This is a genomic window from Burkholderia sp. S-53 (assembly GCF_025560745.1).
GTDB lineage: Bacteria > Pseudomonadota > Gammaproteobacteria > Burkholderiales > Burkholderiaceae > Burkholderia > Burkholderia pyrrocinia.
Window position 1 is genome coordinate 402,217 of the sequence record NZ_CP090482.1, and the last position, 56,482, is coordinate 458,698.

At 67.5% G+C, this 56,482-nt stretch carries 57 protein-coding genes (2 of these 57 running past the window's edge); 18 read left to right on the forward strand and 39 right to left on the reverse strand.

Going from position 1 to position 56,482, the window contains the following annotated elements:
- The 23 genes in view from LXM88_RS01560 to LXM88_RS01670 are tightly spaced (at most 58 nt apart) and all read right to left on the reverse strand, a layout consistent with a single transcriptional unit that may run on beyond the window.
- On the reverse strand, positions 1-46 hold the 5' end (the start) of the coding sequence (locus LXM88_RS01560; protein WP_262531409.1) for a hypothetical protein. It extends 209 nt beyond the left edge of the window; 46 of the gene's 255 nt are visible here — the first part of the coding sequence; the start codon lies at positions 44-46; its stop codon lies off the left edge, out of view.
- A 32-nt stretch (positions 47-78) separates the two neighbouring features.
- On the reverse strand, positions 79-1,488 hold the full coding sequence (locus LXM88_RS01565; RefSeq protein ID WP_262531410.1) for an FAD-binding oxidoreductase: 1,410 nt from the start codon (positions 1,486-1,488) through the stop codon (positions 79-81).
- 2 nt (positions 1,489-1,490) lie between these two features.
- Positions 1,491-2,033, reverse strand: a complete 543-nt coding sequence (locus tag LXM88_RS01570; protein WP_262531412.1) for a permease — start codon at positions 2,031-2,033, stop codon at positions 1,491-1,493.
- A 37-nt stretch (positions 2,034-2,070) separates the two neighbouring features.
- Positions 2,071-3,150 (reverse strand): ABC transporter permease, encoded by a 1,080-nt coding sequence (locus LXM88_RS01575; RefSeq protein WP_262531414.1) that lies wholly within the window; start codon positions 3,148-3,150, stop codon positions 2,071-2,073.
- Complete coding sequence (locus LXM88_RS01580) at positions 3,143-4,156, reverse strand: ATP-binding cassette domain-containing protein (protein WP_262531415.1); 1,014 nt, start codon at positions 4,154-4,156, stop codon at positions 3,143-3,145. The genes LXM88_RS01575 and LXM88_RS01580 overlap by 8 nt, the downstream gene beginning before the upstream one ends.
- Positions 4,157-4,168: 12 nt before the next feature.
- On the reverse strand, positions 4,169-5,242 hold the full coding sequence (locus tag LXM88_RS01585) for a TauD/TfdA family dioxygenase (protein ID WP_262531416.1): 1,074 nt from the start codon (positions 5,240-5,242) through the stop codon (positions 4,169-4,171).
- Between the two features lie 3 nt (positions 5,243-5,245).
- Positions 5,246-5,908: a class I SAM-dependent methyltransferase gene (locus LXM88_RS01590; RefSeq protein ID WP_262531417.1), complete on the reverse strand. Its 663-nt coding sequence runs from the start codon at positions 5,906-5,908 to the stop codon at positions 5,246-5,248.
- Between the two features lie 28 nt (positions 5,909-5,936).
- Positions 5,937-7,166 (reverse strand): citrate/2-methylcitrate synthase, encoded by a 1,230-nt coding sequence (locus tag LXM88_RS01595; protein ID WP_262531418.1) that lies wholly within the window; start codon positions 7,164-7,166, stop codon positions 5,937-5,939.
- Between the two features lies 1 nt (position 7,167).
- Positions 7,168-9,015 (reverse strand): acyl-CoA dehydrogenase, encoded by a 1,848-nt coding sequence (locus tag LXM88_RS01600; RefSeq protein WP_262531419.1) that lies wholly within the window; start codon positions 9,013-9,015, stop codon positions 7,168-7,170.
- Entirely contained in the window at positions 9,015-10,106 is a 1,092-nt protein-coding gene (locus LXM88_RS01605) for a hypothetical protein (RefSeq protein ID WP_262531420.1), read from the reverse strand. Before LXM88_RS01605 ends, LXM88_RS01600 begins: the two co-directional genes overlap by 1 nt.
- Positions 10,103-11,677: an acyl-CoA ligase (AMP-forming), exosortase A system-associated gene (locus tag LXM88_RS01610; RefSeq protein WP_262531422.1), complete on the reverse strand. Its 1,575-nt coding sequence runs from the start codon at positions 11,675-11,677 to the stop codon at positions 10,103-10,105. Before LXM88_RS01610 ends, LXM88_RS01605 begins: the two co-directional genes overlap by 4 nt.
- 24 nt (positions 11,678-11,701) lie before the next feature.
- Positions 11,702-12,877 (reverse strand): PLP-dependent decarboxylase, encoded by a 1,176-nt coding sequence (locus tag LXM88_RS01615; RefSeq protein WP_262531423.1) that lies wholly within the window; start codon positions 12,875-12,877, stop codon positions 11,702-11,704.
- Entirely contained in the window at positions 12,867-13,856 is a 990-nt protein-coding gene (locus tag LXM88_RS01620) for a 3-oxoacyl-ACP synthase (RefSeq protein WP_262531424.1), read from the reverse strand. Before LXM88_RS01620 ends, LXM88_RS01615 begins: the two co-directional genes overlap by 11 nt.
- A 1-nt stretch (position 13,857) precedes the next feature.
- A complete protein-coding gene (locus LXM88_RS01625) occupies positions 13,858-14,841 on the reverse strand; it encodes a ferritin-like domain-containing protein (RefSeq protein WP_262531425.1) in 984 nt (327 codons plus the stop codon).
- Position 14,842: 1 nt separating this feature from the next.
- Positions 14,843-15,463 carry a hypothetical protein gene (locus LXM88_RS01630; RefSeq protein WP_262531426.1) on the reverse strand — a complete coding sequence of 207 codons (621 nt, stop codon included), beginning with the start codon at positions 15,461-15,463 and terminating at the stop codon, positions 14,843-14,845.
- Position 15,464: 1 nt separating this feature from the next.
- Complete coding sequence (locus tag LXM88_RS01635) at positions 15,465-16,340, reverse strand: hypothetical protein (protein WP_262531427.1); 876 nt, start codon at positions 16,338-16,340, stop codon at positions 15,465-15,467.
- 7 nt (positions 16,341-16,347) lie between these two features.
- A complete protein-coding gene (locus LXM88_RS01640; protein WP_011350104.1) occupies positions 16,348-16,602 on the reverse strand; it encodes an acyl carrier protein in 255 nt (84 codons plus the stop codon).
- Positions 16,603-16,660: 58 nt separating this feature from the next.
- The gene (locus LXM88_RS01645) at positions 16,661-17,764 is read right to left on the reverse strand and encodes a hypothetical protein (protein WP_262531438.1); all 1,104 of its coding nucleotides are present in this window, start codon (positions 17,762-17,764) and stop codon (positions 16,661-16,663) included.
- A gap of 13 nt (positions 17,765-17,777) precedes the next feature.
- Positions 17,778-19,106, reverse strand: coding sequence for a hypothetical protein (locus LXM88_RS01650; protein WP_262531439.1), 1,329 nt, complete (start codon positions 19,104-19,106; stop codon positions 17,778-17,780).
- Positions 19,096-19,845, reverse strand: a complete 750-nt coding sequence (locus LXM88_RS01655; RefSeq protein WP_262531440.1) for an outer membrane lipoprotein-sorting protein — start codon at positions 19,843-19,845, stop codon at positions 19,096-19,098. Before LXM88_RS01655 ends, LXM88_RS01650 begins: the two co-directional genes overlap by 11 nt.
- Positions 19,842-21,059, reverse strand: coding sequence for an ABC transporter permease (locus LXM88_RS01660; protein WP_262531442.1), 1,218 nt, complete (start codon positions 21,057-21,059; stop codon positions 19,842-19,844). The genes LXM88_RS01655 and LXM88_RS01660 overlap by 4 nt, the downstream gene beginning before the upstream one ends.
- Entirely contained in the window at positions 21,031-21,741 is a 711-nt protein-coding gene (locus LXM88_RS01665; RefSeq protein ID WP_262531443.1) for an ABC transporter ATP-binding protein, read from the reverse strand. Before LXM88_RS01665 ends, LXM88_RS01660 begins: the two co-directional genes overlap by 29 nt.
- Positions 21,738-23,501 carry a fatty acyl-AMP ligase gene (locus LXM88_RS01670; RefSeq protein WP_262531445.1) on the reverse strand — a complete coding sequence of 588 codons (1,764 nt, stop codon included), beginning with the start codon at positions 23,499-23,501 and terminating at the stop codon, positions 21,738-21,740. The genes LXM88_RS01665 and LXM88_RS01670 overlap by 4 nt, the downstream gene beginning before the upstream one ends.
- 416 nt (positions 23,502-23,917) lie before the next feature.
- Here LXM88_RS01670 and LXM88_RS01675 point away from each other — a divergent pair, with 416 nt between their 5' ends.
- The 4 genes from LXM88_RS01675 to LXM88_RS01690 all read left to right on the forward strand — a co-directional run bounded on the left by LXM88_RS01675 (position 23,918) and on the right by LXM88_RS01690 (position 28,387).
- Positions 23,918-24,865: a fatty acid desaturase family protein gene (locus LXM88_RS01675; RefSeq protein ID WP_047904442.1), complete on the forward strand. Its 948-nt coding sequence runs from the start codon at positions 23,918-23,920 to the stop codon at positions 24,863-24,865.
- Positions 24,866-24,896: 31 nt separating this feature from the next.
- Positions 24,897-25,757 (forward strand): ferritin-like domain-containing protein, encoded by an 861-nt coding sequence (locus tag LXM88_RS01680; RefSeq protein ID WP_262531447.1) that lies wholly within the window; start codon positions 24,897-24,899, stop codon positions 25,755-25,757.
- 617 nt (positions 25,758-26,374) lie between these two features.
- Positions 26,375-27,367 carry a LysR substrate-binding domain-containing protein gene (locus tag LXM88_RS01685; RefSeq protein ID WP_318654674.1) on the forward strand — a complete coding sequence of 331 codons (993 nt, stop codon included), beginning with the start codon at positions 26,375-26,377 and terminating at the stop codon, positions 27,365-27,367.
- Between the two features lie 195 nt (positions 27,368-27,562).
- Entirely contained in the window at positions 27,563-28,387 is an 825-nt protein-coding gene (locus tag LXM88_RS01690) for an alpha/beta fold hydrolase (RefSeq protein WP_262531449.1), read from the forward strand.
- Positions 28,388-28,447: 60 nt separating this feature from the next.
- Here the strand turns inward: LXM88_RS01690 and proP are convergent, their stop codons facing one another.
- The gene (gene proP / locus LXM88_RS01695; RefSeq protein WP_262531450.1) at positions 28,448-29,917 is read right to left on the reverse strand and encodes a glycine betaine/L-proline transporter ProP; all 1,470 of its coding nucleotides are present in this window, start codon (positions 29,915-29,917) and stop codon (positions 28,448-28,450) included.
- A 382-nt stretch (positions 29,918-30,299) separates the two neighbouring features.
- Entirely contained in the window at positions 30,300-31,229 is a 930-nt protein-coding gene (locus LXM88_RS01700; RefSeq protein ID WP_262531452.1) for a LysR family transcriptional regulator, read from the reverse strand.
- A gap of 92 nt (positions 31,230-31,321) precedes the next feature.
- Between LXM88_RS01700 and LXM88_RS01705 the strand changes: the two genes are divergently transcribed.
- From LXM88_RS01705 to LXM88_RS01750, 10 genes are all read left to right on the forward strand, one after another.
- Positions 31,322-32,008 carry a glutathione S-transferase family protein gene (locus tag LXM88_RS01705; protein WP_262531453.1) on the forward strand — a complete coding sequence of 229 codons (687 nt, stop codon included), beginning with the start codon at positions 31,322-31,324 and terminating at the stop codon, positions 32,006-32,008.
- Between the two features lie 54 nt (positions 32,009-32,062).
- Positions 32,063-32,428, forward strand: coding sequence for a nuclear transport factor 2 family protein (locus tag LXM88_RS01710; RefSeq protein ID WP_262531454.1), 366 nt, complete (start codon positions 32,063-32,065; stop codon positions 32,426-32,428).
- A 128-nt stretch (positions 32,429-32,556) separates the two neighbouring features.
- The gene (locus LXM88_RS01715) at positions 32,557-32,700 is read left to right on the forward strand and encodes a hypothetical protein (protein ID WP_262531455.1); all 144 of its coding nucleotides are present in this window, start codon (positions 32,557-32,559) and stop codon (positions 32,698-32,700) included.
- A gap of 45 nt (positions 32,701-32,745) precedes the next feature.
- Positions 32,746-32,922 (forward strand): hypothetical protein, encoded by a 177-nt coding sequence (locus LXM88_RS01720; protein WP_262531457.1) that lies wholly within the window; start codon positions 32,746-32,748, stop codon positions 32,920-32,922.
- Between the two features lie 196 nt (positions 32,923-33,118).
- Complete coding sequence (locus tag LXM88_RS01725; protein WP_262531458.1) at positions 33,119-33,718, forward strand: DJ-1/PfpI family protein; 600 nt, start codon at positions 33,119-33,121, stop codon at positions 33,716-33,718.
- 1,079 nt (positions 33,719-34,797) lie between these two features.
- Entirely contained in the window at positions 34,798-35,091 is a 294-nt protein-coding gene (locus tag LXM88_RS01730; protein ID WP_262531459.1) for a DUF6881 domain-containing protein, read from the forward strand.
- Positions 35,092-35,259: 168 nt separating this feature from the next.
- Positions 35,260-35,898 (forward strand): alpha/beta fold hydrolase, encoded by a 639-nt coding sequence (locus LXM88_RS01735; protein WP_262531461.1) that lies wholly within the window; start codon positions 35,260-35,262, stop codon positions 35,896-35,898.
- A gap of 142 nt (positions 35,899-36,040) precedes the next feature.
- Positions 36,041-36,565, forward strand: a complete 525-nt coding sequence (locus tag LXM88_RS01740) for a pentapeptide repeat-containing protein (protein ID WP_262531462.1) — start codon at positions 36,041-36,043, stop codon at positions 36,563-36,565.
- 397 nt (positions 36,566-36,962) lie between these two features.
- Complete coding sequence (locus tag LXM88_RS01745; RefSeq protein WP_262531620.1) at positions 36,963-38,030, forward strand: hypothetical protein; 1,068 nt, start codon at positions 36,963-36,965, stop codon at positions 38,028-38,030.
- Positions 38,031-38,410: 380 nt separating this feature from the next.
- A complete protein-coding gene (locus LXM88_RS01750; protein ID WP_096476444.1) occupies positions 38,411-38,599 on the forward strand; it encodes a hypothetical protein in 189 nt (62 codons plus the stop codon).
- Between the two features lie 141 nt (positions 38,600-38,740).
- On the opposite strand, the gene LXM88_RS01755 is transcribed toward LXM88_RS01750, so the two are convergent.
- The 10 genes from LXM88_RS01755 to LXM88_RS01800 form a co-directional block, all read right to left on the reverse strand.
- Entirely contained in the window at positions 38,741-39,055 is a 315-nt protein-coding gene (locus LXM88_RS01755) for a high-potential iron-sulfur protein (protein ID WP_262531621.1), read from the reverse strand.
- A 56-nt stretch (positions 39,056-39,111) separates the two neighbouring features.
- Positions 39,112-39,453, reverse strand: coding sequence for a cytochrome C oxidase subunit IV family protein (locus LXM88_RS01760; protein WP_262531464.1), 342 nt, complete (start codon positions 39,451-39,453; stop codon positions 39,112-39,114).
- Positions 39,454-39,461: 8 nt separating this feature from the next.
- Positions 39,462-40,169, reverse strand: coding sequence for a heme-copper oxidase subunit III family protein (locus LXM88_RS01765; protein WP_262531466.1), 708 nt, complete (start codon positions 40,167-40,169; stop codon positions 39,462-39,464).
- Positions 40,166-40,777, reverse strand: a complete 612-nt coding sequence (locus LXM88_RS01770; RefSeq protein WP_262531467.1) for a cytochrome c oxidase subunit 3 — start codon at positions 40,775-40,777, stop codon at positions 40,166-40,168. Before LXM88_RS01770 ends, LXM88_RS01765 begins: the two co-directional genes overlap by 4 nt.
- Entirely contained in the window at positions 40,774-42,528 is a 1,755-nt protein-coding gene (ctaD, locus tag LXM88_RS01775) for a cytochrome c oxidase subunit I (protein WP_262531468.1), read from the reverse strand. The genes LXM88_RS01770 and ctaD overlap by 4 nt, the downstream gene beginning before the upstream one ends.
- Positions 42,529-42,552: 24 nt before the next feature.
- Positions 42,553-43,701, reverse strand: a complete 1,149-nt coding sequence (locus LXM88_RS01780) for a cytochrome c oxidase subunit II (protein WP_262531470.1) — start codon at positions 43,699-43,701, stop codon at positions 42,553-42,555.
- A gap of 384 nt (positions 43,702-44,085) precedes the next feature.
- A complete protein-coding gene (locus LXM88_RS01785) occupies positions 44,086-44,607 on the reverse strand; it encodes a hypothetical protein (protein ID WP_262531471.1) in 522 nt (173 codons plus the stop codon).
- A gap of 441 nt (positions 44,608-45,048) precedes the next feature.
- Entirely contained in the window at positions 45,049-45,558 is a 510-nt protein-coding gene (locus LXM88_RS01790) for a hypothetical protein (RefSeq protein ID WP_047904427.1), read from the reverse strand.
- A 58-nt stretch (positions 45,559-45,616) separates the two neighbouring features.
- On the reverse strand, positions 45,617-45,964 hold the full coding sequence (locus tag LXM88_RS01795; protein WP_262531473.1) for a DUF2502 domain-containing protein: 348 nt from the start codon (positions 45,962-45,964) through the stop codon (positions 45,617-45,619).
- A 35-nt stretch (positions 45,965-45,999) separates the two neighbouring features.
- Entirely contained in the window at positions 46,000-46,257 is a 258-nt protein-coding gene (locus LXM88_RS01800) for a DUF4148 domain-containing protein (protein WP_262531475.1), read from the reverse strand.
- 200 nt (positions 46,258-46,457) lie between these two features.
- On the opposite strand from LXM88_RS01800, the gene LXM88_RS01805 reads away from it, so the two are divergent.
- Together LXM88_RS01805 and LXM88_RS01810 are read left to right on the forward strand one after the other, a co-directional pair.
- Positions 46,458-47,135, forward strand: a complete 678-nt coding sequence (locus tag LXM88_RS01805; protein WP_262531477.1) for a heavy metal response regulator transcription factor — start codon at positions 46,458-46,460, stop codon at positions 47,133-47,135.
- On the forward strand, positions 47,132-48,613 hold the full coding sequence (locus tag LXM88_RS01810) for a heavy metal sensor histidine kinase (protein ID WP_262531478.1): 1,482 nt from the start codon (positions 47,132-47,134) through the stop codon (positions 48,611-48,613). Before LXM88_RS01805 ends, LXM88_RS01810 begins: the two co-directional genes overlap by 4 nt.
- Here the strand turns inward: LXM88_RS01810 and LXM88_RS01815 are convergent.
- From LXM88_RS01815 to LXM88_RS01825, 3 genes are read right to left on the reverse strand one after another with little or no spacing between them, the layout of a single operon-like run.
- The gene (locus tag LXM88_RS01815; RefSeq protein ID WP_262531479.1) at positions 48,594-50,219 is read right to left on the reverse strand and encodes an efflux transporter outer membrane subunit; all 1,626 of its coding nucleotides are present in this window, start codon (positions 50,217-50,219) and stop codon (positions 48,594-48,596) included. The genes LXM88_RS01810 and LXM88_RS01815 overlap by 20 nt on opposite strands.
- Positions 50,220-50,250: 31 nt before the next feature.
- Positions 50,251-51,615: an efflux RND transporter periplasmic adaptor subunit gene (locus tag LXM88_RS01820; protein ID WP_262531480.1), complete on the reverse strand. Its 1,365-nt coding sequence runs from the start codon at positions 51,613-51,615 to the stop codon at positions 50,251-50,253.
- Positions 51,616-51,663: 48 nt separating this feature from the next.
- The gene (locus LXM88_RS01825) at positions 51,664-54,894 is read right to left on the reverse strand and encodes an efflux RND transporter permease subunit (RefSeq protein ID WP_262531481.1); all 3,231 of its coding nucleotides are present in this window, start codon (positions 54,892-54,894) and stop codon (positions 51,664-51,666) included.
- Between the two features lie 270 nt (positions 54,895-55,164).
- Here LXM88_RS01825 and LXM88_RS01830 point away from each other — a divergent pair, with 270 nt between their 5' ends.
- Positions 55,165-55,443, forward strand: a complete 279-nt coding sequence (locus LXM88_RS01830; RefSeq protein ID WP_262531482.1) for a DUF4148 domain-containing protein — start codon at positions 55,165-55,167, stop codon at positions 55,441-55,443.
- A 15-nt stretch (positions 55,444-55,458) separates the two neighbouring features.
- Entirely contained in the window at positions 55,459-55,686 is a 228-nt protein-coding gene (locus tag LXM88_RS01835) for a hypothetical protein (RefSeq protein ID WP_262531484.1), read from the forward strand.
- A 164-nt stretch (positions 55,687-55,850) separates the two neighbouring features.
- On the opposite strand, the gene LXM88_RS01840 is transcribed toward LXM88_RS01835, so the two are convergent.
- Positions 55,851-56,482 carry the end of an MFS transporter gene (locus LXM88_RS01840; protein WP_262531485.1) on the reverse strand. The gene runs 757 nt beyond the window's last position, so the window shows 632 of its 1,389 coding nt (coding positions 758-1,389); its start codon lies beyond the right edge, outside the window; the stop codon is at positions 55,851-55,853.

The following is a 56,482-nucleotide window of genomic DNA, read 5'->3' on the forward strand; positions in this document are numbered from 1 at the left end:
CCGGCTCGGAAACGGGGCCCAGCGCAAGCGGGCGTCGAAACATCATTCGAATTCTCCGTGGCGCCGCGATACGGCGCGTCAGTAGCGAACACGCCCGATCAACCCGAGCGGGTCGATCGCGTGCTGGACGGCGGCGGCGACCTGCCGTTGGGCGGCCGGCACGTGCTTGCGGTAATACGCGACGTTGACCGGCCCGACGCCATGTTCGGCGCTGAAGCAGCCGCCCGCGCGCACGACGCGCTCGTACAGCGCGCCACGCAGCGCGACCTGCTGCAGCGGGCCGTATCGTTCCGCACCGGCGTGCGGGATCGACACGACGAGATGGCAGCCGCCGTCGCCGAAATGGCCGAACGCGTGACAGCGCAGCGACGGATGCGCGTCAGCGATCCACTGCTCGGCGCCGGTCACGAACGCCGCAAGCGCACCGCGCGGAAACGACACGTCGAACGACAGCGGAATGCCGTCCTGCGCGACCGCAGCCGGCAGCGCGTCGCGGACCCGCCAGAACCGTTCCGCCGGCGCGCAGGCCGCGTCGAGCACCGCGCGTTCGTTCGCGAGCGCGTCGAGCGTCGCGAGTGCGCGCTCCTCGAGCAGCGCATCGAGCCCCGGCATGCCGGTTGCGATCTCGACGAGCGCGTAGCACGCGGCATCGCCGGGCGCGAACGGAATGCGCAACGCCGGAAACGCGGCCGCGACGCAGCCGACCGCGGCGGCCGACATGAATTCGAACGCCGACAGCAGTTCGCCGAACGCGCGCTCGAACGCGAGCAGGCCGGCGAGCGCGGCATCGTACGACGCGAACGCGACGAACGCGGCGCACGACGACCGTTCGAGCGTGGCGAGCGCGAACGACACGGCTGTCACGAGCCCGTTGGCGCCGTTCGCGCCGATGAAGCACTGCGTGACGTCGAAGCCCGCGTTGCGCTTGCGCAGCGGCGCGAGCGCGTCGATCACGGTGCCCGCCGCGTCGGCGAGCACGACTTCGACGCCGAGCACGTTGCGGCGCACGTCGCCGTACTTGATGAGGCGGCTGCCGCCCGCGTTGGCGGCGACGAGGCCGCCGGCCGCCGGATCGCTGCCGAGATCGATCGGCAGGCAGAGGCCGGCTTCGGCCGCCACGCGATTGATGTCGGACAGGCGCGCGCCGGCCTCGACCGTGATGCTGCGGTTCGCCGGATCGAACGCGCGAATGGCGCGCATCCGGTCGAACGACACCACGCATTGCGCGCCGCTGCGATCGGGCACGGCGGCGCCGACGAGCCCGGTGCGCGCGCCCTGCGCGACGAGCGCGATCCGGTGCGCAGCGGCGACGCGCGCGAGCGCGCTCGTGTCGGCGGTCGATGCCGGCCGCGCAACGCCGAGCGCAACGCCGCCATACAGCGCCGCATCCGTTGCGTACGGCTCGCACGACGCGCCTTCGAGCCAGCCGTCGCTGAGCGTCGCGGCGAGCGCGTGCCGCTGCGTGGCGCGTTCGGGCAGCGCGCTCATCGTCAGCTCGCCCGCACCAGCTGCTTGCGCAGGCGGCCACGCACGACGACCAGCGCGATCAGCGGCACGACGCCGCCCCACAGCGGGCTGTGCCGCATCGCGATCGAGACCGCGAGCGCGACGGCGGTGACGGCGAGCAGGACGAGCGACAGCGAACGCGCCCGCGCATGATCGACGAACGTGCCGTCGACGAAACCGCCGTCCGACCACGCGGTATGCACGATACCGACCACCAGCACGCAGACGAGCATCGCGGCCGGCCCGAGTTCCTCGCCCCACAGACGGCTACCCGTCGGCGACACGATCGCGAGCACGGCGCCGATCACGAGGAACAGGTCGACGCCGATCGCGATGCTGTTGCGGTTCGCGCGGCGGATCAGCCATGCGCCGTGCACGATCGCGAGCACGCCGCCGATCAGGAACGCGTGGGTCCAGCGCACGTCCGGCTGTTCGGGCCCGAGCCGGCCGTAGAACAGGAACACGATCGCCGGCAGGAAATTGCTGGCGTGCAGAAGGTAGTCGGTTATGGGATTGGTCGATTTCATCCGGGTTTTCTCCTTCGTCGAAACAGCGGGCGACGCGTCATGCGTCATGCCAGCGGAACAGCCGCGCGGCGGCGAACAGGAACAGCGCCGTGCTCGCGGCCATGCCGAGCAGTTGCGGCGCGAGTTGCGCGTACGGCGCGCCGTCGACCAGCGCGCCGCGCAGCGCGACGGCGAACTGGTTGGTCGGCAGGAACGCGAGCACGGCCTTCAACCATGCCGGTGCGTCGTGCATCGGAATCGTCAGGTCGCTGAAGAACAGCAGCGGGTAGTAGGTGACGTTGCACGCGAGTTCGGCGGCCGCCAGCGATCGGGTCCGGCTCGCGAGCAGCACGCCGATGCTCAGCACCATCGCCGCGCCGAGCAGCACGATCGGCAACGCACGCAGCCCGTCCGGCGTCGCGATCGGCAGCGCGATGCCAAACGCGACGCGCGCGACCGTCAGCAGCACGAGCGCCGACAGCGCCATCATCGCCATCCGCGCGACGATCAGCGCGGCGAGGAACACGCCGCGCGAGACCGGGAAGCACACGTACAGCTTGAACGTATTGCGCTCGCGCAGCGACGCGATCGCGGTCGTCGTCGAGTTGAGGCCGATTGCCATGAACGCCATCACCAGGATGCCGGTCGCGAAGAACGCGCCATAGTCGAACGGGCGGCGCGCCGGCACCGCGTTCTCGAAGCGCGCCTGCGCGGCTGGCAGCCCGAGCCGCTGCGCGGCGCAGCGCGCGAGCGCGATCTCGACGACCCGCGAGGCGGCCTTGACCGCGAGCGAGCCGTTGAAGTCGTAGCGGATCGTCGCCGGCGTGCGTTCGTCGGCGCCGAGCACGACGGTGACGCGATCGGCCGCCGCTGCGTTGCCGCCAAAAGTCGCCTTCACCGTGTCGCTGTGCGACAGGCTTGCGACGATCTGTGCTTCGCACGCGCGGCTGTACGGTGTCGGGCCGCCGGGCACGGCGAACGCGATGTCGGCCGTGCCGAGCGAGCCCGAGCCGCCGAACGCGAACAGCATCACGCTCAGCAGGAACACCGGGAACACGAGCGTCCAGAACAGCGACGAGCGGCTGCGCAGATAGCCGAGTAGCTCGTTGCGCACGAGAATCAGGAAGACCTTAGTCATGGGCAGGGCCCTCGGTGCAGAGGCGCAGCAGGTCGCCCGGCGTGCTGGGCGCGAGCGCGAGATGCTGGATGCCCTGTTCGCCGACGATCCGGTGCACGTTCGGATGCAGCGTCGCATCGCCGAACGCTTCGACGACGTGCGACGCCGACACGCGCACGCAGGTCACGCCGGGCAGCGCCGCGAGCCGCTTGCGCAGCGCGCGCGCATCGGCTTCGTCGCGGCAATGCAGGACCGCGCGCGCGTCGCCGACGAGCTCGGCGCGCAACGCGTCCTTGTCGCCCTGGTAGCGCACGCCGCCGTCGCGCACCCACACGAGATCGTCGACGACGGCCAGTTCCTCCTCGGCGTGGCAGATCATCGCGACGCTCGTGCCGCGCGCGCGCTGGCGCAGCAGGTCGATCACGACGCCCGCATAACGACGGTCGAGGCCGGTGAACGGTTCGTCGAGCACGGCCAGTTCGGGCCGGTGCGCGAGCGCGACGTACAGGTCGACGCGCTGGCGCTGCCCCTTCGACAGCGCGCGGCACGGCTTGTCGAGCAGCTCGGCGATGCCGAGCGCGCCGGTGATCGCCGCATCCGCGTGCACGTACATCGCGCGGTGCAGCGCGACGATCTCCGACACGCGCAGGTGGTCGGGATACTCGACCTTCTGCAATTGCGCACCGAGCCGCCGCAGCGACCGCGTATCGCGCATGAAGCGCTCGGCCGGCACGTCGAGCACGCGCACGTCGCTGCCGCCGCGCCGGAAGCCGAGCAGCGTTTCGAGCAGCGTGGTCTTGCCGGAGCCGTTCGGCCCGACGATCGCGGTGATCGCGCCGAGCCGGAATCGCACGTGCCGCGCGGAGAAGCGGAAATCGCCGGCCGCGACGTCGATCGCGCGCGCGCCGAGCGCCGCGCCCGGCGCATGCGCATCGGGCAGCGGCTGCGTGCCCGAGCGCTGCGGCCGGTCGAACGCGGTGTGCGGGCCGAACATCGCGCGCACGGAGGCGAGGAAGGAGACGCTCATCGTTGCATCCTGTCAGTCGAACAGCATGACCTGCGTATCGCGCGCGCCCCGGTACGGGTTGCGGCCGTGCGCGACCAGCATGTTGTCGACGACGAGCACGTCGCCGGTTTGCCACGGGAACGACAGTTCCTCGTCGTCGAGCGCGTCGTAGATCGCGGCGAGATCGTCGTACGGCATCGGCGCACCGTCGCCGTAGCGGATCTCGTACGGGAACGCCGCGCGTTCGCCGTACATGCGCTGCAGGTAGCGGTAGCTGAGCTCGCCCATCGAGCGCGGGTTCGGGTGCTGCGCACTCGCCTGGTTGAACCAGACCGTCTCGCCGGTGCGCGGATGCGCGCGCAGCGCGCTGCCGACGTGCGACACGGTCACGCTGCCGTCGTCGAGCCAGCGGCAGCCGACGCCGCGCTCCGCGCACAGCCGCTCGACTTCGTCGCGCTCGGCGGTGCCGAACGCGTCGTCCCACGGCCGGTGGTACGCGGCGAACGGCAGGTTCGGGTTGGCGGCGGGCCCGTCCGCACGATCGCCGGGCGCCGCGAAATTGCGCAGGTACATCACGCCGCGTGCGGCGAAGCGTTCGCGCAGCGCGGCCGGCACGCGTGCCGTCACGCGCCGCATGTCGCAGATCGGCGTTTCGCCGCCCGCGTCGGCCGGCTGCCGGCAATAGAACGCGACGAGGCGCGGGAACGCGGGCATGTAGGCCATCTCCTGGTGCAGCCCGATCTTGAACGGCGGCGGCATGCGCGTCGATTCGTACACCTGGCCATCGATCTGCCGGCGCGGCGCGGCGCCCGCCGTATAGCCGTTCGCGTGCGCCGGATACAGCGCGCCGAGGCGGCCGAACGCGGCGGTATCGGGCACCGCGAAGCCGCGCCACAGCAGCGCGCCGCACGCGTCGAGCAGCGTGTCGATCGTGTCGAGCCGCGAGCGGTACCACGCGACGAACAGGTCCGGCGAGTTCGCGAGTTCGGCGTTGCGCGGCGTCACGCACAACGGCAGCGTCGCACCGGGCGCGACCGCCGCGCAGTGGACGTCGTCGGCGCCGAGCCGTACGGCGGCATGCGCGGCGAGGAAGGCGAGGTCGGTCATCGCTCAGGCCAGCGCCGGTTTCTTCAGCAGGATTTCGAAGCCGAGTGCGCCGAGCCCCGCGCTCGGGCTGTAGATCGACGCGACGTCCGCGAGGCCGGCTTCGGCGACGAGCGCATGCGCTTCGTCGAGCGTGATCTTTTCCTCGACGTGGGTCGGCGGATAGTCGGCGGCGGCGCGCATCTCGGTGAAGCGGTCGAGCAGGTGCTGCGGCGCATCGCGGCGCATGTCGTGCACGAGCGCGATGCCGCCCGGTTCCAGCACGCGATACATCTCGGTCAGGCTGAGTGCCTTGTCGGGCAGGTGGTGCAGCGTCGCGCGGCCGACCGCCATCGTCAGCGTGCCGTCGTCGAACGGCAGCGCGAGCGCATCGCCGACGCGCATCTCGACCGTGTCATCGAGGCCGAGCTCGCGGATGCGCGGGCGGCCTTCATCGAGCATCGCCGGATCGAGGTCGATGCCGACGTAGCGCCAGCCGCGCATCGCCGGATCGGTCGCGAGCCGCACCGGCACGACGCCGGTGGCCGTGCCGATGTCGGCGATCACGCCGGGCGTCATCCCGCGCGCCAGCTGGCGGATGCGGCTGATGAACAGCAGGTCCCACGGTTCGAGCGTTTCGGTGGCGAAGCGATCGTAGTCGTTCGCCGGGCGCAGGTTCTTGAGCAGCATGACGTTCCTTTTGCGGAAGGGGGAGGGATCACAGCCAGCCGACCGGCACGGCGGCCAGCAGCCGTCGCGCGGTCGCGCTGTTGACGCCGAACGCGGGGCGGCGGCGGCGTTCGACCGCATGCGCGGCCATCGCCGCGATGCGGGCGCCGAGCCCGACGCCGACGCCCCACGACGGCGCGGCGACACCGAGTTCGAGCAGCGTCGCGGCGGTCAGGAAATCGATGTTCGGCTGAAGCGCGCGGCGCGCGTCGGCCTGCGCGCAACACGCGTCGAACAGCGTCACGTACGCGCCGTCGAAGCCGTGCGCCGCGAACAGGCGACGCATGTGCGGCGGACGCGGATCGGCGACGAACAGCGGATGGCCGAAGCCGTACAGCGTGCGTTTCGCATCGAGCGCCGCATCGATCGCGGTACGACCGGCCTCGTCGAGTGCGGTGGCTGGTGCGCCGGCGCCACCCGGCACCGACCGCGCGAGCGCGCCGAGCCAGTTCATCGCTTCGAGCGCGGCGCCGACGTGCGACGGCCCGCTTGCAAGGAAGCCGGCCGCGATCGCCTGCGTCAGCGTGACGCCGGTGCCGATCGCGACGCGCGGCGCGAGCACGGTCGGCGTGATGTAGCCGAAGCCGGCATGCCACGCGACGAGCAGCATGTCCATCGCGGCTTGCGCCGCTGCGTTGGTGCGCGTCGCGCCGGTCAGCACGAGCATGCGTTGCGCTTGCGTTGTGGCCGCGCCGAGCGATGCGCCGGCGCCGGCAGCGAACGGCCGGCCCTCGATCGCCGCGTGCAGCAGGAACGGCGTGGCGGCCGCGCACAGCAGCATCGCGTCGAGATCGGCGTCGTCCGGCTCGCCGCCGTGCACGCGTGCCTGTACGTCATCGAGGCCGCGCAACAGGCCCGACGCGGCCGCGAACACCGGCGCGACGCCCGCCGCGCCGGTGTTCGCGGCGACGAACTGCGCGGCCGAACCGGGCGCCAGCGCGTCGGCGAACGCAGCCAGCCTCGCGCGGATCGCCACCTCGTGTGCTTCGTGCTCACTGCTGCCCGGCGCGACGTCGAACCACAGGTGCGCGAGCGCACCTTCGAACGTCGTCGCGCCGATCAGCGCGTTCAGGTCGAGATCGCGCACGCGCAGCGCTTCGGGTTCGAGCGTCGCGCCGTCGATGTCGGTGCCGCGATGGCGGGTCGCCGGGCGGCCGAGCAGGTTGCGCGGGGCGTCGCCGTTCGTGACGGCCGCGCCGGAATCGAGTGGGGTGTTCATGTCATTCCACCTGCGCGAGTTCGTCGCTGCTGACGCTGATTGCCGCCTGCGCCATCGCGGCGATCACCGCCGCGTGCTGGTCGACGACGGGCAGCACGTTCGCGAAGTAGTAGCGCGCGCTTTTCAGCTTGCCGCGATAGAACGCGAGTTCGGCGGGCGTGTCGGCCGTGTCCGGCGCGTCGAGCCGGCGCGCGGCGATCGTCGCCGATTCGAGCAGCACCCACGCCGACGTGACGACACCGAACATCTCGAGAAAGCGCGTGTAGAACTGGCTGCTGCGGTGCGTGTGGCCGTCCTGCACGTCGCGCGCGATGTCGTCGAGCGCGGCGGCGATCCGGTCGGCGCCCGCGCGCAGCGCGTCGAACAGCGGGCGCAGTTCCGCGTGCGTGCCCGCGTGATGCTGGCGTGCAAGAAACGCGTCGAGCTCGACGCGGTAGTACTGGATCAGCCGCGAATGGCGGCCGAAGCCGAGCTTGTCGCGCACGAGGTCCTGCGCCTGGATGTAGTTCGTGCCTTCCCAGATCGACAGGATCTTCACGTCGCGCGCGTTCTGCTCGACGGGGCTCGCGTCGGTATAACCGAGCCCGCCGTGCACCTGGATCGCGGTTTCGCAGATCCGCCACGCCTGGTCGGAGATGAACGCCTTGCAGATCGGCGTGAGCAGCAGCTGGAGCTTGCGATGGCGCTCGATCTCGGCCGGGTCGGCATCGGGTGTCGCTTCGAGCATCGCCGCGCGCGTCGCGGTCGCCGCGAGCTTGCCGAGCAGGCCGCGGCAGCCGTCGACGCGGCTTTTCATGTCGACGAGCATGCGCTGCACGTCCGCGTGCTCGACGATCGCGACGCGTGCGGCGTTCGTGTTCGACGCGCGCTCGATCGGCCGGCCCTGCAGCCGGCGGCCCGCGTACTCGACCGCGTGCAGGTACGCGCTCGACGCGACGCCGACGCCGAACATCCCCGTGCTCATCCGCGCCTGGTTCATCAGCGGCATCAGCTGCAGCAGGCCGACGTTGCGCCGGCCGCCGAGCAGCCAGCCCTTGGTCGTGCCGTTCGAGCCGAACACCAGGTGCGTGTTCGCGCAGCCCTTGAGCCCCATCTTGCGCGGCAGGCCGATGCAGTCGACATGGTTCGGCTGCAGCTCGCCGGTTTCCTCGTCCGGCCAGAAGCGCGGCACGACGAGGCACGACAGCGAGAACGAGTCCGGCGACGCGGTATCGATGCGGCCGAGCACGAAATACAGCGTGTTCTCGGTCAGCTCGTGCATGCCGGCCGAGATGTAGACCTTCTCGCCGTCGATCGCGTAGATGTCGCGTTCGAGCGGCGTCGCGCGCAGCGCGACCGCGGTCAGGTCGGTGCCGGCCTGCGGTTCGGTCGCGCAGAAGCATGCGTCCCAGCGGTACGCCTCGAGCGGTGCGATCAGCGCCTTCTGGTGCGGCGTGCCGTGCATCTGCAGCAGCTTGATCGCGGGGCGCGTGAAGCCGCCGTACGTCATGAACGACGGATTCGCGCCCATGAACATCTCGTAGATCATCTGCGTGACGATCGGCGGCAACCCGTGCGCGGTGCCGAACAGCGTGTTCGACCATTCGTCGCGAAAACGCGCCCACAGCGCGTGGAAATGCGACGGAATGCGCACCTGGCCGTCGTCGAGCAGCGTGCAGCCTTCGACGTCCGCCTGCTGGTAGCTGCGGCCGAGGTCGAGCGCGAAGTCCCGCGCGCGTTCGAGCAGCGCGTCGACCGACGCGCGATCGTGCGTGCTGTACGGCCCGTGCTCGAGAAAGTGCCGATCCGCTTCGAACAGCTCCCACAGAAAAAAGCGCAGTTCGCGCAGGCTCACCTTGTAGGCGCTCATCATGCATCTCCTTCGATATCGAGCGCGGCGTCGAAGCCGCCGGCGAGGTCGACGACGGCGGCTGCCGCCGCGCCATGCAGTGCCGCGTCCCACACGAGCACCGTGCGGCGCTCGCCTTCGTCGAGCGCGCCCGCGAGCCGGATCAGCGCGGCCGCCGATTCGGCCGACGACAGATGGCCCGACCCGTCGTGCTGGATCCGCGCGCCGAGCGGAATCGACGCGGCGTCGGCCACGCGTGCCGCGAAGCCGGGATCGAAGCCGGGCGGCACGCACCAGTCGATCTGGTTCGCGCGCAGGTTCGCCTGATCGAGCGCGCGGCGGATCGCACGCGCGGCGACCGGCGCGAGCGTGTCGCGCAGCGCGGCCGGCGCGTCGGCCCACGGATCGGCGATCGATGGCCCGAATTCGACCGCGACGGACCGCACGCCGCCCCATGCGTCCAGCTCGGGCGCCGGCCCGACGCGCGACACGAGCAATGCGGCGGCTGCGTCGCCGTAGCCGACCAGGTCGCCGAACTGGCGGAAGAACGGGTAGAGCCACTTGTCGCTCAGGATCACGAGCGCCTGGTCGCCTTCGTCGAGCAGCCCGTCGAGCAGCATCAGCGCCGAATACCAGCCGAGCGTGCCGTTCTGGCCGAGTGCGAACGGCGTCACGCGCTGCAGGCCGAGTTCGTACTGCATGCGGCCGACGACCGAGTCGCCGATGCCTTCGTTGAGCGCGCAGCTCGCGACGATCACGTGGGTCGTGCGCGCGAGTTGCCCGGAGCCGAGCTGGTCGCGCAGGTCGAGCGCGGCATCGGCGGCGAGATCGGCGAGGCTGCGCCCGGGCGGCGCGACCCGCAGCGCGGGCCGGCCGCCCGGCGCGAGGCGCGTGCCTTCTTCGGGCGTCAGCGCGCCCGTTCCGCGCGGCCGCGCAAAGCGCGCCTGCGGCAACAGCAGGTGCCGGTAGCCGGGATGGCGCTCCTGCGCCTGGATCGCGCTGAACACGACGGCGGGCGGCAGCACCACGACGCCGCCGGACAGCGCGAGCGTGCCGGGTGCGGCGACGCGGCGCGCGTCGAGGCAGGTTTCATCGAGCGTCGACAGGGTCATGCGGCGTTCTCCTCGAGGTTCGGGCGCGCGAACGCGTCGCGATACTGGGTTTTGAGCGCCGGGCGGTCGATCTTGCCGTTCGGGTTGCGCGGCAACGCCGGCAGCGGCTCGACGACGAGCGGGCTCATGTAGGTCGGCAGCGCGTCGCGGCAGGCGCGCGCGATGTCGGCACGGCACGCGTCGGCGTCGAGCGTCGACACGACGCATGCGGCGATCGCTTCGCCGAGCGCCGGGTGAGGGACGCTGAATACCGCCGCTTCGCGGATGTGCGGCAGCGCGAACAGCACGTCCTCGATCTCGGTCGGGCTCACGCGATAGCCGGACGTCTTGATCATGTCGTCGCCGCGCGCGACGAAGTACAGGTAGCCGTCCGCGTCGCGCCGCACGATGTCGCCGGACCACACCGCGACGTCGCCGCGCGGGATCTCGCCGTGCCGGCGCGGCAGCGCGCGGAAGCGCTGCGCGGTCAGCTCGGGCCGGTTCCAGTAGCCGAGCGTGACGAACGCGCCGCGATGCACGAGTTCGCCGGGCTCGTCGGCCGCGCATTCGCTGCCGTCCGCGCGCAGCACGAGGATTTCCGCGTTCGGCACGGCCTTGCCGATCGACGTCGGGCGCAGCGCGGCGTCGGCCGGCGCCAGGTACGTCGAGCGGAATGCTTCGGTCAGCCCGTACATCAGGTACGGCGCGGCGTTCGTGAACAGCGCCTGCAAGCGGTGCAGCAGCGGCGTCGCGAGGTGGCCGCCGGTGTTCGCGAAGCGGCGGATCCGCGCGCGCGCCGTGTCGCTCCAGCCGGCGGACGCGAGCTGCATCCACAACGGCGGCACGCCGGTGATCGACGTCACGCCGAGCGTGTCGCAATGGCGCGGCACCTCGGCCGGCTGCAGGAAGTCGAGCGGCGCGTAGCACGCGCCGGACGCCAGCGCGGTCGTGAGCTGGCTCAGGCCCGCATCGAAGCTGAGCGGCAGCACGCCGAGCACGACATCGTCGTCGGCCAGCCCCTGGTATGCGGCCACGCTGAATGCGCCCGCTACGAGGTTGCGGTGCGACACGACGACGCCTTTCGGCTTGCCGGTCGAGCCGGACGTGTAGAGCAGTGCGGCCGGATCGTCGTCGACCGGCCGGCCCGCGGGGGCCGGCGCCGGCGCGTCGCCCGGCGCGGCGATCGCATCGGCCAGTTCCTCGATCAGCAGCACGCGCGTACCGACCAGCGATGCGAGTGCCGGCAGACGCTTGAGCCGCTGCGCGCCGGTCACGAACAATGCCGCGCCGCTGTCGGCGACGATGTGTTCGATCTGCGCTTCCTTCAACTGCGGATTGACCGGCACGAAGATCGCGCCGAGTGCGTTGGCCGCGAGCATCGCGACCACGGTCTCGATGCGCTTCGGCGCGTAGATGGCGACGCGCTCGCCGGGCAGCACGCCGCGCGACGCGAGCGCGGCGGCCGCGCGGCGGACCGCGCGCGCGAGCTGTTCGTAGGTCATCGCGCCGCCGCCGTCGGCATACGCGAGATGCTGCGGCCAGCGCTGTGCGCCGTGCTCGAGCAGGTCGGCGACGCTGATCAGTGCGTTCATGATCGGCTCCTCTCTCTGGATGTGTCAGGCGGGCCGCACGTACACGTGCGCGGCGTCGTGGGACAGGAAATGCGCCATCGAGTACGTGCGGTGATACGCGCCGCAGCGCGCGAACACGGCGATGTCGCCGACCTGCGGCGGTGCGCCGGTGTCGTCGCGGCCGATCACGTCCGCGCGGCTGCAGGTGCTGCCGGCGTAGATCGTCGGCACGCCGCGCGATGGCGGCGCAGGCGTGCGGCGCACGAGCGACGGCGCGGCAAGGCGGCGCATCACCGATTCGGTCTGCGCGAGCAGGAACGCATGCGACAGGCCGCCGTCGCAGACGGCGATCGTGCGGTCCTGCCACGCCTTGACCGCGACGACGCGGGTCGCGAACACGCCCGCGTCGGCAAAGATTGCGCGGCCGGCTTCGTGCGCCAGCGCGTAATCGCCGGCCAGCGGCGCGAGCGCGGTCGCATAGCGCGCGAACGCGGCATCGCCCGGATGATCGTCGGCAAAGCCGCCGCCGAGGCTCAGAGAGCCGAGCGGCGCGCCGTTGGCGGGCGCGAGATCGCGTGCGAGCGCCGCGAGCCGTGCGGGCAGCACGAGCGTGTCGGGTTGCGTCGCATCCTGGCGGATGAACGAATGCGGGCCGGAGAACACGTGCAGCCCGGCTACGGCCAAGCCGGCGGCGGCGAGCGTGCGCACCGCGTCGTGCGCTTCGTTCGGCGTCATCCCGAAGTGGTCATGCCACAGCGCGCGCGCGTCGTCACCGGCGAGCGCGCCGGCGTTCAGGCGCAGCAGGACCGGGCCCGGCGTGCTGCCGCCGGCCGCCGCCTCGCGCGCCAGCGGCACGAAGCGCGCGACCGCGTCCGGGTTGTCGAGCACGAAATGGCAGCGCGACGCGAGCCCCGCACGCATGAACATCTCGTCCATCGACGGATTGTTCAGGTAGCGCGGCGTCTTGATCCGGCCGATCACCGCGTCGAGTTCGCCGCGGCTCGCGAGCTCGACGCCGTCCTCGTACGCATGCGCGCAGCGCGCGAGCATGTCCTGGTTCGGGTTCGCCTTCAGCGACACGATCAGCTTCGTACCGAGATGCGCCTTCAACGATCGATAGCGCGCGATCGCGACTTCCGGCTCGTACACGTAGCACGGCGTGCGCAGGTCGGCGATCCATGCGTGATCGCCGGCGGGCGGAAGCGGGCGTTCACGCGTCATGGCGATCCACCGGATGGAGCGTGGCGGCCGCATACGCGCCGCAGTTCGACTGCATCACGCCGAGCACGCGCTTGCCGTGCGCGACCGCATCGAGCCCGACGTCGGCCAGGTTGATCGGGAAATCCGAACAGCATGCGTGGCCGCGCGCAAAGATATTTTCTGCATACAGTCGCTCGGCCGGCACGCGCATCGCGCGGCACAGCGCGTTCCAGCCGGGCAGGTCGGCGTTGTGCGGCAGCACGAGTTCGTATGCATCGAGCGCGTGCGGCTCGAGCGCGACCGCCGCGTCGATCGCCTTGCGCGTGTACGGCCACTCCATCATGATCAGGTCGGCCTCGTTCGCGGCGACGGTATCCGAGCCGCGGTGCCATTTCGCATGCGTCTCGATCGCGATGCCGCCGAGCCGGTTCTTCGTGCTGTTGCGCGCGATCAGCATCGCGGCCGCGCCGTCGCACTGCACGCCCGTCATCTGCCGCATCCGGTAATCCTCGCCGTACACGCGGTCGGACGATACGACGAGCGCCGCGTCGAGCTGCGGATGGCTGCGCATCAGCGCGCGGACCGTCTCGATGCCGGCCGCCACCGACACGCAGTTCAGTTGCGCGACGGAGCCGAGCCACAGCGGCTCGATGCCGAAATGCGCGGCGAGTTCGTGCGGCAGGCTGCGCGGCGCGGGCGGCACGCTGAACTGCTGCGTGTGCACGTGCACGATCGCGCCGATGTCGGACGGCTGCACGCGGGCCGTGTCGAGCAGGCGGCCGGCCGCCGCGATCGCGAGATCGGTCTCGCTCGTGTCGAGCGCCATATGGAAATAGCGGCTGCCCGACTGCGCGATCGCCGCGGCCCGCTGCGCGGGGTAGTCGCGTTCGGCGGCCCAGGTCTCGATATCGACGGGCAGGCCCGGCAGCTCGTAGGCCACCGCGTCGATGCCGATCCAGAAGCCGGCGTCGCGGGATGCGTGGGAGGTGGGCATCGTCATGTCAGTTGAGCGGCATCGCCGCGTAGTCGAGGACGTCGAGTTTTTCGAAGGTCGCCTGCACGGTCGGCGTGAGCAGGCCCATCTCGCGGATCGTCGGCACGAGGCGCCGGAAGATCGAGCGGCGGATCGAGCTCGACACCGGGGATTCGCGCACCATCGCGCTGCATTCACGCTTCGACAGCCCCATCGGTTCCCAGATGTCGTCCGCGCACAGGTGCTCGTACAGCACGGCCGCACCTTCGCAGACGAACTGCTCGCGCTCGCGCAGCTCGTGCGAGCTCATCTCCGCGTACACGCGGCACAGCGTGATCCGGCCGACCGCGAAATGACGCGATTCGTCGCGCTGGATCCGCATGAACAGATCCTTGATGAACGGATCGGTGCTGTACGCGACGACGCTCTGGAAGATCGACAGCGCGATGCCCTCGACGAGCACCTGCATCCCGAGGTTCGTCATGTCGAGCGCGCTGCTCGTGATCGTGTCGTGCAGCAGCCCCTTCAGCGAGCGGCTCATCGGGTAGCTGACGTCGAGCTTTTCGTTGACGAGCTTCGCGTAGGCCTCGACGTGGCGCGCTTCGTCCATCATCTGCGCGGCCGCGCACAGGCGTGCGCTCAGGCCGGACTCGGCCGATGCGAGCTTCGACGCGCAGATCAGCGCGGCCTGCTCGCCGTGCAGGATCTGCGACAGCAGCCAGCCCTGCGCGTGATGGCGCACCTCGCGCTTGTCGGTGTCGGACAGCTTGCCCCACAGCTCGGTCCCGTAGATCAGCAGCGTCGGGTCGGGCATGCCGAGCGGATTCGCCGGGTCGAGGTCGTGGCTCCAGTCGACGTCGGTCGCGACGTCCCACTGCGACGCCTTCGCCTTTTCGTACAGCCGGTTCAGCGCCTCTTCGCGCAGCGCGTAGTCGTTCGACATCAGCGCGTCGACGGGCATCGACCAGCGGATATCGGCGGTGTCCTGCATAACGGTGAGCGTGTGAGTCATGTCAAGGTCTCCCCGGCCGCGCGGCGGCGCCGGAATGATGGGCGGAATCGGAAAACGTGACGGCGGCGCGCGACGCGCCCGGATGCGGCACGAGCCGGATCGCATACGACGGCCACGGGCCGCGCAGTTGCGCGTCGAACGCGTCGGCGAGCCGCGCGGGCCAGATCGCGCAGCACACGCGGTTGTCGCCGGCGAACTCGGCATCGCGCAGGATCCGGTCGCCGATCCATACGACGGGCGCGCCGCGCGCGGCATCGCGCAGCGCTTCGTCGTACAGGTGCACGCCGAGCAGCACGTGCGGCGCGAGCAGTTCGGCCGGCAGCGCGCCGAAATACGGCGCGCAGACTTCGATGAACACGCGGGCGTCCGGATGCACGGCGTCGCGGATTCGCACGGTGGTTTCGGCGAGGAATGCGAAATACTGGACATGGTCGAGCAGCACGCGGCGTTCGCCGCCGGATGCGTCGCCGGCGTCGTACGCGTTGCAGGCCGCTTCCGCGAGCGCGGCCCGCGCATAGTCGGCGGGCGTGTCGAGCGGCATCCGGTACGCGCTCGCCGCGACCGCGACGGGCCGCTGCGCATCGCGTTCGATCCGGTAGGTGAAGTGAACGGGTCGCACCATGTCACGCCTCGCCTTCGAGAGAGAACATCGCGTCCGGCGCGAACGCGACGTCGGCGATCGCGTAATAGCCGTTCAGCGCGAGCGAGCAGACGGCCGCGCGGCGCGGCGTGTCGCCGTCGCGGTGCGCGAGCAGCACCGACAGCCACGGATCGCTGCCGAACGCATGACCGAACAGCCCGTGGCCGTCCGGCAGCAGCGGCGTCTTGCCGACGGACGCCAGCAGCGCGCGGCGCGACGTGGCCGGAAAGAACGGCAGCGCCGCGTGCACGCCGGGGCGCGCCGCGCAGAAGGTGCGGATGTCGCGACCCAGCCGCACGACCGCGCTGGCCGGCGGCGCGGCGTCGGCCAGCACCGACTGCGCGGGTGCGCGGCCGACATCGACGAGCAGCGTGCAGACGCCGAAGCCCGAGCGTCCCCATGCGGGGTTGCCGTGCCAGTACGTATAGCCGTGCACGTCGATGTCGACGATCTGCAGCAGCAGCGTGCGCGGCCCGGTCTCGGCCGCGGTCGCGAGCGTGCGGCGCAGCACATGGCCCCAGCCCGCGCATTCGTACGAGCAGGTCATCCAGTCGGGCGTGTAGTCGTTCGCGCCGGCGAGTGCCTTCGCGAATACGCGGTGCTGCGGCGAATCGTTCATCAGCAGCATCGACAGGATCGTCGAGCTGACCACGTAGTCGTCCGCGCCGATCGCGCCGCACAGCCGCTCGCGTTCGGCGCACGCGAGCGTGCCGATCGCGTGTGCCGTGTCGTCGAGCGGCACGGCCGCGCCGTCGCGCGACGGCGCGACGCGCCGGTACGCGAGCGCCTGCACGGTCAGCGCGGTCGCCGGGGCCGGCTGGACGGCGGCTGCCGCCACGGTGGCAAGAGGCGCGAGCATCGTCGTGTCAGGCGGCGTGCTGCTGGCGGCGCAGCTGCGCGTCGAGCTGCTGAAGCGTCGTGTACTGCGTGATGTTCAGCGCTTCCGGGTCGATCGACCCGTAGAGCTGTTCGCAGAACACGATCAGCTCGACGATGTTCAGCGAATCGATGCCGAGTTCGCCGATGCCGGCGTCGGTGTCGACGGTTTCGACGTTGAGGATCTTCGCGACTTCGCGTGACAGGATGTCGAGCGCGTCGGCCGGAACGTTCTGGGTCGTCATGAGAGGAGCTCCTTGGTCTGAAGTGGGTTGATCGGGATCGATCGGCCTGTCGCGTGGGTCAACTACCGGCTTCGCAGCGCAGGCTCTTGCGAAGCTCGTGATAACAACGGTACGAACTGCCTTCCATCTTCGAAAACGCCAGCAGGTCGCGCTGGTCGTCGAAGGCCGCCACCTTGCCGTCGCGCACGAGTGCCGTCAGGAACTCGTTCGACAGCAGCTTGATCGCGAGCACGCGCTGCACCTTGCCGAAGCTGTAGTGCGCGTCGTCGGTCTGGCTGCGCGCGGCGTCCGCGATGAAGCGGTGCACGGCGCGCGCGTCGGCGTCGAGTTCGACACGGCCGGTCCGTTCGAGCCAGCCGACGTGCGCCATCAGCGCGCGGACGAAGTACGGCCGCACGACGGTCAGGTATTTGTTGAACACGGTCGGGCCGCCGATCCGCAGGCGATCCTCGGCGCTGACGCGCACCTGGCCGCCGACGTTCGCCAGCTGCAGGTTGCCCGCGAGGAACGGCGCGCCACAGGTCGCGCGCTTCAGCTTGCGATACTCGTCGGGCCACACGAGATACGCGGCCGGGAACATCACGCCCGGCAAGCGCGCCGCGACGACCGCCATGCAGTCGCGGTGCGCCTCGATGCCCCACACCTTGTCGACGGTGAGCGCGAGGCCGCTGTCGTCGCTGCGCACGACCGTGCGCCACGCGGCAAGGGTCGGGCCGCCGCCGTCGCTCATCAGGAACGCGAAGTTGTGACCGGCGTCGATGCAGTCGCACGCACGGCGGTTCTGGTCGTCGGAGAAGAACAGTCCGAACATGATGCGGATGAACGCGCGCATGAACGGCTTGAACAGGTGGTGGAAGCCTTCGCGGCCGATCTGTTCGAGCAGCGCTTCGGTGAGCGGCGCCTCGTCGTGCCGCAACGGCGTCGATGCGGACGAATCGGGCAGCACGTCCGGCGTGGCGGCGCGCAGTCCGATCACCATCTCGCTGTCGAGCAGCCGCACCGCAGCGGCTTCGACGAGCCGGGCCGCGGCGTGCGGCGGCGTGCCGAGCGTGCCTATCGTGTCGAGGTGGCGCAGCACCGGATACGCGGCCTGGTCGGCCACGCGCAGCAGCGGGGGCGACATCGGGCCGGCGGACGGAGCGGGGACGGAAAGCGTGGACATGGCAGGGTTCCTGTCAGAAGCGCACGCGCACGGCGGCGTCGATGCGAGTGCCGAGACCGACCATCCGGTACTCGGAGTTGCTGTCGGAGAATGCGTGCGAGAGCGCGACATCGACGCTCACGCGCTGGTTCACGTCGGCGACGACCTGGGCGATCGCGAGCAGGCCCTTGTCCTGCGGCGAATAGACGCCGCGCAACGAATATTCGATACGGCCGACTTTCTTGCCGAGCCGCGCGAACAGGTAGTCGCGCAGGTTGCCGTCGACGCTCACGAAATCGGCCGTGCCGCCGAGGCCGGCCAGCGCGGCGCCGGGCGCGACGGGCAGCAGCGCGTTGTTCGCGCGGACCGCGCCGACCATCTGGCGCCACTGGTTTGCGTCGTAGCGCGCCTCGTCGTGCGACCACTCGACGATCAGCGACAGGTTGCCGGGCAGCGCGCTCTGCATCCCGACCGCGCTGCGCCACATGACCTGGCGGTCGTTGCGGCGATCGACCGCGTCGTAGGCCGCCGCCGAATCGAGCGGCGTGCCGTTCGCGATGAACGCCGGCAGCGGCCGCGTCGTGCCGCGTTCGAGCCACGCGCTCGCGTAGACGGTGTTCGAGCGCGCGACGTCGAACGACAGCGTCGCGCCGGCGCCGCCACGGCCCGCGTGACGGCCGGCCAGCAACGCGGCGGAGCCGCCCGACCAGTTGTACGCGCCGCGCACGAGCTGCGTCGCGCCCTGCACGTCGCGGTTGTCGACGTCGTTGCGCAACGTGCGGTTCTCGCCGGCGATGAACTGCAGCGTGGTCTGTTCGCCGGCCCATTTCGCCTCGACGAGCGGCGTGCCTTCGACGTCGCCGTAGCGATCGTAGATATCCGCGGTCGCGGCCCGCTTCTGGAAGAAGCCGAGCGGAAAGAACGCCTGCGACGTGTCGAGCGGGTCGATCCGCTTGCCGGCCGTGACCGTGATGCCGTTGTCGAACGCGTAGCGCACGCCGGCCTCGTTGAAGCGGCTCGCCTGTGCGCCGAGCGAGTGATTGCTGGCCACGACACGCGCATTCATGAACAGGTTCTCGCCATCGATGCGGGCGAGCAGGCCGGCTTCCTGCTGGTTGCGCGGTTGGTCGCCGATCAGGTTGCCGAGCAGCGCATGGCCGTCCATGCTGTCGACGGAGCGGGTGTACGCGATGCCGTTCAGCGTGCTCAACTGGTTCATCAGCGATTCTCCATGCGCGAACGTGCAGCCGAGCACGAGCGGGACGGCGAGCGCGGCGCGATGCCATGCGCGGTTTGCGCGGTCGGGCGACGGACGGAAGCGGTCACGATGGGCATCGGCGCGGGCCTCGTTGTCACTGGCCATCGGCAAGCGTGTCGGGATTGAACCAGCCCGACGGAATCTTGCGCGGCTGGCCGTCGAGGATGTCGACGACGCTCGCGCGCTGCTTTTCGATCTCGTTGCGGTACGTGATCTTGCGGATCACCTTGCGTCCGTTCGCATCGACCGGCGTGGAGAAATCGGCGCTGCGGAACAGCAGGCCGCTCGCCAGGAAGAACTGCGCGCGCACCGGCACGTCGCTGTCGGGCGTGACCCACAGCTTGATCGTCGGATAGACGTTGTCGGGATCGGTCGCGGTCAGGTCGAGCTCGGTGGCCGGCTTGCCGGCGATCGCCGTCGTGCCGGGCGCGGCCGTCGCGCGGTAGCTGTCCGCCCAGTGCGTGCGCGTGATGTCGCTGATCACGACTTCACCCTGCAGCCGCTGCATTCCGTTGATGCGCACCGCGCTGCGCGTGTTCGGCACGTAGAACCAGTGCCCGCGCGTCGTTGCGAGGTACTTCTGGCCGTCGTTCTCGCCGCTGCGGGTCAGCGCGAGCGTGTCGCCGTTGCCGCGCGTATAGACGAGATAGCGCGTCGCGTCGCCGGATTGTCCGCCGACCAGGTTCGTGATCTCGATGTTCGTCTGCGTATCGGCGGCCGTGCTGCGATACGCGTCGGCACGGGCGAGCATGGTCTGTGCTGTCGGTGCGTCGGCCGCGTGGGCGGCCGGCGCGCACGCGACGAGCGCGGCGAAAGCGGCGTTCATGATGCGAATGCGGATCATGGGGCGAGTCCTTCGAGGATGTTGCGTTTGGCGAGTCCGAGCGTCGCGAGCAGCGCGGCGGCCACGCCGAGCACGACGAACGCGCCTTCGACGGCGGCCACGGCGGCCGGCGATACCGTGAATTCGAGCAGGATCGGCTTCACGCGGCCCGGCGGCGCGGGCAGGTGGATCTGCGCGTGATTGAGCGCGACCATCGTCAGCAGCGCCACCGCGATGCCGGCGGCCGCGCCGAGCAGGCCGAGCAGCGCGGTCTCCTGGATCAGCACGCCGCGCACCGTGGCGGCCGGCACGCCGAGTGCGCGCAGCGTCGAGATCTCGCGGCGGCGCTCGACGATGCTCATCAGGATCCAGTTGCTCATCGACAGCAGGATCGTCACGCTGAGAATCGCGCCGAATACCGAGAACTGGTTCTTGTACAGCGCGACGACCTGGTGATAGAGCGACACGAGCTGGTCCCAGGTCTTCACGTCGAGCGATGGCAGCGCGGCGCGCAGCGTCGCGGCGGCGGCCGGCGTGTGCGACGTATCCGACAGGAACACCGCGATGCGCGACGCGCGGTCGGTGCGCAGCAGCGCCTGCGCGGCGGTGAACGTCACGTTGACGATGCGCTCGTCGACGTCCTTGTTGCCGGTGCTCATCACGCCGACGATCTGCGCGTCGGTCGCGTTGATGCCGCCGTGCGCGGTCGATGCCATCAGTTGCACGACCGAGCCCACGTGGACGCCGAGCTTGCGCGCGAGCTCGGCGCCGACGACGACTTCGGTGCCGGCATTCGTCGGCGACAGGTAGCGGCCCGACAGCACCGTGTGATAGTCGAAGAAGCCGGGCGGCTCGCGATTCGGCTCGATGCCTTCGCCGACGAAGCCGTAGCTAAGATCGCCGTTCGAGACCAGCCCGTCGAAGTCGATGCCGCGCGCGGTCGTCGCGACGTCGTGCAGCGTGGCCACGGCGCGCGCCGCGGCGGCCTGCTCGTCGGCGGTCAGCCCGTATTGCAGCGGCCGCTCGCCGATCAGGTCGAGGTAGCCGTGATGCAGCACCTGCACATGACCGACGCCGCTGTCGATCGACCCTTCGCGCACCGCGTCGAAGGTCGCGATCACGTAACCGAGCGCGAGGCTCGACGCGAACGCGGCGACGCCGATCATCGCCATCGTGAGCACGGTGCGGCGCCGGTTGCGCCAGAGGTTACGCCACGCAAACGTCGACCAGTTCACGGTTCACTCCCGGTACGCCGTCGCGCATCTCGATGCGGCGAGGCAGGCGCGCGCACAGACGATCGTCGTGCGACGCAATCAGAAAGGCGGTTCCCAGCGTGCGGTTGGTGTCGAGGATCAGCTCGGCGACCGCCAGCGCGTTGGTGCTGTCGAGGCTCGCGGTCGGCTCGTCCGCGATCACGATGGCCGGTTCCTTGGCCAGCGCGCGGGCCAGCGCGACCCGCTGCTGCTCGCCACCGGACAGTTCGCCGGGGCGATGGCGTTCGCGCGCGGCGAGCCCGACCGCGTCGAGCATCGCGCGGGCACGCTCGCGGCGTGTGCGCGGCGTGCCCCATGCGAAGCAGCCGAGCTCGACGTTCTCGAGCGCCGACATCACCGGAATCAGGTTGAACTGCTGGAACACGAAGCCGATGCGTTCGCGGCGAATCCGTTCGAGCGTGTCCGGCGCATCGTCGATCCGGCGGCCTTCGAGCCAGCGTTCGCCGGTGCTCGGCACGTCGAGAAAACCCGCGAGGTTGAGCAGCGTGCTCTTGCCGCTGCCCGACGGGCCGACGAGTGCGACCACGTCGCGTTGGCCGATCGAGATCGTCGCGCCGCGCACCGCGACGACGCGGCCCGCGCCCTCGTAGACGCGTGAGACGTCGCGCAGCTCGAGCACCGGCGGGAGCGATGCGGATGTCATGCGTACGCTCCCTGACCGACTTCAACGGCAGCCGGCGCATGGATCACGGGCAGCGCGCCGTTTGCATAGAGGTCGCGACACTTCAGGCGCTGCAGCTTGCCGCTCGTCGTGCGCGGCAGCGAGCCGGGTTCGACGAAGCACAGATCCTGCGCGGCGAACCCGATGCGCGACGCGAGCAGTTGCTGGCACTCGGTGCGAGTTTGCGGCGTCGCGTCGACCGGCCGCGCTTCGATCGCGACGACCAGCCGCTCGGTGCCCGTTTCGGGATCGGGCAGTCCGAACGCGATGCAGGTGCTCTTGCGTAGCGCACTGTGCGACGCAAGCGCCTCCTCGATCTCGTGCGGGAAGTAGTTGCTGCCGCGAATGATGATGACTTCCTTCTTGCGGCCGAGGATATGAAGCTGACCGTCGGCGACGTAACCGATGTCGCCGGTGCGGAACCAGCCGTCGGCCGTCAGCGGCGCGGCGATCGTGCCGTCGTCGGGATTCAGGTAGCCGAGCATCACCGACGTGCCGCGGATCGCGACTTCGCCGACGGCGCGGCTCGGCAGTGCGTGGTCGCTGTCGTCGAGAATGCGGAATGCCATCCCGTCGATCGGCGTGCCCATCGCGAGCACGGTTTCGGTTTCCTTGGCGTCGCCGTCGTTCGAGGCGACCGGTTGCGCGTCGCGGCGCTCGATCAGCGCGCGACGGTCGAGCGTGTCCGCGATCACGTACGGCGCGCCGTCGACCGCACCTTCATGCCAGGCACGGTGCATCGACACCGCGAGCGTCGACTCGGCCATTCCGTAGCACGGCTGCAATGCCGACGCCGCGAGCCCGTACGGCGCGAACGTGGCGGCGAAATCGCGCAGCGTCGTGTCGTCCACGCGCTCGCCGCCGATGAAGATGTTGCGGCATGCGGACAAGTCGACGCCGTCCATCGCGGCGGCATTGAAACGGCGCACGCAGTAGCGCAGCGCAAAGGTCGGCACCGACGTCGTCGTCGCGCGCGCCGATGCGATGCGCTTCAACCAGCCGAGCGGATTCCGGATGAAGCTGTTCGGCTGCATCATCAGCAACGGCGCACGGTAGTGCAGGTTCGACAGCAGGGTGAGCAGCCCCATGTCGTGATAGAGCGGCAGCCACGACGCGGTGCCGTCGCCGGCCGCGATGTCGAAGCGGACCGATCCGCCGATGCCGAGCACGTTCGCAATCACGTTCTCGTGGCTGAGCACGGCTGCCTTCGGATGCGACGTCGAGCCGGACGTGAGCTGCACGTGATGCGGATCACGGCCGCTCTTCGCGCTGATCAGCGCGCGCGTGCCGGCATCCGCGGCGATCGACAGCGTCGCGAGATCGACGACGCGGGTGGACGCAGCGGGAAACGCGTCGTCGCGCCACGCGGCGGACTGCGCATCCGCGGCGACGACGACGCGCGGCCGGTACAGCTCGCATGCGACGTCGACCACCTGCCGCCCGGCGGCGGCGCGCCGCACGGGGACGGGCACGGTGCAGGGCAGTGCGCCCGTCATCACGCAGGCCATCATCGCGGCCGCGAGCTCGACCGATGCGGGCAGCGCGAGCATCACCATGTCGTTCTCGCGGACGCCAAGCTCGCGCAGCGCGCCGGCCTGGCGAAACACCTCTTCCGCGAAGCGCCGGTACGTGATGTCCGCTTCGCGGCCCGCATCGTCGACGAACGTCATGCGATGCGTGGCGCCCGCGACGTCCTCGAGCGATTCGATCAGGCGATGAATGGTGGATGCGCACTTCGTCACGAGGATCTCCCGTTGAGGAACACGGCCGCTCGCGCCACGGTGCCGGCGGCGCCGTTCGTCGAGTGAGGGGGATTCTTGCCGGATCGATGCAACGCGACAAACGGAATCTACGCAGGCTATGCATGCGCGGCACGCATCCACCAGCGCAAGCCCGTTATTAGCGTGAACAGGCCCGAGGTGAACGGTCGATACGCATTCGACCGGTCGTCTAGTTCACGATGTGGTGCGCTCATGCGCGGGCGTCATGCAATGCGTTCGGAAAATTCGTTTGTCCGAAACATCGACTCACAGAAGAATTGCAACCCGGCAGCGCGCCAGCGTCGTCAATGTCCACGGTGCCGGGCGAGGGTCCGGCCAAGGAGAGCGTTTTGTCCGTCACCTCATCGCTTGTCGCCCGCCCGAAACCGGTTGCAGACCTGAAGAGCCGCCCGAGCGGCGTGGTTTTCTCGCTGAAGCTGGCGGTCTACGTCGCGCTCATCGCGCACGGCATGATGTTCGCGCTATCGGCGTCGGTATTCCTGAAGATCGTCGGCGTCGTGCTGATCGGCGCGATGTATGCGCACGGCGTCGAGCTGCAGCACCAGGCGCTGCATTACCAGGGGTTCAGGAGCAAGCGCCTCAACATGGTGTTCGGCGTGCTGGTCGGCATGCCGATGCTCGTGTCTTTCCATGCGTACCAGGATAGCCACTTGCGCCATCACCGCTTGCTCGGCACGCCCGAGAACAAGGAATTCTTCGACTACGGCGACCAGTACGGCGCCAGCCCCGTCGTCAACCTCGGCCTGTGGGCATGGCGGTTGTCGATGGCCGCGCACTATATCCAGTTCGCGAAGAACGTCGCGAAACTCGTCGTGCCGGGCGCGCGCTTCGGCGACAACCCGCTCGTGTCGCGGGCGATCCGCCGCGATCACCTGCTGATGGTCGCGGCGATCGCGCTGCTGGCCGGCCTGTCGTTCGCGCTGCACACGTGGTTCGTCGTGTGGGTGTGGGTCGTGCCGCTCGTGTTCGTCGCGGCGCCCGTGCATGCGCTGGTCGAGATGCCGGAGCACTATCGCTGCGACCTGACGAGTACCGATCCATTCCGCAACACGCGGACGATCGAGAGCAACGCATTCATGACGTGGTTCACGAACGGCAACAACTATCATGTCGAGCACCACATGATGCCGAACCTGCCGATCGAGCGGCTGCACGACCTGCATGGCGCGATCGCGCCGCGTATCCGCTACTACCACCGCACGTACCGGCAGTTCTATTCCGCGTTGCTGCGCGGCAAGCTGTCGCCGCGCACGGTGGACGACGATGCGGACGATCGCGCGCCCGACGCCGAAGCGGCCGCACCGGCGTCCACGCAGTCGGCATGACTGCGCCCGGCCCGAACGCCTTTCGACGACGGTGACGACGATGCTCTATCCGGAACTTTTCAGGTCGCTTGAAGCGGTCCGCTGGGACATGGAGAAGGACATTCCGTGGAACCGGTTCGACGCCTCACTGCTCAGCGACGAGCAGGCGGAGACGATCAGGATGAACGCGATCACCGAATGGTCGGCGCTGCCCGCGACGGAAATGTTCCTGCGCGACAACCGGCACGACAGCGACTTTTCCGCGTTCATGAGTGTGTGGTTCTTCGAGGAACAGAAGCATTCGCTCGTGCTGATGGAATACCTGCGCCGCTTCCGGCCGGAGATGGTGCCGACCGAAGCGGAACTGCACGCGGTGCGCTTCGAGTTCGACCCGGCGCCGCCGCTCGAAACGCTGATGCTGCACTTCTGCGGCGAGATCCGCCTGAACCACTGGTATCGCTGCGCAGCCGACTGGCACACCGAGCCCGTCATCAAGCAGATCTACGAAACGATTTCGCGCGATGAAGCGCGCCATGGCGGCGCGTACCTGCGCTACATGAAGAAGGCGCTGAACGACTGCGGCGACGTCGCGCGTGCCGCGTTCGCGAAGATCGGCGTGCTGATGGCGTCGGCGCGCCGCACCGAGAAGCCGCTGCACCCGACCAACCTGCACGTGAACCAGGCGCTGTTCCCGCGCGACACCGTGCAGTCGCGCCTGCCCGATCCGGAATGGCTCGAGCGCTGGCTCGACGAGCAGATCCGTTTCGACGGCGAGTGGGAAAAGAAGGTCGTCGAGCGCATCCTGCACAACCTGTCGATCCTGTTCGAGCGCCCGTTCGCGACCGCACAGGAACTGAACCGCTATCGCCGCGAGGTGACGACGCGGATGAATGGGGCGGTGGACGGCGGGTAACCGGCCCGTGCCGCTCGCTCCACGCGGGAACTGGCCGGACGCGCCGGCCGGAACGAAGGTGGAAAAAAACCGATCGCGGATCGCGACCGGCGGGCTATTCATTTCCGGAAATAATCGGTTCGCCAGTTTCTTGAATGCGCGCAAAAGAAGGCGCAATTCCATGTGTTTAGTCTGCCGCAATAAACACTGAATTCATGATTTATATGCATTCGGCATGCATGCCGGAATTTTGCATGTTTTCGTAATGCGATAAATCAAATCAAAAGACAGGTAATTGAAATTTATTTGTAGGTTTAAGTCGATCGTTCTGTCTGAGCGTGAAAACCGTCAATGCAGCGCCTCAGTTTGCCGAAACTGCCTGAAATAGCGGAGATTATCGATCAATTGTGGCGTGGTGTCGTTCGCAAATTAACTTACAAAATCTCTACTTTAAAATGTTTGTGTAAGAAAAAGGGTGCTCGGAAAATTGGTAGATAAATACAAGTGTCATGATTGAAAATAAGAATGAGATGCATGTATGCTTCAATATAAAATCGTTTCCGAATTCAAATGAAAGGAAGCGCTCGGGGAGACAAATAGCGACTTGTCTGCGATGGATGCAACTTTGAGGCGGCAGTATGGCTAATGTGAGATTGGCAAAGCGATTGAGAAGTCTGCCTTCGCTGGATTTCCTGAGGGGCTTCGAATGCGCGGCGCGTCATTTGAGCTTCACGCGTGCGGGGCAGGAACTGAACGTCACGCAATCTGCCGTGAGTCGCCAGGTCAAGGCGCTCGAAGAGCAACTTCGGATCGAACTCTTTCACCGGCACATCCGTTCGCTGACGCTGACCGACAAGGGGCGGGAACTGTACGACGCGATCTCGTTCGCGTTGTCCGACCTGGAATCGGTGATCGGCAAGCTGTCGTCGAGCGTGGGCCAGCGCTCGATCTCGTTGTCGACGACCGTGTCGTTCGCGGCGCTGTGGTTGATTCCGCGCCTCGGTTCGTTCCGCGCAAGCTATCCGGACATCGACGTGCGCGTGTCTGCCACGAGCGAAATTGAAGATCTTAAACGCAAACGTTTGCACTTGGCCGTACGCTATGCCGGGCCGTGTACGTCGACGGACGACACGGATGTGCTGTTTCGCGAGCGTGTCGTGGCTGTCTGCAGCCCGAGCCTGGTGGCCGCGGCGGGCGACGTTGCGTCGATGACGCCGGCGGACCTCGACAAGCACGTGCTGCTGCATCTCGACGATCCGCGCGGCGAGTGGCCATGGCACGCGTGGAGCCATTTCCTGAAGGAACTCGGCGTGCCGCGCCTGCGGCCTGCCGGCGCATTGCACTTCAGTCAGTACGACCAACTGGTCCAGGCCGCGGTCGACGGGCACGGCATTGCGATCGGACGGCGGCCGCTGGTCGACGGGCTGCTGAAGCAGGGCCGGCTCGTCGAGCTGTTCTCGTACTGCACGGTTGCATCGGGCAGCTACGTGCTCGTGCAGAACCCCGATGCGTGCAACGAGTTCGATATCGCGGTGCTGACCAACTGGCTGCTCGAACAGGCCCGCCATCCGCTCGTGTCGAACCAGGACGACGCCGGCAGCAACGTGCTGCCGCTGTATCGCGTCGGATAGCGCGGCCGCGTCGTGTCGTCGCGGGCGCGGCGACACGCATCGCGCCGCGTTGACTGGCGGGCGTTCGTGCGCTCCTCGATGCATATCGTCCGCAACCTGTGCGATGATGCGCCGCTTCGCGTTCGTTGCAGAACGCCTCTGATTGCGGCGCCCGTTTCCGGGCCGCTGCCGATCGTGCCGACGCCCGGAGACGACATGCCCGCACACACCATTCACGGCAGTACCCTGCATTACCAGGATCACGGCACCGGATTTCCGGTGCTGCTCGGACACAGCTATCTGTGGGACTCGGCGATGTGGGCGCCGCAGATCGACGCGCTGTCGCGCAAGTATCGCGTGATCGTGCCGGACCTGTGGGGGCATGGCGCATCGGGCGCATTGCCCGAAGGCACGCAGACGCTCGACGATCTCGCCGCGCACGCGAGTGCGCTGCTCGACGCGCTGGACATCGAACAATGTGCGGTCGTCGGGCTCAGCGTCGGCGGCATGTGGGGCGCGCGGCTCGCGTTGCGCGAACCGCAGCGCGTCCGCTCGCTCGTGCTGATGGATGCGTCGCTGGAGGCCGAGCCCGACGCGACGCGCCTGCGCTACTTCGGCATGCTCGATGCGATCGCCGCCGCGGGCTGCATCGTGCCGCCGCTGCTCGACGCGATCGTGCCGCTGTTCTTCCGGCCGGACGTCAATCTGGCGGACCCGGTGCCGACCGCGTTTCGCGACGCGCTGGCGAACCTGCCCGCCGACCGGCTGCGGCAATCGATCGTTCCGCTCGGCCGCTTGATCTTCGGCCGGCCCGACACGCTGTCGGCGCTGGCCGACCTGGATGCCGAACGCACGCTGCTGATGTGCGGCGCGGGCGACATGGCGCGCCCGCCGTCGGAAACCGTGAAGATGGCGAGCGTGATCGGTTGCGCGCATGCACTGGTGCCGGACGCCGGCCACATCTCGAATCTGGAGAATCCCGCGTTCGTTACGCGCGCGCTGCTCGACTGGTTCGACGCGCAACGGTTGCCGTCGAACTGAAGCACGCGCGGGCGACGCCGGCGGCACATGCCGCGCGGCGTCGCGTCACGCCGAACCGCGTCATGCGCGCTCGCCGACCGGCGTGAACTTCCTGCCTTGCACGCGGGCTGCTTCGGCACCGCCGCGCACGATGCTCAGCGCTTCCGCGCGGCTCGACACGCACGGCCCGGAACCGGGCAGCGGCTGGCGCGCGGTCTCGCGCAGCGCGAGCACCGACACGATGCCGACGAACGACGCGCCCATCAGGTAGTACGCGGGCATCATCAGGTCGCCGGTGCGATCGACGAGCCATGCGGTGACGAGCGGCGTCGTGCCGCCGAACAGCGACACCGACACGTTGAAGCCGATCGCGAGCGCGCCGTAGCGGATCCGCGTCGGGAACAGCGCCGGCAGCGCCGACGGCATCACGCCCGTGAACGTCGACAGCAACGTGCCGTAGATCAGCATCCCGCCGAACACGGGCAGCATGCCGCCGGTGCGGATCAGCATCAGCGCCGGCACCGACAGCACGAGCAGGCCCACGCAGCCGGCCATCATCACCGGCTTGCGGCCGACCTTGTCCGACAGGTGTCCGGAGTACAGCGTCATCGGCATCATCAGCACCATCACGAGCAGCACCATGAACAGGCCGTGCGATTCGCGCACGTGCAGCGTCGCCGACAGGTAGCTCGGCAGGTACGACAGCGCCATGTAGTCGGTCACGTTGAAGATCAGCACGAGGCCGACGCATTGCAGCAGCGGCTTCCACTGTTCGACGAGCAGCGTCGCGAAGCGTTGCTTCGGCCGCGCGCGTTCGTCCGCTTCGCGTGCTTCGGCTTCCTTCTTGAATGCCGGCGTTTCCTCGAGCTTCAGCCGGATGTAGAGGCCCACGAGGCCGAGCGGGCCGGCGATGAAGAACGGCACGCGCCAGCCCCACGACAGCAGCGCTTCCTGCGATAGCGTCGCGGTGAGCAGCGCGACCGTCGCCGCGCCGAGCGTGTAGCCGATCAGCGTGCCGAACTCGAGGAAGCTGCCCATGAAGCCGCGGCGCTTGTCGGTCGAGAATTCGGCGATGAAGGTGGCTGCGCCGCCGTATTCGCCGCCGGTCGAGAAACCCTGCACGAGACGCGCGACGAGCAGCAGCACGGGCGCCATGATGCCGATCGATGCGTAGCTCGGGATCAGGCCGATCGCGAAGGTGCCGACGGCCATCATGATCATCGTCGCGGCGAGCACGCGCTGGCGGCCGATGCGGTCGCCGAGCGGGCCGAACACCATGCCGCCGAGCGGGCGCACGAGGAACGCGGCCGCGAACGTGCCGAAGGTCGCGAGCAACTGCGCGGACGGGCTGCTGGACGGGAAGAACACCTTGCCGAGGGTGACGGCGATATAGCTGTAGACGCCGAAGTCGAACCATTCCATCGCGTTGCCGAACGCCATTGCACCGACCGCGCGCTTGAGGACGGCAGGATCGACGATCGTGATGTCATCCAGCTTGACGGACGTGCGCGAAGACCGGGCTTTCGCGGGGTGCGCTTGCGACGGGCTCAATGAACGCTCCTGGAATTGCCTTGGCAGCCGGCCGGGCAGGCATGCGATGGAGTAGTGCGGGCCGATGGACTGCGAAAGCGGATGTCTCGGGGGTGCCTCGATGTCGGCGGCGTGACGCGCGCAGCGGGCGACACCGGGCAGGTGTGTTGTGTGAACCAGTTTAGAGAAACACGCGCAGCCGGCTATCGGTCATGCGCCCGTAATCCGGTCGTAAACGACACGGGTTCGAGCGGTGCGTGGGGTGGCGAATCGGGCGTTTGCGAGTGGGCGTCGCGACCCGGCCGCGTGCGGCACGGCGTAGCGCAAACGCGCCGTGGCAGCGGTGGGTGCATCGTCGATATCGAAGGGCCGAACGGGCCGTGCACGAACCCGCCACGCGTGCCTAGCGCGATCGTTTGGCCGGCGCGCGCCACTCGGCCGTGGCCAGCTTCGCGATGAAGAAATCGGCGAGCGCGCTGACCTTGGCCGGTCGTGCGCGCGCAGACGGCGTGACGAAGTACAGGCCGCCTTCGGGCAAGCGCCAGTCGGTCAGGATCGGTTCGAGCTGCTTCGCCGCGAAATACTGCGTCGCGACGAACTCGGGAAGCTCGGTGATCGCGAGCCCCGCTAGCACCGTCGGCAGCAATGCTTCCACGCTGGTGCCGCGCAACATCCCGCCGGGCGTGACCGCGCAGGTTTCGCCGTCCCGGCGGGTAAAGCGCCAGACGTCGCGCTGGCTGCGGTTCGCGTACGTCAGGCACGGATGGGTGCCGAGTTCCTGCGGATGCCGTGGGCGGCCATGGTGCGACAGATAGGCCGGCGACGCGACGACGAAGCGACGAACCGGCGCGATGAGCCGCGCGACGAGCGACGAGTCTTCGAGAATCGCGATCCGCAGCGCGGCGTCGAAGCCGTCGCCGATCAGGTCGGACTGCGCATCGGTCAGATGCAGATCGACGGAGATGTCCGGATAGAGCGCGAAGAACTCGGGCAGCAGCGGCGCAACCCAGCGCGCGCCGAACGACAGCGGCGCCGCCAGCTTCACGAGGCCGCGCGGGCGGCTCGACGTCTCGCGCGCGAAATCCTCGGTTTCTTCCGCATCGGTGTAGAGCTTCGCCGCGCGTTCGATCAGCGTATGGCCGTAATCGGTGAGCGCGAGCCGTCGCGACGTGCGGTTGAACAGCCGCCCGCCGAGCCGCTCTTCGAGGCGCGTCACGGCGCGCGAAACCGTTGCGACCGACACGCCCATCGCCGTCGCCGCGGCGGCGAACGAGCCTTCCTCGGCGACCTTCGCGAACATCGCGAAACCTTCAAAATCCGGCAGTCTGGACATAGACATTTCTGCAAGGATGGTTTGCAATCATTTCTGTTTCGAAAAATAGCACGGCGCCCTACATTTGTCTCACCGCAACGCAGAGATGAATCATGGAACCCAAACTCGAAGGAAAGATTGCCGCCGCCACCGGCGGACCCGATTCGGCCACGCTTGAAGTGTTCGCATTCGCGACGCCGAACAGCGTCAAGGTGCCCATCGCGCTGGAAGAGATGGGCGTCGATTATCGGCTCGTGCCGGTCGATCTGCGCCTGGGCGAACAGAAGACCGACGCGTTTCGGGCAATGAATCCCGATGCCAAGGTACCGGTGCTCGTCGACCGGTCGGCGCACGCGGATGGCCACATCGTGCTGAGCGAGTCGGCCGCGATCCTGGTCTACCTCGCGGAGAAAACCGGGCAACTGCTGCCGAAGGACGGGCCGCAGCGCGGCAAGGTGTTCGAACAACTCTTTTTCCACGCGTCAGGACTGAGCCCGGCATTCCTGCAGGCGTTCCGGGTGGCGATCCAGGCGTCGCCGGAGCCCGATGCGAAAGCGCGTGCGCTCGCGGACGTGCACCGGACGCTGGGTGTGCTCGATCAAGTGCTCGAACGCGCCCGATACGTGGCAGGCGATGCGTACAGCATCGCGGACATCGCGCACTTCGGCTGGATATGGCGCCATCAGGCGATCGGCGCGACCCTCGAACGCTTTCCGTCCGTGGCGCGCTGGTACGACGAAATCGCCGCGCGCCCGGCAGTCGTCACCGCCGTCGAAAAGACCCTGGCACTCGCGCGGTGACGCGACTGCGCGATCCGGCTATTCACTTCATTGCATTTATTCAGGAGAACGATGATGAGCGAGCGAATCCATGAACTGCTCGAGCGCAATCTGCAGGAAGTCTTCGGCGAGGGCGACGCGGTGCGCCGCCGTGCGGCGATCGAAGCGCTGTATACCGACGACTGCGTGCTCTACGTACCGCCCGGCACATTCGTCGGACACGACGCGCTCGACAAGTTCGCCGGGGATCTGCGCGCGACGCATCCTCATTTCGCCTATACCGCGCACGGCAAGCCGCAGGCGCTCCATAACGCCGGTCGGATTGCATGGGGCTCGGGCCCACGCGGCGAAGCGCCCGAATACACGGGTGTGGACGTGATCATCGTGCGCGACGGGAAGATCGCCGCGCTCTATGTGTTCCTCGATTCGGAGCCGTCGTAGGCGCGTGGCGGGCGGGTTGTTCGCCGAGTCGCGTGAAGTGTCTTGCGGATAATCCGTGAATCGCGACGTCGGCGGCGGCAGCGTCGGTGTCGTAGTGGATCGCGAACCGGACCGGATTGACGCCGTCGATGCGTGCAGCGTACCGGAACCATGCGGTGCGTGGCCGGGCGCTGTCGTTCTCCGACGACGAGGATGCCCATCTCGCCGCGATGGAAATCGGCAAGTTGATGGTGCGCGACGGCGGTGTGCCGGTCGATGCGCTCGCGCCGTGAGCCAGCAAGCTGGCCGAGGCGACGCTGGGCGCGCGTGCCGACGCCATGGCAGCCTATGGGCAGATGTGCGTCGATCAGGCGCTCAGGATCGTCGATCTCGCGGCGGCTGGCAGTTTCGGCTGCGATGCGGTGCTCGCGAGTGAGCTCGCGATGATGACGGCGGCGATGGGCTGGTTGGCCGAGCAGGAGGCGAACGGCGGCCGGGACCGTGGTCGCGGTTGACGAGCACGGCGCGGAGTTTTTTGGCGACGCGGTGGTAGAGGGCGGCGATGCGGAGTGAAAGAATGGCCTCGTAGCGGGATTCCGGGGAGCGCGATACCATTTGTCGACGTTCGGCCAGAAAGCGTTGTTCGCGCGATGCTTCCGGATTGACGGCTATCTGGTACGACGCTCCAACAGACTTCAGATACGGCTCCCCATGCACATCGCCATCCTGACCTTCCAGGGCTTCAACGAACTCGACTCCCTCATTGCACTGGGCGTCCTCAATCGAATCAAGAAGCCCGACTGGCGGGTAACGCTCTCATGCCCCGAGCATTCCGTTACGTCGATGAATGGCGTGACCGTCCAGGCGCAGTCGACGTTGGCGGATGCCAGCACGGCGGATGCCGTCATTATCGGGAGCGGCATTCAAACCCGGGAGATCGTCAACGACGCGGCACTGATGGAGCAGATCAAGCTCGATCCGGCCCGGCAGCTTATCGGGGCACAGTGTTCGGGCGCGCTGGTCCTGGCGAAGCTGGGTCTCCTCGACGGCGTGCCGGCCTGCACGGACCTTACAACCAAGCCTTGGGTCATCGAGGCTGGCGTCGAGGTCCTCAATCAGCCATTCTTCGCTCAAGGTAACGTCGCAACCGCCGGTGGCTGCTTTGCTTCGCAGTATCTGGCTGCGTGGATCATTGCACGCATGGAAGGTGAAGAAGCGGCGCAGAGCGCACTGCACTACGTTGCGCCAGTCGGGGAGAAGGAAGCGTATGTTTCTCGCGCGCTGTCGAACATCAAGCCTTATTTGCCCTAGCCTGGTAGATAAGGGCAACGCCTCCGTCGCAGTGAGCCGACGTTTGATCAGTGATTTGTCTCGTTTGCGAATGGCCGGTACGTAGAAAACCGACTGTCTCTTCAGGGGCGGCTTGAGCATGTCGCGGACGGCCTGAACGGCAACCGGGGGAGTTCGGCCAGGTCCGGTCATTCATCTCAACCCACTTGGGGACATTCGAGCGTCAGGTTTACCGCTGACAGCGGACCGTCGGCTGCTAATGGCCAGCTTCGCCGATGTGTGAAGTCGATCGGAGCGCCACGCTGATCGGCGCTCCGTCGGCGTTAAGGTATTCACAGGGCCATTGAGGCGAATGCAACAGTGGTTGTCGAAGGGTTGTCAGTTGCAACCATGCCTATTCGCGGTCCGGTAACAGGTGGTTCCGCCCGGGCCGTGAACCACGCCTTTGCCGTTCATCGTCTTCGCCTCGACGCCCCGGTTGGTCTTGGTCGTCCGCACACCATTCTGGTTCGTCTGGGACGTCCAGGCCCTACCCGTGTTCCGGTTATAGCCGCCGGCCATCTGCCCGTTGCCACAGACTGTCTCGCCACGGGCGTTCGTCGCACATTCTGCAAACGCGTTCGCGGACAGCATTACGCATGCCAGTACTATCAGAGTCTTCATGAACATTTCCCCTCGAGGGCCGTGGCAGCCGATGTACTCTCCGCGTCAATTGAATCTTGGCCCAAGGTGCCGGCCAGTATGGCAAACCGGCTGCATTGGATATTAGTTTAGGTCTTACGGGAGCATTTTCCTCCTCGAAGTAGCATTCACTCCGGCGAACTCGGGGCAAACGGCAGGCGATGCGATCGAAGCCGCAACTGCGCAGGAGCTTTGCGTGTTCGTCAGCGGATTTGTATCCCTTATTTTGATATCCGACACACGGCTGCCATGGCCCTACGGGGTGGCCGACGTGACAGCACGAGTGACCGTTGCACCTTTGGACGCGGCCCTCGAGCGATAGCAACCGCGCATGACCGGAGAGGGTCGGCAGCCGTCCGCCACATCCGGCGAGTGGCGGCCAAGAACTGCCGTTCGATCACTTCGCAATGGGAAGGGAAATGATTGCCATCGACGTCGCGTGGAAGCACGCCGTTGATACAGAACCGGTCCGTCTCGTTTCGGTGCTTGACCGTGATCGTTATGAGGTCCGCAAGCTCGAATTTTTTCGTGACGGCCGAGTCGGATTTGCCGACGAAACGAGGTCGTCGCAGGGGACGGAGCTGGGAACAGTGCCGGTGCCCTCGTTGGTCGAGATCAACGCGGATCAGGAGTTCGAGGCACGGGAGACTACGATGGAACTGTTCGAAACGCTATGGTCATGCCACGTGGCGCCTATCGACCACCTCGACTGAACTCGACAAGAAGCGGCGAGCCGATGACCTCGGCCAAATTACGATCAATCGGGCTGCCGCTGCACCGCGATGCGAGTGCAGCCAGTTGGCCCGATTCAACTGCCAGTCCGAACCATTCTGATGTCGCTACCGCTCATATTTCTCCCGGCAATGCCGTGCGATGGCCGCATGTATGCCGATCAGATCGACGCGCTCGAGGACCTTGCGTTACCGACTGTGCGGATACTGGCGCGTGCAACATTCGCCGAGAGTGCCGAGACGCTCCTGACATCGACAAGCGGCGACTTCATTCTGGCGGGTACGGCATACGGCGGGTGCTTCGCGATGGAAGTGCTCGCGAGAGCACCAGACCGCGTCCGCGGACTCTGGCTGATGAACTGTCAGCCGGGCGCTCATCCGGATCCGGATGGCGTTCGAGCGACCAGCCGGAGAATTCGCGCGGGAGAGCACGAGCGCGTCATTGCGGAGTTTGCCGAGAACGCAATTCCCGCATGCGACGGCACGTCACGGGCCGCGTTCATACAAATGGCTCGCGAAGCCGGTGCGGATCTGTTTGCCCGGCAATCGGACGCGACGCTGACACGTTCGGATCATTGGTCGACACTTGCATCAAGCAAGGTCCCCACGTTGCTCATCTGGGGCGCCGCGGATCGCTTCGTACCTGTCGACGTTGGCCGCCGCATCGCCGGCCTGATGCCACACGCGCGTTTTGAATCGATAGACGGATGCGGTCATTGCCCAACCCTGGAGCGGCCGGCGCCATGCACGGCAATCGCACGCGAGTGGTTGATCGAGTCGGTGCTTTAATCGTCGACAACCGACGCGACGGACGACGGCGACAAACGTCGACGACATTTGTTGACAAAACCGCACACGCTTGCAAACCATATTGCGGCAAGAGGCCAGATTGGCCGATTCCAGTCCGTGACGGCATCAACCATTCCGAATCGTGATCAGACTGAGCTACGAAGAATCCTGCCGCCGTCTGCAAGAACGGCACCTGGAGCCTGGCAGCGTCCCACCCATGCCCGATCGTTTGCCGCAGGCCGACGACGAACGACTTGGCGTCAGCTTCTTCCGCACCTTCCTCGGTGACGGCGAAAACATCTCGAACCTCACTTTGCCGCGGACGTTCTTTGGGCGTTCCGAAATCAATGACGTTCGCTTTTGCAACACCGATCTGACCGAATCCAACCTGTGCTGGAACGATTTCATTGATGTCGACTTTGCAGAAGCCGTGCTGGCGCGCAGCGACCTGCGCGCCAGCCTTTTCGAAAGAGTCAGATTTACCGGAGCCGACCTTTCGCACGCCGACTTGCGCGGATCCACATTCGTACGATGCGATTTCAGTCAGGCCGTCATGACCGGCGTCGTCATGACGCGGACTCAAGGGACAACGCTGGACTTGTCTGCAGCGCAGCGTCAGGAAATTGCGTGGACCGATGACGAAGGGGCCGAGCCGGCGGTTGGTTAACGCGATGTCATCAAGGGGCTGGTGTGTGACGACATGGCAACAGAAAGTCACGTTGAACCAGCCAGGGATCTCATCCGCGTTTCGATGCGTGTCGACACGTCCACTTGCAGTCAGGAAGAAGGCGCCCGTCGGATCCGCGCGTTTGTCGCGACGCAGATCGCGGCGGTCTGAAACATCGGCGCCCGGTTACCGCGCCGGTTTGGAAGGAGTTCAAAGGTAGCGCCGGGTTGGCGGTGGGTATTTGAACTTGCGCTATCCTCCAATTGCCGAGGCTTGCGATGCTCTGCCAATACGCGTGTCGTCCGTCCCGGTGCGAAACGTAGTGGCAATACTGACGCAACCGAAAAAGGGCTGACTCGAACGCGGTCATAACCATTCCAACAAAGGCAAAACAATGATGACTTCCAGCGATGGCCTGACCAGTCCGGCGCGGCTCCTGCGACTCGCCTCATGGGTGATTGCGATCGTCTTCGCCGTCTTTCTGAACATGCTCGGCAGTCTCGTGATTCGCGACATGGCGTTTGCGCCGAGCGGCGGGCCGCCCGTCATCGAGCAATTCGCCGATGCTCCGACGAAAGCGCGACTGGACGCAGCGCGGCGCGATCTGCAGGCCCAGCACGACAGGCTCGTCGAGAAGGCCGACACGATGGAGGTGGCGCGCGGACGCGCCGCGAAGGAGTACGCGGCCGAGAAAGAAAGTTTCCGCAACTGGCTGGCAACCCGCTCGGTGACGGGAGACAGTGCGAGGGACCCGGACATTCTGGCGAGAAACCACAAGCTCGATACGCTCCAGGCAGTGGTGATCAACTGGCAGCATCAGATCGATGCGATCGGTGACCAGCAGCGGGCACTGGCATCGCGGCAGGCTCAATTGGATACGCAAATCGCCGACGCGGACGCAGCAGCCGAAAAGCGCTTCGAAGCGGCGGCCCGGCATTACGAGTTGCAGGTGTTCGGACTGCGGCTTGCGCTGACGTTACCGATACTGCTGGTTGCGATCTGGCTGTTCATACGCTACCGCAAGGCACGCTACTGGCCTTTCGTGTATGGGTTTGGCCTGTTTGCACTGAGCGCGTTCTTCATCGAGCTGGTCCCGTACTTGCCGAATTTCGGCGGCTATGTCCGGGTCCTGGTCGGCATTGCGCTCACGGTATTCGCCGGCCTCTACATGATGAAGGCCTTTCAGCGTTATGCCGAACGCAAGCGGCTCGAATTGCAGCAGGACCAGGGAGAGCGCGCACGCACGATCGGATACGAAAAGGCCGTTCGTTCACTCGAAAAAAAGCGCTGCCCGTCATGCGACAAACAATGGAATCTCGGCGGTGACAACTCCACGTTCTGCGTGCATTGCGGATTGAGGCTCTTCAATGTATGCGGATGCGGCGGCCGGAATTTCTTCTTCTTCCCGCATTGCCATCAATGCGGTGCTGCGCAGGGGAATGAGGCGCCGGCGTCTTCTGATTGACGGTCAGCGTGTTTGCGGCACGCACATCGCTGGATGTACAAAAATCACGGGCTACCAAGCTGAGAAAAAGCCGGTGATAGAGAAACAGTCGCGAACATCAAGAGATTGAGTGTCTGTTTTGTGGAAAGTCGAGAGTCCGCTCCGGGTCGTCAGGCGTTTATCGCCGAGCGGGTCCTTTCGCCCGCTCCGGACGACCTTTGGCGCGACTGCGATCACGGAGGATGACGAATCGTCGAGCGCCGGATTTGCCAATACGGTCTCCCCGGCAGTTTCCCGACGTTCGTCGCACGCATGACGGCAGATCAATTCGACTGCCGGGGTTGCATCGGGAATCGTGGAGGCTAGACTGGAAGTTCCCCATGCAAACCATGGAGGGAGACATGACGACGATCTATGTCGTGAAGACCGGTGAGCAGTTCCTCTGCACCGGTGAGGATGGCGACATCGGCATGGCACCGGTGATTGACGACGCCATGTCTTTTCTATCGTATGAGGAAGCGAAAAAAGCGGCGAACGAGAACGCCGACCCCGGATACGAAATCGTGGCCGTCAACCTCACCGACCGCTGACGCGGAGTTCGTTGCTGGGCACCCGGTGACGGAGGGTCCCAGCAATTTTGCTTGCTCCGTGCGACAGGGTGTCCGGCTGGCTGCGTCCGGAATCCTCTGCTGAAAGGCTGGATCGCGCGTAAATCGGCCGCGCCGTCCCTGCTACGCCTTCTTCATATAGGCGCTGCACCAGCCTTTTGCATTGACCTGCTTGCCGCTGAAAATGGTGCACGGCGCCATCGCGACGCCGGTCTTGCCCTGGAAGAACTGGCAGTTCGCACACGCCTGGCCCGCCTGAAATTGCGGGAACTTCGCATGGTCGACCCGGCTTGCATCCGCCTTGTAGCCGAGCGCCTGGGCGTTTGCATCGGATTCCTGCACGGCACCGGCATCTGCGGCCGCCGCGCGGCGTCCGAATGCCAGCGCGGACGCCAGAACGGTGGTGGCTGCAATAAAACGTCGGCGTGAAAATTTCATCGTGTCCTCCTGCATGTGCGTATCGTTTGTCGCGTGCGGAACGGGCGGCGAAGGAATCAGTGGAAGAAGAGTTCCCGCATGCCGAACGTGTGATGCGCTTCGGCAGCCATCAGCACCATCAGCACCAGCAGGCACAGCGGCGGTATCAGGATCGCGTACACCAGCGCCAGCCGCTCCCACATCATGTGCATGAAAATCGACACGATCAGCCCGGCCTTGGCGATCATGAGCACCACGATCAGCACCCAGCGCAGCAGGCCCTGCACGTGGAAATAATCCACCATGTACGACAACGTGCTGAGGACGAACAGCAGGCCCCATATCTTCAGATAAAGGCCGATCGGATGCTGCTGGCCGTGCGCGGCGTCGGGTCGATCGGCGGAATCGGTGTGGTCCATGGCGTGCCTCACCACAAATAGAACAGCGCGAAGATGAACACCCACACCAGGTCGACGAAGTGCCAGTACAAGCCGGCAATCTCGACGATCTGGAAGTTGCCGTGCTCGGTGAAGCCCGGCCGCAGGATCTTGCGTGCGATCAGCAGCAGGTAGATCACGCCGCAGGTCACGTGAAACCCGTGGAACCCGGTGATCATGAAGAAGCACGCGCCAAACTGCGCCGCGCCGAGCGGGTTGCCCCACGGGCGGATACCTTCATGGACGATCAGCTTGGTCCATTCGAAGGCCTGCATCGACACGAAGGTCGCGCCCAGCAGCGCGGTCGCCAGCAACAGCGCGGCGGCGCGCGTGGCGTTGCGCCGGTAGCCGAAGTTGACGGCCATCGCCATGGTGCCGCTGCTGGTGATCAGCGTGAACGTCATGATGGCGATCAGCAGCAACGGCACGTCCACGCCGCCCACCGTGAGCCCGAACACCTTGGACGGATCGGGCCACGGCGCCGTGGTCGACATGCGCACCGTCATGTAGCCGATCAGGAAGCTGCTGAAGACGAAGGTGTCCGACAGCAGGAAGATCCACATCATCGCCTTGCCCCACGGCACCTTGAAGGCTTCGCGGTCGGCCGACCAGTCGGTGACGATGCCGCGCCAGCCGTCGGGCCCGGCGTCGGCGGGCGGGGGGGCAGCGGATTCGGTGGGGAGCGTGGGCGAGGTCATGGCGCGGCTCCATACAGCGGCCCGCAGATGGCGGCGACGATCGCAGGGGTGATCCACCACATCGCCGCCAGCAGCACGAGCCAGACAGCCAGCAGGAAATGCCAGTAGATCGCGCACAGCGCGATGGCGCGCTGGGCCCGGAACGGATCCGCGCGCCGCAGAAGCGCGATCGTCAGGGCCCAGGCCACCAGCCCGCCCAGCACATGCAATCCGTGCAGGCCGGTGAGCAGGTAGAGGAAGCTGTTGGAAGGATTGACGGCGACGGTCTGCCCGGCCGCCGACAGCATGCGCCAGGCGGTCAGTTGCCCGATCACGAACACGGCCGCCAGCACGCCGCCGGACACCAGCCACGCCGCACGGTGCAAGGTCATCTGCCGCGCGCGCTGCATCGCAAGGCTGGCCAGCACCAGCGCGCCGGTGTTCCACCACAGCAGCGCCGGATGCGGGATCGGCTGCCAGTCGGGCTCGCGCATGCGCATGCCATACGCGAGCAGCAGCAGCGAAAACAAGGTCGTCGCCACCGCCATGAAGACGATCAGGCCGATGCGGTTCGGATTCGGCACCACCGGTGGCGCACCGGGACCGAACGGGCGTGGCAGGGTGGTCATTCGCGTGCCTCGCCGGGTTGAAGCGTCGGGTGGGCCGTTTCAGGCGCCGTGTCGGGCGGCTGGTTCTGCGGGATGAAGTCTTCGTCGTGCCCCGGCGGGCTGTATTCGTATGCCCAGCGGTAGACGACGGGCGGCGCGGCGCCCCAGTTGCCGTGCACGGGCGGCGTTTGCGGCGTCTGCCATTCGAGCGTGGTAGCCCGCCACGGGTTGCCGTCGGCGCGCTTGCCGCGCACGAGGCTCCACGCGAGGTTGTACAGGAACAGCAACTGCGCGACCCCGACGAACAGCGCAACGACGGTGATGAACGTGTTGAGCGTCTGCGCCGAATGGGGAATGAAGCTGTAGCCCTCGTACGCGTAATACCGCCGCGGCATGCCCAGGATGCCGAGATAGTGCATCGGGAAGTAGATCGCATAGGTGCCGACGAAGGTGATCCAGAAGTGCGCGCGCCCGAGCGTATCGTCGAGCATGCGGCCCGTCACCTTCGGATACCAGTGGTAGATGCCGCCAAAAACGACGAGGATCGGCGACACGGCCATCACCATATGGAAGTGCGCGACCACGAAATACGTGTTCGACAGCGGAATGTCCACGCTCACGTTGCCGAGGTAGAGCCCGGTCAGCCCACCCAGCACGAAGGTACTGATGAAGCCGATGGCAAACAGCATCGGCACGGTCAGGTGGATATCGCCGCGCCACAGCGTCAGCACCCAGTTGTAGACCTTGAGGGCGGTCGGGACGGCGATGATGAGCGTGGTGGTGGCAAAGAAGAAGCCGAAGTACGGGTTCATGCCGGCGATGAACATGTGGTGCGCCCAGACCACGAAGCTCAGCACACCGATGATGATGATGGCCCACACCATCATCCGGTAGCCGAAGATGTTCTTGCGCGCGTGCGTGCTGATGAGGTCCGACACGATGCCGAAGGCCGGCAGCGCGACGATGTAGACCTCCGGATGCCCGAAGAACCAGAACAGGTGCTGGAACAGCAGCGGGCTGCCGCCGGCATGCTTGAGCGTCTGCCCCATCGACACCACGGCCGGTATGAAGAAACTGGTGCCGAGCGTCCTGTCGAGCAGCATCATCACCGCCGACACGAACAGCGCCGGAAATGCCAGCAGCGCCAGGATGGTCGCGATGAAGATGCCCCACACCGTAAGCGGCATGCGCATGAGCGTCATGCCGCGGGTGCGCGCCTGCAGCGTGGTGGTGACGTAATTCAGGCCGCCCATCGTTGCCGCGACGATGAAGATCGCGAGCGACACGAGCATCAGCACGATGCCCCATTCCACGCCCGGCGTACCCGGCAGGATGGCCTGCGGCGGATACAGCGTCCAGCCCGCGCCGGTCGGTCCGCCCGGCACGAAGAAGCTCGCGGTCAGCACCAGCACGGCCAGCAGGTAGACCCAGTAGCTCAGCATGTTGAGGAACGGGAACACCATGTCGCGCGCGCCCAGCATCAGCGGGATCAGGTAGTTGCCGAAGCCGCCCAGGAACAGCGCCGTCAGCAGGTAGATCACCATGATCATCCCGTGCATCGTGACGAACTGATAGTAGTGGTTGGCGTCGATGAAACTGAACTTGCCCGGAAAGCCGAGCTGCAACCGCATCAGGTCAGACAAGACGAGGCCGACCAGGCCGATGGCGATGGCCGTCAGCGAATACTGCACGGCGATGACCTTGTGGTCCTGGCTCCAGACATAGCGGGTCCAGAAGCTCTGCGGGGCGTGGTCTGTGTGCGTGTAGGGCATTGCGTGTGCTCCGCCGGGGATTCGCTAGGGATTCGTTGCGCTGCTGGCGGCCGGACCGCCCAGCGACTTGATGTAGGTCACCAGCGCACCCAGTTCCTGCTCGCTCAGGTCGAAGGTCGGCATGATGGGCGAGAAGCCCTTCACGACGCGTGCCTTCGGGTCGCGGATGAATGCGCGCAGATAGGCTTCGTCCACCTTCGCGGTGCTGCCGTCGGCCATCGTTTCGGTCTTGCCGTACAGGCCTTTCCAGGTGGGGCCCACGCGCGGACTGCCGTCCACGGTATGGCAGGCGATGCAGCCCTTGGCCGCCGCGAGCGTCTTGCCCTGGTCGGCAAGCGCCTGGGCGCTGCCGCCGGTCGCGGCTGCGGCCGCCTGCACCTTGGCCTGCTGTCGCTGCGCGAACGTGCTCTGCTGCGCCAGCCAGCGCGAGAACGATGCCTGGTCTTCCACCACCACCACGCCGCGCATGTCGGAGTGCCCGATACCGCAAAGCTGGGCGCACAGGATGTCGTACCGTCCTGCCTTGGTCGGCGTGAACCAGAAGGTGGTCACCATGCCGGGCACCATGTTCATGCGCGCACGGAACGGCGGGACGTAGAAGTCGTGCAGCACGTCGCGCGACCGTGCGAGGACCTGGATCGGCTGGTTGAGCGGCAGGTGTACCTCGGGCGTCTCGATCAGGTAGTTGTCACGGCCGTTGGGGTCGCCGGGGTTCAGGCCAAAGGGGTTGTCGTTGCTGATGTAGCGCACGTCCGTCGTGCCCAGCTTGCCGCCGGGGCCGGCAAAGCGGAAACGCCATTGCCATTGCTGGCCGAGCACCTCCATCTGCAGCACGTTGCGCGGCGGCCGGACGTAGTCCGCGTAGACGAATAGCCCCGGCGCCAGCAACGCGGCCACGCCCACCGAGGTCAGGCCGATCAGCCACCACTCCAGCCGTTTGTTGTGCGGCTCGTAAGCAGCACGATGTCCGCTGCGGTGGCGGTAGCGCAGCAGTGCGATCACGATGAACAGGTTGATTGCGATGAAGAGTGCGCCGGTAATGACGAGCGTGATCGTCAGCATGTCGTCCATGCGCACCCAGTTCGACGCGATCGGCGTGATCCACCAGGGACTGGCAAAGTGAAACCCCACCGCCAATATGATGATCAGGGTCAGGGCAATCGCAAGCGCCATTAGCCGCCTCGCTGCGTGTCACTCGTCGGAGCCGCCAACATGCGTTCCTGGCGTCGTGGTGCCGCGCTGCCGTATTTCTTATTGTTTTTGCCGGCAGTCTGCCAGGACCGATTCGCCAGTCGTCGTAAGCGGTTCTAAGGAAAAGGTAGTCCTCTCCTCTGCATCGTGCAAGGCAGCGCAACGGGGACGCGCGCCCCGTGGACGCATCGCGCGAATGGAGGAGTCACTTGTTGCGATGCAATGCAGAACGACTGCCTCCAGCATGCGTTGTCGAGGCCGCCGTTTCGCAAGGGCACCGGGTGTTCCGGGTCTGTTCACGTGTGCGACGTGCGTACGTCGCACACGTGAACAGACCCTGTCGGAGCGGCGTAAAAAAACCGCGCGTCAGTTCATCGCGTCCTGCTTGCCATGCTTGCGCCGTTCAAGCATGCCGTAGGCGACGGCGGTGACCACACCGAACAGCAGGTTTGCCAACAAAGGTCCGGAACCCCGCTCCGAGACGAACCATGGGAACACGGCTGTCATCACATAGAAGTTCCACACGTACATGACGATCCCGAAGGCCAGCCCGATGGCAGCCTCCATGCCGACACTCGAGTCGAAGCGGAACGGTGCAATGATCACGGCGAGAATCATCCCCATGATGGCGCCGAGCACGTAGTGCAGTACCAGTGCCGTCCCCACGATGCCGACGCTGAAGACCGACATCTGTTCGAGCGCACTGCGGCCCAACACCATCGCCGCGATCTTGTGGGTCGGTTGCCACGGGCTTTCATCGAGCACCATGGTCGACCAGAAGAATTCGAGCACGATCACCAGCGCGCCGCCCGCAAGACCGGCCACGGCAGCGGCGACCCAGTCGGGCGTACGCCGTTGCCAATGGTGTGATTGAATGTTCAGTTCCATACGACCTCCTCGCGGACAGTTCAGCTTCGGCATTCAGGGTAGGAGGGCGCCACGTGCGTCACAAGTACGTCCCTTCTGCGATTCAGAATGGCAGATATGGGTGCCAATGCAAGGTGCAAAAACCCTGCGCGTGGCATGGCTCCATGGCGTTCTGCGATGCGTTCCGGCGAGCGCGCCGGCGGGCGCCGGTGCGACATGGAACGGAGGGTGTGGCGCCGCGCGGTTGCGGGCGTCTGGCCGGGTGCGCCGCAAAAGGGCGCGGGATGTCACGGCATCGCCGTTGTACCGGCGTGCCGCGGCAGCGGACGTACCGCGGCAATTCTCCTGCGTGGACGTATGCCGATTCGTATGCCGATTCGTATGCCAATTTCGCACTGGCCTGAAGCCGGCACGCTCGATGCCGAGCCAGCCTCGGGTGTCGCGTATTCCGGTTTTCGAGTTTCAGGGGAAGATCGGCGTCGTAGGCTCGGCGCCCTCCAGATCCGCCTTCGGAAAATGCTGGGCGACCATCTCCTCGATTTCCTGCTCTCGCAATGCCGGCACGTCGGCCATGATCAGGATCTGGCCTTCGCGTATCGCGTCACGAAATCGCTGGAGTCGCGCGTTCGGCTCGGCGATGCCGATCATCGCGGCCGTCCACGCCCCGAAGCCCGCTCCCGCCAGCGTCAATGCGACGACTGCGCCGCCCGCGATCACGAGCTCCGCAGGGGGGAACACGAGCGCGACGAGGCCGATCAACGCGCCCGTCGCGCCGCCGAACGCGACGCCGCGCTCGAGCGCGTGCACGACATCGCTGCTTTGCAGCAAAGACGCTTCGGGTAACTGATCGAGCGTGACACTGTGATCGGCGAGGACGTGGATATGGCGCCAGATGATGCGCGCGCGCAGCAAGTCATCGACGATCGCTTTCGCCATCTGCGTATCGGGGACGAGGAAATAAAGGCGTCTCATGTTGGCACTCCTTCTTTTGCCATCGACTCATCGTCAACGGAGGATTTTCTATTCTATGTCAGCATCGGCCGCGCAGTACGTGCGAGCGTACGAGTGTTGGGGCCGCAATGATCCCGGAGTTTGTCGACGAGCGTTCGCTCACCTTCCCGGTGAAGCCGGCCTTCGCCGCGACGGCCGGATCCGGCTTGCAGATCGACGGGAGGGCCGCGTGCGGCCGCGTGTTTTTACCTGCCTGCCGGCGGTGATGCGCGACCCATTCCTGCCGCTTCCGCCAGCGGCGGCCATCCCGGTAGCGGCCGCCGTGCCGGCCGAGCGGGATGCCGACCGTCGGCACCATCACGGGCGCGGCCACGACGGCCGGTGCGGTCGGCGCGTACGCGACGGGCAGCGCCGGCCGGCACGACATCCGGCCGTCGGCGCGTGGTTGGAAACATGCCGGGATCAATTGCCGGTCGATGCCGTCGCGGTCGGCATCGCGTCGTGATGCTGGATCGCATAGAGCTGGCGATTGCGCGCGATTTGCGAGGCCGACGGCGGATAGTCGTTGCGGTTCGACGGCAGCATGCCGTCGGCTTCGGCATCGATCAGTTGCTGGCGCACTTCGGCGCGCGTGATCGGCGCCTGGGTGGACTGGGCGAAGGCCTGCGTGCCGAACGGCAGGCTCAGCGTGGCAACGACGAAAGCGGCGATGAGTTTCATGATGGCTCCTGGGCGGATGAACGAACGGGCGAGTGGGGATGGGCCCACGCTTCGAATTCTGGTCGCCGCGGCAGTCGCCACACTGACCCGCCGATTACAGTTTCGTAATCAGGCCGTGTCGCGCGGGCGCGACGCGGTGCGCCTGCACCGTTTCCCGGTAACATCGGCGCATATCACCACCGAATGCGATGGAACCGATCATGCGGATCCTGATTGTCGAAGACGAACCGAAGACCGGCGCGTACCTGAAGAAGGGGCTCGAGGAATCCGGCTTCAGCGTCGATCTCGCGAAGGACGGCGGCGAGGGGCTGACGCTCGCGCAGGAAGAGCGCTACGACGTGATCGTGCTCGACGTGATGCTGCCCGTGCTCGACGGCTGGAGCGTGCTCAAGCGGCTGCGCGACACGCACGCGACGCCCGTGCTGTTCCTGACCGCGCGCGACGACGTGCAGGACCGCGTGCACGGGCTCGAACTCGGCGCCGACGACTACCTCGTGAAGCCGTTCGCGTTCGTCGAACTGCTCGCGCGGATCCGCACGCTCGCGCGCCGCGGGCCGCCGCGCGAGACGGAGCGCATTTCGGTGGGCGACCTGGAGATCGACGTCGTGCGCCGCCGGGTGAAGCGCGGCACGGTGCGGATCGACCTGACGCCGCGCGAATTCTCGCTGCTGCAACTGCTCGCGCGCCGGCAAGGCGAGGTGCTGAGCCGCACGCAGATCGCGTCGTACGTGTGGGACATGAATTTCGACAGCGATACCAACGTCGTCGAAGTCGCGATTCGCCGGCTGCGCGCGAAGATCGACGACGATTTCGCGGTCAAGCTGATTCATACGGTGCGCGGCGTCGGTTACGTGCTCGAACCGAAGGACGCCGCATGACGCTCGGCCGCTCGCTCGGCGCGACGCTCGCGCTCGCGTTCGGCGCGACCACGCTCGCCGTCTTCGCGCTGGTCGGCGCGTATGTGTACACGGGCCTCCAGCGGCAGGTGAGCGCGCAGGACGATCTCGATATCGTGCTCGCCGCGCGGCATACGCGCCGGCTGGCGGGCGAACTCGATTCGGTCGACGCGGTACGCACGCATGCGGACCGTCTGACGAGCCAGGTGCTCGGCAACGCGGCGCTGTCGCTGGCCGTCGTCGACGGGCAGGGCAACGTGCTCGCGCGCCACAACGTCGAGCGGACCGAGTTCGAGTATCTGCCGGAGACGGCCGCGGGTGCATCGTCGCCCGCGCCGCCGGCGCTACCCGATGCCGAACTGTTTCCGCCGCACGCGACACCGGTGCCCGCGAACGAGCGGATTACCGCCGACCGGATCGCGACGTGGACTGCCGACGGCGCAACGCCGGTGCGCGGCGTCGTCGCCGATGCGGAGTTGCGCGACCACACGAAGATCCGGATCGCGATCGCGCGCAACATGAGCGATCGCGCCGAACTGCTCGACGGCTACCGCGACAAGCTGAAGATCGCCGGCGGCCTGGGCGCGCTGTTCGCGATGCTGCTCAGCTACTGGCTGATCCGCAAGACGCTCGCGCCGCTGCGCGAGATCGTCGCGAACACGGGCCGCATCACCGTCGACAAGCTCGATACGCGGCTCGATGCATCGCGCGCGCCGCGCGAGCTGACGGCGCTGGTCGACGCGCAGAACGCGATGCTCGGCCGCCTGCAGCAGGCGTTCGGGCACCTGTCGCAATTCAGCGCGGATCTCGCGCACGACCTGCGCACGCCGCTGAACAACATGCGCGGCGCGACCGAGGTGGCATTGGCGCGGCCGCGTTCCGTCGACGAATACCAGGCGCTGCTCGAATCGAACCTCGAGGAATACGACCGTCTCGCGCGGATGATCGAGAACGTGCTGTTTCTCGCGCGTGCCGAGCATCCCGGCTTCGTCACGCGACAACGCGCGTTCGACGTGCACGACGAACTGGAGCGCATCGCCGGCTATTTCGAAGGGCTCGCCGACGAAGCCGGTTCGACGCTGCGCGTCGACGGGCGCGGCCGGCTGACCGCCGATCTCGAACTGTTCCGCCGCGCGGTCAGCAACCTGCTCGCGAACGCGCTGCGCTATACGCCGGCGGGCGGCGTGATCTTGCTGCGGGTCGACGAAACGGCGGACGCGGTGTACGTGGTCGTGTCGAACCCGGGCGAACCGATCGATCCCGCGCTGCTGCCGCGCATCTTCGACCGCTTCGTGCGCGGCGACCCGGCGCGCAGCGGCGGCGTGCCGGGCGGTACGGCCGGGCTCGGCCTCGCGATCGTGCGTTCGGTGATGGAACTGCACGGCGGCACCGCACGCGCCGAAAGCGACGCGGACGGGACGCGCTTCATCCTGACGTTCATCAAGACGCCGACGGCGTAGCGGCCGGGTGGCCGGCGGCGGTTGCATCCGCACCCGCATTCGCCCCCGTGTACCAGCCGCCGCCCAGCGCCGTCAGCAACCCGACCGCGGCTTCCATCCGGCGCGCGGCGATCTGGTCGGCCAGGCGCCGGTTGGTCAGCGCGATCGTCTGCGCGGTCACGACATCGAGGTAGCTGACCGCGCCGGCGTTGAAGCGGTTGGTGGTCAGCCGCAGCGACAGGCCGGCCGCATCGGTCGCGCGCTGCTGGCTGCCGGCCTCCGACGCGAGCGCATCGAGCGCGGAAAGCTGATCCTCGACCTGCTGGAACGCGACGAGCACCGTCTGCCGATAGTCGGCGACCACGCCGTCGTATTGCGCATGCGCGCCGCGCAGCGACGCGCTGCGGCGGCCGCCGTCGAACAGCGTGCCGGCGAGCTGCGAGCCGAGCGACCAGAACAGGCTCGGCGCGGTGAGCCACGGCGCGAAGAAGCCGCTTTCGAGCCCGGCGCTCGCCGACAGCACGAGATCGGGAAAGAACGCGGCGCGTGCCTCGCCGATCTGCGCGTTCGCGGCCGCGACGCGGCGCTCGGCCGCGGCGATGTCGGGCCGCCGTTCAAGCAGTTGCGACGGCACGCCGGCCGGGATCGTGGGCACGTCGAACGCTTGCACGCGCGGCGGCAGCGCGAACGTCGATGCGCTTTCGCCGACGAGCGTCGCGATCGCATGCTGGAGCTGCGCACGCGACGCATCGATGTCGGTGTCCTGCGTGCGCGTCGCTTCCAGTTGCGTCGTGGCCTGCGCGACGGCCGACGCGTCGATCGCGCCGGCCGCGAGCTGCTGTTTCAGCAGCTTCAGCGCGTCCGCATACGCACGCACCGTATCGTCGAGCAACTGCTTCTGCGTATCGAGCGAGCGCAGCGCGAAATAGTCGGTCGCGAGCGTGGCCGTGACCGACAGCTTCACGGCCTGCAGGTCGGCCGCGCTTGCGTCGGCGTTCGCCTGCGCGCCGGTCACCGCGTCGCGCACGCGGCCGAACAGGTCGGGTTCCCAGCTCGCGGCCACGCCGGCCTGGTAGTCCGGGGTCGTCTTGCCGGCGAGCGACGAGCCGAGCCTGTTCTGCGACAGGCGCGCGCGGCTCTGCGCAACGCCGGCCGTGACGGTCGGCATGAACCCTGCGTGCTGGTAGTCGACCATCGCGCGCGCCTGCTGGAGATCGGCGACGGCTTTCTTCACGGTCTGGTTCGAGATGTCGACACGCGCTTCGAGCGCGTTCAGGTCGGCGTCGTCGAAGACGGTCCACCATGCGCCGCGCGGTGCGGCATCGGCCGGTGCAGCGACGTTCCAGCCCGGCCGGGCAGCGGGGGCGCCGGAAGCCGGTATGCCCGAAGCCGGTACGCCCGCAGCCGGTACGCCCGCAGCCGGTACGCCCGCAGCCGGTACGCCCGAAGCCGGTACGCCCGAAGCCGTTACGCCCGAAGCCGGTATGCCCGCATAGTGCGCCGGCACCGCGACGGTGGGCGGCGAATAGGGCGGCAATGTCGAGCACGCGGACAACGCAGCCAACGCGGCGGCGATGCCGAGCGCGACGACGCGGCGGGCGAACGGAAGCGGACGAACGTGGCGCATGACGGATATCTCGCGGGTTTTCATGGGCGGATCAGCCTCGGGCGTGCGTTGAAGCCGCTGCTGTCGGCATCGAAGCCGGCGCCGCGACGGCGGCGGGCGTCGATGCGGCTGCGCCGGACGCTGCCGTCGCACCGGTTGCCGGGCCCGTCTGCACCGTCGGCGCGGCCGACACGATCTTCACGGTCTCGCCGGCGGTTATCGAATCGCCCGGGTTGTCGATCACGCGATCGCTCGCGGCGAGCCCCGACACGATCTCGACCCGCGTGCCGAAATCGCGCCCGATCTGCACGGTCTTCAGCGCGGTGGTGCCGTTCGCGGCGACGGTCGCGACCGTCACACCGTTCGGCCGGAACAGCAGCGCGCTGACCGGCAGCTCGAACGCCGGAGCCGCGCTCGGCACGAGCAGGTGCGCTTGCGCATACGCGCCGGGCATCAGCGCGCCGTCGCCGTTGTCGACGTCGATCTCGACGCGCAGCGTGCGCGTGACCGGATCGATCGCGCCCGCACTGCGCGCGACGCGCGCGGCGAAGCGCCGCCCCGGATACTGCTGCGTGGTCAGGTAGACCGACGTCCCGGTCGTCACGCCGGCCGCGCTGTCCTGCGGCACGTCGACGAACACGCGCAGCGTGCCGGTCTGTTCGAGATGGAACAGCTCGCCGGACAGGCCGGGGCTGCCCGGCGTGCCGCCCGCGGTGACGAGCGTGCCGACGTCGACGTTGCGCGCGGTGATCACGCCGTCGAACGGCGCCGCGACCGATTCGTACGACACCAGCTCGGTCAGGTGCGCGACGTTCGCCTGCGCGGAGGCCAGCATCGCGCGCTTCGCGTTCATGTCGGCGACCTTCGTGTCGGTGTCCTGCTGCGACACCGATTGCGTCTTCAGCATGTCCTGCCAGCGCTGCGCGGTCGATTTCGCGTAGTCGTAGTTCGCCTGTGCGGTCGACGCGTCGGCGCGCGCCTGCCGCAATTGCGCGTCGAGGTCGGGCGCCGTGATTTGCGCGAGCGTTTGCCCGGCTTTCACGTGCGCGCCGATGTCGGCGCTCCAGTGCGCGATATAGCCGCTCGTGCGCGCATAGATCGACGCCTCCGCGTACGGCATCACCGAGCCCGGCAGCGTGAGCGTCTGGTCGGCCGGCGCGAGACCCGGCAGGATCACCGAGACCGGCAGCGCATGCTGCGCGGCGACCTGCACGCGTTGCGCGGCGCGCGCGTCGATGCGCGGCACGATGCCGGCGGCCAGCAGCGCGGCGGCCACCACGATCGCGACGAGCGGGACCGTCAGCTTGCGGCCGCGACGGGGCGGCGATGTGTCGCGCGCCGTGTCGCGTGCGGTGGACGGTGCCGTGTCCGCTTCGGCGGCCGGCGGCGGGGCGAGAGGTTCGGTCGTGTCGTTCATGATGGTTCGAGGTCGGGCGAGTCGAAGGAAGGCGAGATGAAGCCGCGATCAGCGCAGCGCCGGTGTGTGCTGCGCGCGGCGCGCGGCGGCCGCATCGCGGCGCCGGTCGAGCCACGCATGGACGAAGCCGAACACGACGGGCACGAACAGCAGCGTCGACAGCGTGCCGAACGCGAGCCCGCCGATCACCGCGCGGCCGAGCGGCGCGTTCTGTTCGCCGCCGTCGCCGAGGCCGAGCGCCATCGGCAGCATGCCGATCAGCATCGCGAGCGCGGTCATCACGACCGGGCGGAAGCGGCTGAACCCCGCGTCGAGCGCGGCCTGCCACGGCGGCGCGCCGCCCGCGATCAGCTCGCGCGCCGCGTTGACGACGAGGATGCTGTTCGCGGTCGCGATGCCGATGCACAGGATCGTGCCGGTCAGCGCGGGCACCGACAGCGTCGTGCGCGTGACGAACAGCATCCATGCGATGCCGGCGAGCGACGCGGGCAGGCCGCCGACGATCACGAGCGGGTCGAGCCACGACTGGAAGTTGACGACCATCAGCAGGTAGACGAGCGCGATCGCGAGCGCGAGGCCGCCGAGCAGCCCGGCAAACGATTCGTGCATCGCCTGCACCTGGCCGCGCAGCACGATCGACGAACCAGGCGGCAACTGCGCGCGCGCAGCGTCGACGAGCCGGGTCACGTCGGCCGTGGCGCCGCCGAGATCGCGCCCCTGCACCGACGCGAAGAGGTCGAGCACCGGCTGCACGTTGTAGTGCGATACGACCGCCTGCTGCGTCGCGCGCGAGAAGCTGCCGAGCGCGCCGAGCAGGTTCTGCGCGGGCGCGCCGGCGGCCGGGCCGCCGGCCGGCGTCTGCGGCGAACGCGCGGTGCCGGCCGGCAGCGGCACGTTCGCGAGTGCCTGCAGCGAATCGACCGAATACTGCGGCGTCTGCACCAGCAGCGGATAGCTGACGCCGTTGCGCGGGTCGAGCCAGAAGTTCGGCGTCGTCTGCGAGCTGCCGGACAGCGCGATCAGCAGGTTCTGCGCAACGTCGCGCTGTTCGAGGCCCGCCTGGATCGCCTTCGTGCGGTCCACGTTCACGTTGATGGCCGGCTCGTCGCCGGGCTGCTGGATGCGCGCGTCGACGAGACCGCGCACGCCGCGCAGTTTCGCGAGCAGCGCGTTCGCGACCGCGCGGTTCTGGTCGAGCTTGTTGCCGACGATCTGGATGTCGAGCGGCGCGGGCAGCCCGAAGTTGAGGATCTGGCTGACGATGTCGGCCGGCAGGAACGCGAACGTCACGCCGGGGAACGACTGCGCGAGCAGGTTGCGCAGCTTCGCGACGTAGGCCGCGGTCGGCGCATGGTTCGGCTTCAGCGTGATCATCACGTTCGCGTCCTCGGTGCCGATCGGGTCGGACGAGTCGTACGTGAGGTTGATCCCGCTCACCGGCACGCCGATGTTGTCGAGCACGCTCGCGATGGCGTTCGCGGGAATCACGTCGTGGATGCGCGCTTCCACTTCGTCGGTCAGGCGCGCGGTTTCCTCGATCCGCGTGCCGGTCGGCGCGCGCAGGTGCAGGCGGATCTCGCCCGTGTCGACCGACGGGAAGAAATCCTGGCCGGCGAACGCGAACAGCGCGGTCGACGCGACGCACGCGAGCAGGAAGGCCGCCGCGAAACGGCGGCGGCGCGCGATCGCCGCCGACAGCAGCGCGCGATAGCGCAATCGTACGGCCTCGAAGCGATGTTCGAACGCGGCCTGGAAGCGCGCGACCCGAGCGAACACGCCGCGCGGCGGCCGGCCGTGCCCCTTCGCGCGCATCAGCGCCATCGCGAGCGTCGGCACCAGCGTGCGCGAGAAGAAATACGACGCGACCATCGCGAAGATCACCGCTTCGGCCATCGGCACGAACAGGTAGCGCGCGACGCCCGTCAGCAGGAACATCGGCACGAACACGATGCAGATCGACAGCGTCGACACGAAGGTCGGCACCGCGATCTCGCCCGCGCCGGTCAGGATCGCGTCTTCGAGCGGCGCGCCGCGTTCGAGGTGGTGCGTGATGTTCTCGATCGCGACGGTGGCATCGTCGACGAGAATCCCGACCGCGAGCGCGAGCCCGCCGAGCGTCATGATGTTGATCGTCTGGCCGAGCGCGGCCAGCGCGAGCAGCGAGCTCAGCACCGCGAGCGGAATCGACACCGCGATGATCAGCGTCGCGCGCCAGCTGCCGAGGAACAGCAGGATCATCAGCGCGGTGAGGCACGCGGCGATCAGCGCCTCGCGCACGACGCCCTGGACCGCCGCTTTCACGAACACCGACTGATCGCCGAGCGCCGAGATATGAAGCGCCTTCGGCAGGCCGGCCGCGATCTTCGGCAGCATCGCCTTGACCTGGTCGATGATCGTCAGCGTCGACGCGCTGCCGGTTTTCTCGACGGTCAGCAGCGCCGCGCGCTTGCCGTCGGCGCGCACGATGTTGGTCTGCGGCGCGTAGCCGTCGCGAACGTGCGCGACGTCGCGCACATAGACGACGCTGCCGCCGATCGTTTTCACCGGCAGGTTGTTCAGTGCGGCGACCGTCTGCGTGCTGCCGTTCATCTGCACGTTGTACTCGCGCGTGCCGATTTTCGCGGTGCCGCCGGGCAGGATCAGGTTCTGCGCGTTGATCGCATTCACGACGTCGATCGGCGCGAGCCCCTTCGCCTGCAGCGCGCGCGTATCGAGATCGACGACGATCTGGCGGATCTTGCCGCCGAACGGCAGCGGCACGGCCGCGCCCTGCACGGTCGCGAGCTGCGTGCGGATGAAGCTGTTGCCGAGGTCGTAGAGCTGCTGCTCGGCGAGCGTGTCGCTCGACAGCCCGAGCTGCAGGATCGGCACCGTCGACGCGTTGTACGTGATGATGTTCGGCGGCAGCGTGTCGGGCGGCAGGATCCGCAGGATCGATGCGGAGTTGCTGGCGGCTTCCGCGATCGCGCGATTGATGTCCGCGCCGGGGTGGAAGAAGATCTTCACGACCGACACGCCGTTCAGCGACTGCGATTCGATGTGCTCGATGTCGTCGACGTCGGACGTGAGCGCGCGCTCGTAGTTCGACGTGATCCGCTTGGCCATGTCCTCGGCGGAGAAGCCGTTGTAAGACCAGACGATGCTGACGACCGGGATGTCGATGTTCGGGAAGATGTCGGTCGGCGTGCGCAGGAGCGCGAGCGGTCCCGCGATGAAGATCAGCAGCGCGAGCACGACGAACGTATAGGGCCTGCGCAACGCGAGCCGGACGATCCACATGATGTTGTTCCTCGAAGCAGGACAGGGGTGCCGCATGCGATGCGGCGAGCGTGCAGTCTGACGATGCCGCGTTGACCCGGCCCTGACTCGAAGATTACGAAGCTGTTATCTGCGTGCGGCGCCGCAGATTTCAGGATTGTCATCCGGCGGTCAGCGTCGCGCCGGCCGCGATCACCAGAATGAACGGGTCAGGCGGCGAATCGCATCCGCGGTTCCGCCGGCGGCGCATCGACGATGCGTCCTCATCGAACCGTACTGGGGAGTTTCATCATGAATCGCAGACTGATCGCAGCCGCCGCGCTGCTCGCACTCGCAATCGGCACGCCGGTCGCCGCTTTCGCACAGACGTCGTCGTCGGGCCCGACCCGCGCCGACGTGATCGCCGAGCTCGTCCAGGCGCAGCGCGACGGCACCGTGCCCACGTCGAACTGGGACTATCCGCCGAGCACGCGGACGATCGCACGCAATCGCGAGCTGTATGCGATCGCGCACGGCGAGCAGGGCACCGCGACCGCGTCGACGTCCGTGCCGGCCGTCAGCGCGCAGTGAAACGGGAGTCGGGCGATGAAGGTTCTTTCCCGACTGGCGATCGCCGCGCTGCTCGCGGCGGCGGTCGCGCCGGCCTTTGCGCGCGGAATGCCGCAACTGCCCGATGACGATGGTGGACGCGCTAGCGTGCTGCGCGAGTTGAACCCGACGCGGGTGAACGGTGATGCGCGGCCGCATGCCGCCGGCGTCGTTTCGAATCAGGGCGGCGAGGCTGACAGGAAGGCGGCGACCCGCCGGAACTGAGTCTCGTCGAGTCTTGCCGCGATGGCCGTCATGCTGCCTGGTTGCGGGGGCGGCTGGCGCGCGTCTGGAATTCGGGCAAGCGAGCGATCGTGAAGGCGGCCGGTTCACCGGCAATACCCGGAAAGCGCGTGCCGTTTCCTCGGCTCCCGGGCTTCAATACCTCGTCAGGTATTCGGCGAAACCTCGGCCGCCGAAGGCACCGCCGCCGCCGCCGATTCATCGGCGAGCGTCCAGCGCTTCACGAGCCCTGCGATCGCGACCACGGCCACCGCACCGGACAGCGGCGCCACGGCCATGATCGGCAGAATCTGGCTGAGCCCCAGCCCCGCGCTCAGGATCGCCGCGCCGGCAAACGCGCTGCCGATGGCGCCCAGCCGCCCGAATGCATGCATCCAGCTCAATCCGGTTGAGCGCGCAACGGTCGGGTAGAAGCGCGCGGTCAGCGCGTTCATGCCGGTATTGGTGCCGGGAATGAACCATCCCCATGCAAAGGCGAGGACCTGCAACGCCCAGAAGGTCGACTGCATCCCGTGCACGGCCCACAGCGACAGTGCCGCCAGGCAGAAGCTCGCCGCGACCGTGTAATAGCGATCGAAGCGATCCATCAGCCAGCCGATCGCGATCGAACCCAGCGTGCCGCCCCAGTTCAGGAAGCCGACCATGATGGCGCCCTGCGCACTCGTATAACCGGCGTCTTTCGCCATCGTCGGCAGCCAGTTGTAAAGCAGGTAGGTGACGAACAGCCCGACGAAATAGCACAGCCAGATGAGGGCCGTGCCGGCGATGTAGCGCTTCG

Coding starts and splice junctions, on each gene's coding strand:
- LXM88_RS01565 (WP_262531410.1), bottom strand. CDS start 1,488: ATGAGCGCGCTGCCCGAACGCGCCACGCAGCGGCACGCGCTCGCCGCG.
- LXM88_RS01570 (WP_262531412.1), bottom strand. CDS start 2,033: ATGAAATCGACCAATCCCATAACCGACTACCTTCTGCACGCCAGCAAT.
- LXM88_RS01575 (WP_262531414.1), bottom strand. CDS start 3,150: ATGACTAAGGTCTTCCTGATTCTCGTGCGCAACGAGCTACTCGGCTAT.
- LXM88_RS01580 (WP_262531415.1), bottom strand. CDS start 4,156: ATGAGCGTCTCCTTCCTCGCCTCCGTGCGCGCGATGTTCGGCCCGCAC.
- LXM88_RS01585 (WP_262531416.1), bottom strand. CDS start 5,242: ATGACCGACCTCGCCTTCCTCGCCGCGCATGCCGCCGTACGGCTCGGC.
- LXM88_RS01590 (WP_262531417.1), bottom strand. CDS start 5,908: ATGCTGCTCAAGAACCTGCGCCCGGCGAACGACTACGATCGCTTCGCC.
- LXM88_RS01595 (WP_262531418.1), bottom strand. CDS start 7,166: ATGAACACCCCACTCGATTCCGGCGCGGCCGTCACGAACGGCGACGCC.
- LXM88_RS01600 (WP_262531419.1), bottom strand. CDS start 9,015: ATGAGCGCCTACAAGGTGAGCCTGCGCGAACTGCGCTTTTTTCTGTGG.
- LXM88_RS01605 (WP_262531420.1), bottom strand. CDS start 10,106: ATGACCCTGTCGACGCTCGATGAAACCTGCCTCGACGCGCGCCGCGTC.
- LXM88_RS01610 (WP_262531422.1), bottom strand. CDS start 11,677: ATGAACGCACTGATCAGCGTCGCCGACCTGCTCGAGCACGGCGCACAG.
- LXM88_RS01615 (WP_262531423.1), bottom strand. CDS start 12,877: ATGACGCGTGAACGCCCGCTTCCGCCCGCCGGCGATCACGCATGGATC.
- LXM88_RS01620 (WP_262531424.1), bottom strand. CDS start 13,856: ATGACGATGCCCACCTCCCACGCATCCCGCGACGCCGGCTTCTGGATC.
- LXM88_RS01625 (WP_262531425.1), bottom strand. CDS start 14,841: ATGACTCACACGCTCACCGTTATGCAGGACACCGCCGATATCCGCTGG.
- LXM88_RS01630 (WP_262531426.1), bottom strand. CDS start 15,463: ATGGTGCGACCCGTTCACTTCACCTACCGGATCGAACGCGATGCGCAG.
- LXM88_RS01635 (WP_262531427.1), bottom strand. CDS start 16,340: ATGCTCGCGCCTCTTGCCACCGTGGCGGCAGCCGCCGTCCAGCCGGCC.
- LXM88_RS01640 (WP_011350104.1), bottom strand. CDS start 16,602: ATGACGACCCAGAACGTTCCGGCCGACGCGCTCGACATCCTGTCACGC.
- LXM88_RS01645 (WP_262531438.1), bottom strand. CDS start 17,764: ATGTCCACGCTTTCCGTCCCCGCTCCGTCCGCCGGCCCGATGTCGCCC.
- LXM88_RS01650 (WP_262531439.1), bottom strand. CDS start 19,106: ATGGCCAGTGACAACGAGGCCCGCGCCGATGCCCATCGTGACCGCTTC.
- LXM88_RS01655 (WP_262531440.1), bottom strand. CDS start 19,845: ATGATCCGCATTCGCATCATGAACGCCGCTTTCGCCGCGCTCGTCGCG.
- LXM88_RS01665 (WP_262531443.1), bottom strand. CDS start 21,741: ATGACATCCGCATCGCTCCCGCCGGTGCTCGAGCTGCGCGACGTCTCA.
- LXM88_RS01685 (WP_318654674.1), top strand. CDS start 26,375: ATGGCTAATGTGAGATTGGCAAAGCGATTGAGAAGTCTGCCTTCGCTG.
- LXM88_RS01690 (WP_262531449.1), top strand. CDS start 27,563: ATGCCCGCACACACCATTCACGGCAGTACCCTGCATTACCAGGATCAC.
- LXM88_RS01700 (WP_262531452.1), bottom strand. CDS start 31,229: ATGTCCAGACTGCCGGATTTTGAAGGTTTCGCGATGTTCGCGAAGGTC.
- LXM88_RS01705 (WP_262531453.1), top strand. CDS start 31,322: ATGGAACCCAAACTCGAAGGAAAGATTGCCGCCGCCACCGGCGGACCC.
- LXM88_RS01710 (WP_262531454.1), top strand. CDS start 32,063: ATGAGCGAGCGAATCCATGAACTGCTCGAGCGCAATCTGCAGGAAGTC.
- LXM88_RS01715 (WP_262531455.1), top strand. CDS start 32,557: ATGCGTGCAGCGTACCGGAACCATGCGGTGCGTGGCCGGGCGCTGTCG.
- LXM88_RS01720 (WP_262531457.1), top strand. CDS start 32,746: ATGGCAGCCTATGGGCAGATGTGCGTCGATCAGGCGCTCAGGATCGTC.
- LXM88_RS01725 (WP_262531458.1), top strand. CDS start 33,119: ATGCACATCGCCATCCTGACCTTCCAGGGCTTCAACGAACTCGACTCC.
- LXM88_RS01730 (WP_262531459.1), top strand. CDS start 34,798: ATGATTGCCATCGACGTCGCGTGGAAGCACGCCGTTGATACAGAACCG.
- LXM88_RS01735 (WP_262531461.1), top strand. CDS start 35,260: ATGTATGCCGATCAGATCGACGCGCTCGAGGACCTTGCGTTACCGACT.
- LXM88_RS01745 (WP_262531620.1), top strand. CDS start 36,963: ATGACTTCCAGCGATGGCCTGACCAGTCCGGCGCGGCTCCTGCGACTC.
- LXM88_RS01750 (WP_096476444.1), top strand. CDS start 38,411: ATGACGACGATCTATGTCGTGAAGACCGGTGAGCAGTTCCTCTGCACC.
- LXM88_RS01755 (WP_262531621.1), bottom strand. CDS start 39,055: ATGAAATTTTCACGCCGACGTTTTATTGCAGCCACCACCGTTCTGGCG.
- LXM88_RS01760 (WP_262531464.1), bottom strand. CDS start 39,453: ATGGACCACACCGATTCCGCCGATCGACCCGACGCCGCGCACGGCCAG.
- LXM88_RS01765 (WP_262531466.1), bottom strand. CDS start 40,169: ATGACCTCGCCCACGCTCCCCACCGAATCCGCTGCCCCCCCGCCCGCC.
- LXM88_RS01770 (WP_262531467.1), bottom strand. CDS start 40,777: ATGACCACCCTGCCACGCCCGTTCGGTCCCGGTGCGCCACCGGTGGTG.
- ctaD (WP_262531468.1), bottom strand. CDS start 42,528: ATGCCCTACACGCACACAGACCACGCCCCGCAGAGCTTCTGGACCCGC.
- LXM88_RS01780 (WP_262531470.1), bottom strand. CDS start 43,701: ATGGCGCTTGCGATTGCCCTGACCCTGATCATCATATTGGCGGTGGGG.
- LXM88_RS01785 (WP_262531471.1), bottom strand. CDS start 44,607: ATGGAACTGAACATTCAATCACACCATTGGCAACGGCGTACGCCCGAC.
- LXM88_RS01790 (WP_047904427.1), bottom strand. CDS start 45,558: ATGAGACGCCTTTATTTCCTCGTCCCCGATACGCAGATGGCGAAAGCG.
- LXM88_RS01795 (WP_262531473.1), bottom strand. CDS start 45,964: ATGTCGTGCCGGCCGGCGCTGCCCGTCGCGTACGCGCCGACCGCACCG.
- LXM88_RS01800 (WP_262531475.1), bottom strand. CDS start 46,257: ATGAAACTCATCGCCGCTTTCGTCGTTGCCACGCTGAGCCTGCCGTTC.
- LXM88_RS01805 (WP_262531477.1), top strand. CDS start 46,458: ATGCGGATCCTGATTGTCGAAGACGAACCGAAGACCGGCGCGTACCTG.
- LXM88_RS01810 (WP_262531478.1), top strand. CDS start 47,132: ATGACGCTCGGCCGCTCGCTCGGCGCGACGCTCGCGCTCGCGTTCGGC.
- LXM88_RS01815 (WP_262531479.1), bottom strand. CDS start 50,219: ATGCGCCACGTTCGTCCGCTTCCGTTCGCCCGCCGCGTCGTCGCGCTC.
- LXM88_RS01820 (WP_262531480.1), bottom strand. CDS start 51,615: ATGAACGACACGACCGAACCTCTCGCCCCGCCGCCGGCCGCCGAAGCG.
- LXM88_RS01825 (WP_262531481.1), bottom strand. CDS start 54,894: ATGTGGATCGTCCGGCTCGCGTTGCGCAGGCCCTATACGTTCGTCGTG.
- LXM88_RS01830 (WP_262531482.1), top strand. CDS start 55,165: ATGAATCGCAGACTGATCGCAGCCGCCGCGCTGCTCGCACTCGCAATC.
- LXM88_RS01835 (WP_262531484.1), top strand. CDS start 55,459: ATGAAGGTTCTTTCCCGACTGGCGATCGCCGCGCTGCTCGCGGCGGCG.